Source organism: Streptomyces corallincola (assembly GCF_019104725.1).
Classification (GTDB): domain Bacteria; phylum Actinomycetota; class Actinomycetes; order Streptomycetales; family Streptomycetaceae; genus Streptomyces; species Streptomyces corallincola.
The window spans coordinates 1-57,156 of the sequence record NZ_JAHRXF010000040.1; the positions used below are offsets into that span (position 1 = coordinate 1).

52 protein-coding genes and 1 tRNA gene (1 of these 53 only partly in view) are annotated in these 57,156 nt (G+C 73.3%); 33 read left to right on the plus strand and 20 right to left on the minus strand.

All coding sequences use genetic code 11. The features are described 5' to 3' along the window. Positions 1-349: 349 nt before the first annotated feature. From KUM39_RS21745 to KUM39_RS21755, 3 genes are all read left to right on the plus strand, one after another. Complete coding sequence (locus KUM39_RS21745) at positions 350-1,357, plus strand: ABC transporter ATP-binding protein (RefSeq protein WP_217787467.1); 1,008 nt, start codon at positions 350-352, stop codon at positions 1,355-1,357. 157 nt (positions 1,358-1,514) lie between these two features. Then, on the plus strand, positions 1,515-2,336 hold the full coding sequence (locus tag KUM39_RS21750) for an ABC transporter permease (RefSeq protein ID WP_217787421.1): 822 nt from the start codon (positions 1,515-1,517) through the stop codon (positions 2,334-2,336). Positions 2,337-2,370: 34 nt separating this feature from the next. Further along, positions 2,371-3,003: an AAA family ATPase gene (locus tag KUM39_RS21755; RefSeq protein ID WP_217787422.1), complete on the plus strand. Its 633-nt coding sequence runs from the start codon at positions 2,371-2,373 to the stop codon at positions 3,001-3,003. A 91-nt stretch (positions 3,004-3,094) separates the two neighbouring features. Here the strand turns inward: KUM39_RS21755 and ybaK are convergent, their stop codons facing one another. The 4 genes from ybaK to KUM39_RS21775 all read right to left on the minus strand — a co-directional run bounded on the left by ybaK (position 3,095) and on the right by KUM39_RS21775 (position 7,262). After that, entirely contained in the window at positions 3,095-3,598 is a 504-nt protein-coding gene (ybaK, locus tag KUM39_RS21760) for a Cys-tRNA(Pro) deacylase (protein WP_217787423.1), read from the minus strand. Positions 3,599-3,604: 6 nt separating this feature from the next. Beyond that, complete coding sequence (locus tag KUM39_RS21765; RefSeq protein ID WP_217787424.1) at positions 3,605-4,345, minus strand: LON peptidase substrate-binding domain-containing protein; 741 nt, start codon at positions 4,343-4,345, stop codon at positions 3,605-3,607. 11 nt (positions 4,346-4,356) lie between these two features. After that, the gene (locus KUM39_RS21770) at positions 4,357-5,397 is read right to left on the minus strand and encodes a hypothetical protein (RefSeq protein WP_372455797.1); all 1,041 of its coding nucleotides are present in this window, start codon (positions 5,395-5,397) and stop codon (positions 4,357-4,359) included. A 287-nt stretch (positions 5,398-5,684) separates the two neighbouring features. Next, positions 5,685-7,262: an oxidoreductase gene (locus KUM39_RS21775; RefSeq protein ID WP_217787426.1), complete on the minus strand. Its 1,578-nt coding sequence runs from the start codon at positions 7,260-7,262 to the stop codon at positions 5,685-5,687. 326 nt (positions 7,263-7,588) lie between these two features. Between KUM39_RS21775 and hisD the strand changes: the two genes are divergently transcribed. From hisD to KUM39_RS21825, 10 genes are all read left to right on the plus strand, one after another. Continuing rightward, positions 7,589-8,914: a histidinol dehydrogenase gene (gene hisD / locus KUM39_RS21780; protein WP_217787427.1), complete on the plus strand. Its 1,326-nt coding sequence runs from the start codon at positions 7,589-7,591 to the stop codon at positions 8,912-8,914. Next, positions 8,911-10,098 (plus strand): histidinol-phosphate transaminase, encoded by a 1,188-nt coding sequence (locus tag KUM39_RS21785; RefSeq protein WP_308288199.1) that lies wholly within the window; start codon positions 8,911-8,913, stop codon positions 10,096-10,098. Before hisD ends, KUM39_RS21785 begins: the two co-directional genes overlap by 4 nt. Next, entirely contained in the window at positions 10,095-10,688 is a 594-nt protein-coding gene (hisB, locus tag KUM39_RS21790; protein WP_217787428.1) for an imidazoleglycerol-phosphate dehydratase HisB, read from the plus strand. The genes KUM39_RS21785 and hisB overlap by 4 nt, the downstream gene beginning before the upstream one ends. Before the next feature lie 2 nt (positions 10,689-10,690). After that, positions 10,691-10,855 (plus strand): CG2302 family histidine operon protein, encoded by a 165-nt coding sequence (locus KUM39_RS21795; protein ID WP_217787429.1) that lies wholly within the window; start codon positions 10,691-10,693, stop codon positions 10,853-10,855. Next, positions 10,852-11,490, plus strand: coding sequence for an imidazole glycerol phosphate synthase subunit HisH (hisH, locus tag KUM39_RS21800; protein ID WP_217787430.1), 639 nt, complete (start codon positions 10,852-10,854; stop codon positions 11,488-11,490). The genes KUM39_RS21795 and hisH overlap by 4 nt, the downstream gene beginning before the upstream one ends. Positions 11,491-11,493: 3 nt before the next feature. Beyond that, positions 11,494-12,219 carry a bifunctional 1-(5-phosphoribosyl)-5-((5-phosphoribosylamino)methylideneamino)imidazole-4-carboxamide isomerase/phosphoribosylanthranilate isomerase PriA gene (gene priA / locus KUM39_RS21805; protein ID WP_217787431.1) on the plus strand — a complete coding sequence of 242 codons (726 nt, stop codon included), beginning with the start codon at positions 11,494-11,496 and terminating at the stop codon, positions 12,217-12,219. Then, on the plus strand, positions 12,216-12,611 hold the full coding sequence (locus KUM39_RS21810) for a RidA family protein (protein ID WP_217787432.1): 396 nt from the start codon (positions 12,216-12,218) through the stop codon (positions 12,609-12,611). Before priA ends, KUM39_RS21810 begins: the two co-directional genes overlap by 4 nt. Continuing rightward, positions 12,608-13,363, plus strand: a complete 756-nt coding sequence (gene hisF / locus KUM39_RS21815) for an imidazole glycerol phosphate synthase subunit HisF (protein ID WP_217787433.1) — start codon at positions 12,608-12,610, stop codon at positions 13,361-13,363. The genes KUM39_RS21810 and hisF overlap by 4 nt, the downstream gene beginning before the upstream one ends. Before the next feature lie 85 nt (positions 13,364-13,448). Continuing rightward, entirely contained in the window at positions 13,449-14,051 is a 603-nt protein-coding gene (locus KUM39_RS21820; protein WP_217787434.1) for an ArsR/SmtB family transcription factor, read from the plus strand. A 71-nt stretch (positions 14,052-14,122) separates the two neighbouring features. After that, complete coding sequence (locus KUM39_RS21825; protein ID WP_217787469.1) at positions 14,123-15,355, plus strand: MFS transporter; 1,233 nt, start codon at positions 14,123-14,125, stop codon at positions 15,353-15,355. Between the two features lie 85 nt (positions 15,356-15,440). Here the strand turns inward: KUM39_RS21825 and KUM39_RS21830 are convergent, their stop codons facing one another. Both KUM39_RS21830 and KUM39_RS21835 read right to left on the minus strand, forming a co-directional pair. Then, positions 15,441-15,839 carry a VOC family protein gene (locus KUM39_RS21830; RefSeq protein WP_217787435.1) on the minus strand — a complete coding sequence of 133 codons (399 nt, stop codon included), beginning with the start codon at positions 15,837-15,839 and terminating at the stop codon, positions 15,441-15,443. 13 nt (positions 15,840-15,852) lie between these two features. Then, a complete protein-coding gene (locus KUM39_RS21835; protein WP_217787436.1) occupies positions 15,853-16,488 on the minus strand; it encodes a TIGR03085 family metal-binding protein in 636 nt (211 codons plus the stop codon). Between the two features lie 215 nt (positions 16,489-16,703). Between KUM39_RS21835 and hisI the strand changes: the two genes are divergently transcribed. The 11 genes from hisI to lgt all read left to right on the plus strand — a co-directional run bounded on the left by hisI (position 16,704) and on the right by lgt (position 26,020). Next, positions 16,704-17,096, plus strand: a complete 393-nt coding sequence (gene hisI / locus KUM39_RS21840; protein ID WP_217787437.1) for a phosphoribosyl-AMP cyclohydrolase — start codon at positions 16,704-16,706, stop codon at positions 17,094-17,096. 11 nt (positions 17,097-17,107) lie between these two features. Beyond that, entirely contained in the window at positions 17,108-18,631 is a 1,524-nt protein-coding gene (locus KUM39_RS21845; protein ID WP_217787438.1) for an anthranilate synthase component I, read from the plus strand. Next, positions 18,631-19,269 carry a TIGR02234 family membrane protein gene (locus tag KUM39_RS21850; protein WP_217787439.1) on the plus strand — a complete coding sequence of 213 codons (639 nt, stop codon included), beginning with the start codon at positions 18,631-18,633 and terminating at the stop codon, positions 19,267-19,269. The genes KUM39_RS21845 and KUM39_RS21850 overlap by 1 nt, the downstream gene beginning before the upstream one ends. A gap of 184 nt (positions 19,270-19,453) precedes the next feature. Then, the gene (locus KUM39_RS21855; RefSeq protein WP_217787440.1) at positions 19,454-19,711 is read left to right on the plus strand and encodes an HGxxPAAW family protein; all 258 of its coding nucleotides are present in this window, start codon (positions 19,454-19,456) and stop codon (positions 19,709-19,711) included. 186 nt (positions 19,712-19,897) lie between these two features. Beyond that, a complete protein-coding gene (locus KUM39_RS21860) occupies positions 19,898-20,413 on the plus strand; it encodes a DUF2752 domain-containing protein (RefSeq protein WP_217787441.1) in 516 nt (171 codons plus the stop codon). A 193-nt stretch (positions 20,414-20,606) separates the two neighbouring features. After that, a complete protein-coding gene (trpC, locus tag KUM39_RS21865) occupies positions 20,607-21,416 on the plus strand; it encodes an indole-3-glycerol phosphate synthase TrpC (protein ID WP_217787442.1) in 810 nt (269 codons plus the stop codon). A 23-nt stretch (positions 21,417-21,439) separates the two neighbouring features. Continuing rightward, positions 21,440-21,622: a tryptophan biosynthesis modulator TrpM gene (gene trpM, locus KUM39_RS21870; RefSeq protein ID WP_217787443.1), complete on the plus strand. Its 183-nt coding sequence runs from the start codon at positions 21,440-21,442 to the stop codon at positions 21,620-21,622. A 228-nt stretch (positions 21,623-21,850) separates the two neighbouring features. Then, positions 21,851-23,134 carry a tryptophan synthase subunit beta gene (gene trpB, locus KUM39_RS21875; RefSeq protein ID WP_217787444.1) on the plus strand — a complete coding sequence of 428 codons (1,284 nt, stop codon included), beginning with the start codon at positions 21,851-21,853 and terminating at the stop codon, positions 23,132-23,134. Beyond that, positions 23,131-23,949 carry a tryptophan synthase subunit alpha gene (gene trpA / locus KUM39_RS21880; protein ID WP_217787445.1) on the plus strand — a complete coding sequence of 273 codons (819 nt, stop codon included), beginning with the start codon at positions 23,131-23,133 and terminating at the stop codon, positions 23,947-23,949. Before trpB ends, trpA begins: the two co-directional genes overlap by 4 nt. A 118-nt stretch (positions 23,950-24,067) precedes the next feature. Then, a complete protein-coding gene (locus KUM39_RS21885) occupies positions 24,068-24,847 on the plus strand; it encodes a DsbA family protein (RefSeq protein ID WP_217787446.1) in 780 nt (259 codons plus the stop codon). 90 nt (positions 24,848-24,937) lie between these two features. Then, on the plus strand, positions 24,938-26,020 hold the full coding sequence (gene lgt / locus KUM39_RS21890) for a prolipoprotein diacylglyceryl transferase (RefSeq protein ID WP_217787447.1): 1,083 nt from the start codon (positions 24,938-24,940) through the stop codon (positions 26,018-26,020). A 114-nt stretch (positions 26,021-26,134) separates the two neighbouring features. Here lgt and KUM39_RS21895 read toward each other — a convergent pair whose 3' ends face one another. The 7 genes from KUM39_RS21895 to KUM39_RS21920 form a co-directional block, all read right to left on the minus strand. Beyond that, entirely contained in the window at positions 26,135-26,983 is an 849-nt protein-coding gene (locus KUM39_RS21895) for an HpcH/HpaI aldolase/citrate lyase family protein (protein WP_308288201.1), read from the minus strand. Then, a complete protein-coding gene (locus tag KUM39_RS21900; RefSeq protein WP_246620545.1) occupies positions 26,980-28,146 on the minus strand; it encodes a CaiB/BaiF CoA transferase family protein in 1,167 nt (388 codons plus the stop codon). The genes KUM39_RS21895 and KUM39_RS21900 overlap by 4 nt, the downstream gene beginning before the upstream one ends. A gap of 119 nt (positions 28,147-28,265) precedes the next feature. Further along, positions 28,266-28,400 carry a hypothetical protein gene (locus KUM39_RS28610; RefSeq protein WP_281425735.1) on the minus strand — a complete coding sequence of 45 codons (135 nt, stop codon included), beginning with the start codon at positions 28,398-28,400 and terminating at the stop codon, positions 28,266-28,268. After that, a complete protein-coding gene (locus KUM39_RS21905) occupies positions 28,397-29,773 on the minus strand; it encodes an ADP-ribosylglycohydrolase family protein (RefSeq protein WP_217787448.1) in 1,377 nt (458 codons plus the stop codon). The genes KUM39_RS28610 and KUM39_RS21905 overlap by 4 nt, the downstream gene beginning before the upstream one ends. Further along, on the minus strand, positions 29,761-30,981 hold the full coding sequence (locus KUM39_RS21910) for an ADP-ribosylglycohydrolase family protein (RefSeq protein WP_217787449.1): 1,221 nt from the start codon (positions 30,979-30,981) through the stop codon (positions 29,761-29,763). The genes KUM39_RS21905 and KUM39_RS21910 overlap by 13 nt, the downstream gene beginning before the upstream one ends. 7 nt (positions 30,982-30,988) lie before the next feature. Then, complete coding sequence (locus tag KUM39_RS21915) at positions 30,989-32,101, minus strand: ADP-ribosylglycohydrolase family protein (protein ID WP_217787450.1); 1,113 nt, start codon at positions 32,099-32,101, stop codon at positions 30,989-30,991. Further along, positions 32,098-33,255, minus strand: coding sequence for an ADP-ribosylglycohydrolase family protein (locus tag KUM39_RS21920; protein WP_217787451.1), 1,158 nt, complete (start codon positions 33,253-33,255; stop codon positions 32,098-32,100). The genes KUM39_RS21915 and KUM39_RS21920 overlap by 4 nt, the downstream gene beginning before the upstream one ends. 265 nt (positions 33,256-33,520) lie before the next feature. Between KUM39_RS21920 and KUM39_RS21925 the strand changes: the two genes are divergently transcribed. The 3 genes from KUM39_RS21925 (at position 33,521) to KUM39_RS21935 (ending at position 40,796) form a co-directional block, all read left to right on the plus strand. Then, a complete protein-coding gene (locus KUM39_RS21925) occupies positions 33,521-34,252 on the plus strand; it encodes a VIT1/CCC1 transporter family protein (RefSeq protein WP_217787452.1) in 732 nt (243 codons plus the stop codon). A gap of 489 nt (positions 34,253-34,741) precedes the next feature. After that, positions 34,742-39,340, plus strand: coding sequence for a glutamate synthase large subunit (gene gltB, locus KUM39_RS21930; protein WP_217787453.1), 4,599 nt, complete (start codon positions 34,742-34,744; stop codon positions 39,338-39,340). Then, positions 39,333-40,796 carry a glutamate synthase subunit beta gene (locus tag KUM39_RS21935; protein ID WP_217787454.1) on the plus strand — a complete coding sequence of 488 codons (1,464 nt, stop codon included), beginning with the start codon at positions 39,333-39,335 and terminating at the stop codon, positions 40,794-40,796. The genes gltB and KUM39_RS21935 overlap by 8 nt, the downstream gene beginning before the upstream one ends. Positions 40,797-41,039: 243 nt before the next feature. Here KUM39_RS21935 and KUM39_RS21940 read toward each other — a convergent pair whose 3' ends face one another. Further along, a complete protein-coding gene (locus KUM39_RS21940; protein ID WP_217787455.1) occupies positions 41,040-41,939 on the minus strand; it encodes a hypothetical protein in 900 nt (299 codons plus the stop codon). A gap of 156 nt (positions 41,940-42,095) precedes the next feature. Here KUM39_RS21940 and KUM39_RS21945 point away from each other — a divergent pair, with 156 nt between their 5' ends. The 4 genes from KUM39_RS21945 to KUM39_RS21960 all read left to right on the plus strand — a co-directional run bounded on the left by KUM39_RS21945 (position 42,096) and on the right by KUM39_RS21960 (position 48,249). Next, positions 42,096-42,506, plus strand: a complete 411-nt coding sequence (locus KUM39_RS21945) for a chorismate mutase (protein WP_217787456.1) — start codon at positions 42,096-42,098, stop codon at positions 42,504-42,506. Between the two features lie 67 nt (positions 42,507-42,573). Continuing rightward, positions 42,574-45,051: an aminopeptidase N gene (pepN, locus tag KUM39_RS21950; RefSeq protein WP_217787457.1), complete on the plus strand. Its 2,478-nt coding sequence runs from the start codon at positions 42,574-42,576 to the stop codon at positions 45,049-45,051. Between the two features lie 364 nt (positions 45,052-45,415). Then, entirely contained in the window at positions 45,416-46,783 is a 1,368-nt protein-coding gene (locus KUM39_RS21955) for a pyridoxal phosphate-dependent decarboxylase family protein (protein ID WP_217787458.1), read from the plus strand. Further along, entirely contained in the window at positions 46,780-48,249 is a 1,470-nt protein-coding gene (locus KUM39_RS21960; RefSeq protein ID WP_217787459.1) for a lysine N(6)-hydroxylase/L-ornithine N(5)-oxygenase family protein, read from the plus strand. The genes KUM39_RS21955 and KUM39_RS21960 overlap by 4 nt, the downstream gene beginning before the upstream one ends. 141 nt (positions 48,250-48,390) lie before the next feature. Here KUM39_RS21960 and KUM39_RS21965 read toward each other — a convergent pair whose 3' ends face one another. Continuing rightward, positions 48,391-50,214 (minus strand): bifunctional metallophosphatase/5'-nucleotidase, encoded by a 1,824-nt coding sequence (locus KUM39_RS21965; protein ID WP_217787460.1) that lies wholly within the window; start codon positions 50,212-50,214, stop codon positions 48,391-48,393. A 274-nt stretch (positions 50,215-50,488) separates the two neighbouring features. Between KUM39_RS21965 and pyk the strand changes: the two genes are divergently transcribed. Continuing rightward, a complete protein-coding gene (gene pyk, locus KUM39_RS21970) occupies positions 50,489-51,925 on the plus strand; it encodes a pyruvate kinase (RefSeq protein WP_217787461.1) in 1,437 nt (478 codons plus the stop codon). A 175-nt stretch (positions 51,926-52,100) separates the two neighbouring features. Here the strand turns inward: pyk and KUM39_RS21975 are convergent. Continuing rightward, a tRNA-Leu gene (locus KUM39_RS21975) sits at positions 52,101-52,183 on the minus strand. 103 nt (positions 52,184-52,286) lie between these two features. Between KUM39_RS21975 and KUM39_RS21980 the strand changes: the two genes are divergently transcribed. Further along, positions 52,287-52,940 (plus strand): ANTAR domain-containing response regulator, encoded by a 654-nt coding sequence (locus KUM39_RS21980; RefSeq protein WP_217787462.1) that lies wholly within the window; start codon positions 52,287-52,289, stop codon positions 52,938-52,940. Between the two features lie 152 nt (positions 52,941-53,092). Here the strand turns inward: KUM39_RS21980 and KUM39_RS21985 are convergent, their stop codons facing one another. The 4 genes in view from KUM39_RS21985 to KUM39_RS22000 are tightly spaced (at most 6 nt apart) and all read right to left on the minus strand, a layout consistent with a single transcriptional unit that may run on beyond the window. Then, complete coding sequence (locus KUM39_RS21985) at positions 53,093-53,809, minus strand: ABC transporter ATP-binding protein (RefSeq protein WP_217787463.1); 717 nt, start codon at positions 53,807-53,809, stop codon at positions 53,093-53,095. After that, positions 53,806-54,672 carry an ABC transporter ATP-binding protein gene (locus KUM39_RS28615; protein ID WP_217787464.1) on the minus strand — a complete coding sequence of 289 codons (867 nt, stop codon included), beginning with the start codon at positions 54,670-54,672 and terminating at the stop codon, positions 53,806-53,808. Before KUM39_RS28615 ends, KUM39_RS21985 begins: the two co-directional genes overlap by 4 nt. Positions 54,673-54,678: 6 nt before the next feature. Then, positions 54,679-56,478, minus strand: a complete 1,800-nt coding sequence (locus tag KUM39_RS21995) for a branched-chain amino acid ABC transporter permease (protein WP_217787465.1) — start codon at positions 56,476-56,478, stop codon at positions 54,679-54,681. Positions 56,479-56,480: 2 nt separating this feature from the next. Then, positions 56,481-57,156, minus strand: the 3' portion of a protein-coding gene (locus tag KUM39_RS22000; protein WP_217787466.1) for a branched-chain amino acid ABC transporter permease. The gene runs 254 nt beyond the window's last position; 676 of the gene's 930 nt are visible here — the last part of the coding sequence; the start codon falls outside the window, past its right edge; its stop codon occupies positions 56,481-56,483.

A 57,156-nucleotide genomic window follows, 5' to 3' on the forward strand; every position in this document is an offset into this window, starting at 1 on the left:
CGGTGCGGGCCGGGGGGGGGGGCGGGCGGCGGGCGGGGGCTGTTGCTTGGGGCGGGGCTCTCCGTGGGGTGGGGGAGCGGGGTGCGGCGGTGGGGGAAGGTCATCCGGGCCGAGGTCGGGGGCGGGCGGTGAGCGGGGAAGGGCGGCGCAGCGCCGCTCGGGCTCACTTGGCTCAGCTGGTCGAGATGTTCGGGGACGACGGGTGGCTGCGGGTTCGTACGGTGTCCGAGGGGGATGCGGCGGGGCCGGTCGGGGGCGTCGGCTCCCGTGAGGACCCCGAGCGGCGCTCCGGGGGAGGACCCAAAGGCGAGTAAAGGGGGTGGACCCCTTAGTCTCGTGCTTTGTGAGTATGCGCGCCGGAGGGCTCCTCAGGGACGACGAGGTCGTGCGTGTGCGTGGGCTCGGGAAGACGTATGCGGCGGTGCGGGGTCGGCGGGGAGCGCCCGGTGCGGACGCGGTACGGGCCACCGACGGGGTCGAGCTGGACGTGCGGCGCGGGGAGATCTTCGGGCTGCTCGGGCCCAACGGCGCCGGGAAGTCCACCCTCGTACGGCAGCTCACGGGGCTGCTGCGGCCGGACACCGGCAGTGTGGAGATCCTGGGCCACGACATCGTGCGGCACCCGGAGCGGGCCGCGCGGCTGCTGGCGTACCTCGGGCAGGAATCCTCCGCGCTGGACGAGCTGACCGTGTCGCTGGCCGCCGAGACCACCGGGCGGCTGCGCGGTCTGGACGTACGGCGGGCCCGCGCGGAGCGGGACGCCGTGCTGGACGAACTCGGGCTCACCCCGCTCGCCGGGCGTGCGCTGAAGAAGCTGTCCGGGGGACAGCGGCGGCTGGCGTGTCTCGCCGCCGCGCTGGTCGGTGAGCGTCCGCTGCTGGTGCTGGACGAGCCGACCACCGGGATGGACCCGGTCGCCCGGCGCGCGGTGTGGGCGGCCGTGGACCGGCGGCGCGCCGAGCGCGGGACCACGGTGCTGCTCGTCACCCACAACGTCATCGAGGCCGAGACCGTCCTCGACCGGGTCGCCGTCCTCGACCGGGGCCGGGTCATCGCCTGCGACACGCCCGCCGGACTCAAGGAACGGGTCTCCGGTGAGGTCCGGGTCGAGCTGGTGTGGCGCGAGCACGCCCCGCTGCACGTCCCCGAGGTCGCTGTCCTGCGTGAACGCGCCGTCGAGGCCGGGCGGCGGTGGACGCTGCGGCTCGCCCCCGAGGAGGCGCGGGCCGCCGTCGCCACCGTCACCGGCGGGGCCGCGTTCGCCGCGCTGGACGACTTCACCCTCGCCACGCCGAGCCTGGAGGACGTCTACCTCGCGCTCGGCGGTGCCGCCCGGCAGGGGCTGGTGAAGGCGTGAGCGGGGCGCGCTCGGGGCGCGTATCGTCCCTTGGACGTTCCGGAGTCCCCGGAGTCCCCGGAGTCCCCGGAGTCCCCGGAGTTCCGGTTCCGTCGTTCCGGGGAGTGCCCGTCGCCGGTGAGCCGTACGGGACGGTCGTGAGGAGGAGCAGCTCGACGTGAGTGTCGTACCCGCCGAGGTTCTGACCGGCAGTACGCGGACCGTGCCGGACGCGGTCCGGGGGGCGGCCGAGCTGGCACCGGCCGCGCGGCTGTGGCCGTCGCTGGCCGCCGTGTACCGCGCGCAGCTGTCCCGCGCCCGTGTCTCCCGCATCCCGCTGCTGTTCGTGGCGACCTTCCAGTCCGTCGGCATCGCCGTGATGATGCGCGGGGTCGTGGACAGCGGCAGCAAGGCGCAGTGCGTCGTCGCCGGATCGTCCGTGCTGGTCGTCGCCTACGTCGCGCTCAACCTGCTCTCCCAGTACTTCGGGCAGCTCCGGGCCAGCGGTGGGCTCGACCACTACGCCACCCTGCCGGTGCCGCCCGCCGCCGTGGTGCTCGGGGCCGCCGCCGCGTACGCCTCCTTCACCGTGCCGGGCACCCTCGTCACCGCCGTCTTCGGGTCGGTGCTGTTCGGGCTGCCGCTGACCAATCTCTGGGTGCTGCTGGCCGTCGTACCGCTGGCCGGGGCCGCGCTCGCCGGGGTCGGGGCCGCGTGCGGGCTGCTCGCGCCGCGTCCCGAGCTGGCCACGCTGCTCGGGCAGCTCGGGATGTCCGCCGCGCTGCTGCTGGGGGTGCTGCCGCCGGACCGGATGCCGGGGGTGATCCGGCTGGCCCGTGACCTGCTGCCCTCCACCTACGGCGTCGAGGCGTACGCCCGTACGTTCGCCGCCCATCCGGACTGGGCCGCCGTCCTCGGTGACCTCGGGGTGTGTGCCGGGGTCGGAGTGCTCTCGCTGGCCGTGGCGACCCGTGCGTACCGCCGGGCCGCCGTCCGGTGACGCGGCGCACGGACCGACCTGGCACGATGGCAGGGTGACCGCACCGCTGACTCCGCCGCCGCACGAGAACTCCACGCATCACGCCTGGCAGGCGCCGCCCGCCGGGGCGCCGGACGCGGGGGCGTACGGCGCGTACGACAAGGACGGCCCCGGAATGAGGACCGAGATCCGTGAGGCCGCTGTCGTCACGGTGGCCGTGACGGTGGCCGGGGTGCTGCTGGGGCTGCTGTGGTGGTGGCTCGCTCCGCACGTCCCGCTGGTGGGCGAGCTGTCGGAAGGGACCTGGGCGGTCTACCTCAAGGACAGCGAGGGCGAGCAGGCGGTCGGGGTGGACGGAACGTTCACGCTGCTCTCGCTCGGGTTCGGGGCGCTGAGCGCGGTGCTGGTCTTCCTCGCGCGGAAGGGGGGCGGGGTTCCGCTCGTCGTCGCGCTCGGGGTGGGGGGCGTGCTCGGGGCCGTACTGGCGTGGCGGCTCGGGGTGTGGCTCGGGCCCACCGGGGACGTCATCGCCCATGCCAAGGCCGTCGGCAGGGGGGTCACCTTCCCGGCGCCGCTGAAGCTGGGCGCCAAGGGGGCGTTGCTGGCGTGGCCCTTCGCCGCGCTGCTGGTCCATCTCGGGCTCACCGCGCTGTTCGGGACGCGCGATCCCGAGGAACTGGTCGGCTGACCGCGACTCCGGGGGCTCCCTCCCCCGGAACCCCGTTCCTCCACCCGCCCGCCCGCCGCGACCACGGGCGGGAACCGCGCCCGGTGGGGGCCTACGCCTTGCCCACGCCCGCCACCACCGCCCCCGTGAGCCCCGCCAACTCCCCCGGAGCCAGCTCCACCTCCAGACCCCGCCGCCCGGCGGAGACGCAGATGGTGGGGAACGCGAGGGCGGACTCGTCCAGCACCGTGCGCAGCCGCTTCCGCTGTCCCAGCGGCGAGATGCCGCCGAGGACGTAACCCGTGGTGCGTTCCGCCAGCGCCGGGTCGGCCATCGTGGCGCGTTTGCCGCCGACCGCCGCCGCGAGGGACTTGAGGTCGAGGGAGCCGGAGACGGGGACGACGGCGACGGTGAGAGTGCCGTCCACGTCGGCGACGAGGGTCTTGAAGACGCGGTCGGGGGAGACGCCCATCGCCTCGGCGGCCTCCTCGCCGTAGGAGGGGTGGGCGGGGTCGTGGTCGTAGGAGTGGACGGTGAAGTCCACGCCCGCGGCCGTCAGGGCGACCGTGGCGGGGGTGCCGCCGGACTGCTGCTGTTTCTTCGGCTTCTTCGGCATACGGCGTCAGTTCCGGCTGGTCGGGGTGCGGGTCAGCTCGAAGGCGGGGAGCGAGGGGAGGTTGCGGATGATGGCCGTCTCGGAGCGGAGGAGCCTCAGCTCGTCGCGGAGGCGGGACGCGGTGTCCGGGGCCTGGAGCAGGCGCTGCTTGGTCGGGGTGTCCAGCACCATCGCGGCGGCGACCAGGTACGACACCACCGAGGGGTCGTCGGGGAGTTCCGCCCCCGTGGACAGGGTGCGCTCGCGGGCGCCCGCCAGCCGCTTCTGGTACTGCTGGAACGCCCGCAGCACGCCCTCGGCCAGCGCGCCCGCCTCCTCGCCGGGGTCCTCCGGGAGTTCCTCCAGCTCGGCGGTGAGGAAGGGCCCCGAGGCGTCCACGGAGAGCAGCCTGACCCGTGTCGTACCCGTGGCCAGCACCTCGAACGTGCCGTCCTCGCGTTCACGGATCGTCGCCGCGTCCGCGACGCAGGCCACGCCGTGGAAGGACGCGGCGGGATCGGGGCCGAAGCCCGCCGCCGGGCCCGTGTCGGGGGCGGCCGTGGGGTCGGGCATGCCGGGCGCGCTCGGTGCCACCTCGTGGCCGTCGCGGATCGCCACGACGGCGAACCGGCGCGGTTCGTCCTCGGGGGTCTTCAGCAGGTCGCGCATCATGGCGCGATAACGCTCCTCGAAGATGTTCAGCGGCAGCACGAGGCCGGGGAACAGCGCCGAGTTCAGCGGGAAGAGGGGCAGGCGGACGGTGGTCACGGCGCCCCAGCCTAACGGTCTGCGGCGCCGACCCGGTCGCGGTGCCCGCTTCGCGGTCGCGGGGGCGTCGCGGTGAGGGCCGCGAGGGCCGCCGGGGAGGCCCCGGCGAGCAGCGCGTCGCGCACCCGCAGGAAGTGCCCGAGGGGATCGTCGGAGCAGCGGTCCCAGGGCGCGGAGGTGGCGTACGGGCCGATCAGGGCCAGCTGGTTCACCGCCTCCTCCCGGCGGCCCAGGCGGATCAGCAGGAACACCAGCGCGTTGCGGATCTCCGCCGGGCCCGCCGCCTCCGCCGGGACGAGCGCCGACAGCGCCAGCGCCCGGTCCGCCGCCAGATGCAGCCGGCCGGCGGGTACGTCGGGGCCGCAGCCGTCGGTGAGATAGCCGAGGGCGGCCCGCGCGGGCAGCGCCTGGACGAGGGAGTCGGGCGGGGCGTCCTGCGCGGCCCGGTCGGCGAAGTCGAAGCACTCGGCGTGCGAGCCGTGCCAGAGCGCGGCCAGATAGCGCAGCGCGGCCTCGTGGCAGCCGTAGTGGTGCGGGGCGCGGCGGACGGCCGCCTCCCACAGCTCCTCGAAGTACCGGTGCCCGGCGCGCGAGCCACGCGCGTGGTCCAGCGCGATCCGCCACGGCACCGGATCGAGGCCGTCGGCGCGGGCGGCGGCCGTGATCTGCGGGCTCACCTCGCGCAGCAGTTCGGCGCGGGCCGGGGAGGCCCAGGCGCGGTCCACCGCGAGCTGCGCCTCGACCACACGGGCGCCGGGACCGGCCGGTTCGGCGGCCCGCCACGCCTCGAACCACTCCGGGCGCGACCGGGCGAACGCCGCCAGCCGCCGTACGTACCGGTCGCGGTCGTCCCACGAGTCCGTCCGGCGGGTCGCCTCCAGCAGTGCCGCCGCCGGGCCGAACCCGCCGCCGCCCGCCGCGACCAGCGCGGGGGAGAGACGGTCGTCCGGCGCGTCGAGGACCGCCTCGAACCCGGCCGCGGGGTCGGCGGCGGGACGGGAGGCGGGGCGCGGAGCACGGGGGGCGCGGATGAACGCCGGCAGCAGAGCCATATCGCCGCCCATTGAAAGTCCGCAGGTCGCTCCCGCGCCAGAGGGCCTCACGAAGTTGTGGAAAGTTGTACGAACATCTTCCAAGGGCGGGTAAAGGATGAAGCGCGTGGGGGCGCGGGGTGCCGGAACGGTGAGGGTCGTCTCCGACGGCTTGCCGGGTCGCCCGCTGTGGCGCCGCTGCCCGGCCGCCCAGTGGGTCGCCTGCTCAGTTGTCCGCCCGTCCGGCTGTCGCGCCGCCGCCCGGTTGTCCCTGCCCGCTCACCCGTCCCTCCGGCCCCCCGTTCCCGCTACTCCCGCCGCAGCAGCCGCGTCGCCCCCGTCGCCACCGTCGTCGCCAGCGTCCACCCCAGTACGATCATCGCCGCCGCCAGCCACTGCCAGCCGCCCCGTAACTGCCACTGGCCGACCTGTCCGAGGTCCACGACCGGGAGGAGCAGGTCCAGGGTGAAGAGGGCCGGGTTCCAGGTGCCGTGGCGGTCGGGGCCGATCGGGGGGTGGTCGGCGTGGGTGAAGGCCAGGGTGCCCGCCGCCCAGAGGACCGCCATCCACACCGCGGCCCGGCCCGGCCGGTAGCCGTAGGCCACCGTCCAGTCCTGCACGTACCCCCACAGCTTCCCGGCCGGAGGCAGGGTCTCGCGGCGGCGGCGCTGCTTGGCGAGCAGTACCTCGCGGGCGTCCTCGTCCTCACCCGCGGTCCGCAGCACCGCCGCGAGGCGCTCGTACGGCTCCGGGTGGTACTCGGCGGTGGCCGCCGCGACCCAGTCCAGGCGCCGCACCAGCGGGAACGGGCCGCGCGGCACCAGACTGTCGTAGCCGAAGCCGCCCATCTGGAGCCGACCCGGGCCCGGCCAACTGCCCGCGCGGTCCACGAGGTTGGCGACCCGCCCACCGGAGAGCACCACCCGGCCCCGCTCCAGCCGCTCGCCCAGGAAACGGAGTTCGGGTGTCTGGATGCGGCGCAGGGACAGTTCCTGGTCGTCGGAGAGGTCGAAGCGGGCCCGATCCAGGTCCACCGAGTCCCCGAACCGCCCGTCGTCCAGGCGGACTCCGCCCACGCACTCGAAGCCCCGGATGCGGGTCCCGCGCGCCGGGGTCACCCCGGTCGGGGGTGCGCCGCCGACCCCGGCCGGGGTCAGGTACAGCGTGCGGTTGACGGTCAACTGTGGTGCGTTCAGGGCGAGTCGGCCGTACGGATTGACCAGGCGGGCCCCGCGCAGCGAGAGCGAGCCGCCCACCTGGGCGCCGCGCAGGCTGAGTTCGCCGTGCGACTCCAGCAACTCGGCCTGGAGGTCCTGCCCGACGGTCATCCCGTCCCCCGCGACCGAACGCCCGCTGCGGTCCCGGTGCGCCACCGCCTGGCTCAGCAGCAGATCGGTGCCTATGTGCGCGTCGGTCAGCCGGACCCCGGCGCGGAACCGGCAGCGCGGCAGATGTAGATCGCCCTCGGTGTGCACCCGTGCCGCCTCCAGCCGGGGTATCGAGCAGTCCACCAGGCGCAGGGTGCCGAACCGCGCCTCCGGCAGCAGCACCTGCTCGTCGAACCGGCAGCGGTCCAGCTCCACGTACGGCGCGACCGTGCCGCCCGCCAGGTCCATCCGGCCGGTGATCCGCACCCCGCTCAGCTTCAGCGCCGCGACCCGGCCCGCCAGAGCGGGCGGGCCGTCCAGCAGCAGCCAGCACACGATCCGCGCCCGGACGCTGCGCTCCTCGCCCCAGGGCTCACCCCCGTGCGGGTCGTCCGCCGCCGCGTCCCCGCTGCCGAGGTCGTACACGCTGCCGTTGCGGAACGCCTGCCACATGCCCGCCTCGGCCGCGCTCAGGTCGTCCGGCAGATCTCCGTCCCGGACACTGTCACCCTCGGTCACCACTTCGTCCTCCGTCCCCGTTCTTCCCCGTTCGGTCCCCGCTGCCGCGCCCGCTGTTCCGCCGGGCCCGCGCGCTCCCCGTTCGACCCGTGCTGAACTAGGCTTCTTCAGCGATACGGGCGCCCATCCGGCAGCGTGTGCGCCCCTGACGCCCGTCCTGCCGTTCATGCCCGGCAAGTGACGCTCCGTACACACAAGGTGAAGCGGATCTTCCGAGTTCCGGCCAGGTTGTGTACCACCCCTTGTCCCACGCGTTGACCCGCGTCCCGTATCAGACACTGATACGTGCGGACCGTCCGCGACGGCCGTCTGAGAGAATTGGAACCGTGATCTCCCGAATCGATCTGCGCGGCGACGCCCTCCCCGAAGGCCCCGCCCTGCGCGACCTGCTGCCCCGAGCCGACTTCGACGTCGCGGCCGCCCTGGAGAAGGTGCGCCCGATCTGTGAAGCCGTGCATCATCGGGGCGACGCGGCACTGATCGACTTCGCCGAGAGGTTCGACGGAGTACGGCTGGAAAACGTCCGTGTGCCCGCGCGGGCGCTCACCGAGGCGCTCGACGCGCTCGACCCCGCCGTGCGCGCCGCGCTGGAGGAGTCGATCCGCCGCGCCCGCCTGGTCCACCGCGCCCAGCGCCGCGCCGGTCACACCACACAGGTCGTCCCCGGCGGCACCGTCACCGAGAAGTGGGTGCCGGTCGAGCGGGTCGGGCTGTACGCACCGGGCGGCCGGTCGGTCTACCCGTCCTCCGTGATCATGAACGTGGTCCCGGCGCAGGAGGCCGGGGTCGCCTCGATCGCGCTCGCCTCGCCCCCGCAGGCCGACTTCGGTGGCCTGCCGCACCCGACGATCCTCGCCGCCTGCGCCCTGCTGGGCGTGGACGAGGTGTACGCCGCCGGTGGCGCCACCGCCGTGGCGATGTTCGCCTACGGCACCGAGTCCTGCCCCCCGGCCAACATGGTCACCGGCCCCGGCAACATCTGGGTCGCCGCCGCCAAGCGGTACTTCACCGGGCGGATCGGCATCGACACCGAGGCCGGTCCCACCGAGATCGCCATCCTCGCCGACGACACCGCCGACCCGGCGCACGTCGCCGCCGACCTGATCAGCCAGGCCGAGCACGACCCGCTCGCCGCCGCCGTCCTGGTCACCGACTCCGTGGACCTCGCGGACGCCGTCGAGAAGGAACTCGCGCCCCAGGTCGCCGCCACCAAGCACATCGAGGACCGCGTCCGGCCCGCCCTCGCCGGACGCCAGTCCGCGATCGTCCTGGTGGACGGCGTCGAGGAGGGCCTGCGGGTGGTGGACGCCTACGGCGCCGAACACCTGGAGATCCAGACCGAGCGGGCCGCCGAGATCGCGGACCGGGTGAAGAACGCGGGCGCCGTCTTCGTCGGCCCCTGGGCGCCCGTCTCGCTCGGCGACTACGCGGCCGGTTCCAACCACGTACTGCCCACCGGCGGCTGCGCCTGCCACTCCTCGGGCCTGTCGGTGCAGTCCTTCCTGCGCGGCATCCACATCGTGGACTACGACCGCGACGCGCTGGCCGGGGTGGCGCACCACGTGGTCACGCTTGCGGAGGCGGAGGACCTGCCCGCGCACGGCGCGGCGGTCAGGGCGAGGTTCGGCTGGAAGGTACCCGAGAGCAAGTGAGCGGCGACACCCCCGAGTCCACGACCGGCACCCCGGACCTTCCCGAGGCGTCCGGCCCGGCACGTGCCAAGGACACCCCTGCCGTCCGGGACACCCTCCCCGTCCGCGCCGAGCTGCGCGGCAAGTCCCCGTACGGCGCGCCCCAGTTGGACGTGCCGGTCCGGCTGAACACCAACGAGAACCCCTACCCGCTGCCCGAGGCGCTGGTCGAGCGGATCGCGGAGCGCGTCCGGGAGGCCGCGCGCGGCCTCAACCGCTACCCCGACCGGGACGCCGTCGCCCTCCGCACCGAGCTGGCGAAGTACCTCACCCGCACCGGCGGCCACCCGGTCGCGCCGGAGAACGTCTGGGCGGCCAACGGCTCCAACGAGGTCATCCAGCAGCTCCTCCAGACCTTCGGCGGCCCCGGCCGCAGCGCCATCGGCTTCGAGCCGTCGTACTCCATGCACGCGCTCATCGCGCGCGGCACCGGCACGGACTGGATCTCCGGGCCGCGCGAGCCGGACTTCACCATCGACCTCGCCGCCGCCCGGCGCGCCATCGCCGAGCACCGGCCCGACGTCGTCTTCCTCACCACCCCCAACAACCCCACCGGCAACGCCCTCCCCGCGAGCACCGTCCGCGCGCTGTACGACGCGGCGCAGGCGGCGAAGCCGTCGATGGTCGTCCTGGACGAGGCGTACGTCGAGTTCAGCCACGGCGACTCCCTGCTGCCGCTGCTCGACGGCCGCCCCCATCTGGTGGTCTCCCGGACCATGTCCAAGGCGTTCGGCGCCGCCGGGCTCCGCCTCGGCTACCTCGCCGCGCACCCCGCCGTGGTGGACGCCGTACAGCTCGTACGACTGCCGTACCACCTGTCCGCCGTCACCCAGGCGACCGCGCTGGCCGCCCTGGAGCACACCGGCACCCTGCTCGGCTACGTCGAGCAGCTCAAGGCCGAACGCGACCGGCTGGTCGCGGAACTGCGCGCCACCGGGTACGAGGTCACCGCCTCCGACGCGAACTTCGTGCAGTTCGGGCGCTTCGAGGACGCCCACGACGCCTGGCGCCGCATCCTGGACCGGGGCGTCCTGGTCCGCGACAACGGCGTACCGGGGTGGCTCAGGGTCACCGCCGGGACCCCCGAAGAGAACGACGCGTTCCTCGACGCGGTCCGTGAAGTGAAGAAGGAGCTGTCAGCATGAGCCGCGCAGGGCGCGTGGAGCGCACCACCAAGGAGACCTCGGTCCTCGTCGAGATCGACCTCGACGGCACCGGCCGCACCGACATCGCCACCGGCGTCGGGTTCTACGACCACATGCTCGACCAGCTCGGCCGCCACGGTCTGTTCGACCTGACCGTCAAGACCGACGGCGACCTGCACATCGACACCCACCACACCATCGAGGACACCGCCCTCGCGCTCGGCGCCGCCTTCAAGCAGGCGCTCGGCGACAAGGTGGGCATCTACCGGTTCGGCAACTGCACCGTCCCGCTGGACGAGTCCCTCGCCCAGGTCACCGTGGACCTCTCCGGCCGCCCCTACCTGGTGCACACCGAGCCGGAGAACATGGCGCCGATGATCGGCGAGTACGACACCACGATGACCCGGCACATCCTGGAGTCCTTCGTCGCCCAGGCACAGATCGCGCTGCACGTCCACGTGCCGTACGGGCGCAACGCCCACCACATCGTGGAATGCCAGTTCAAGGCGCTCGCCCGCGCGCTGCGCTACGCCTCCGAGCGCGATCCGCGCGCGGCCGGCATCCTCCCCTCGACGAAGGGCGCGCTGTAAGCATGACCGGTCTCTCGACCCTTTTGATCGTCGTCGGCCTCTTCCTGGTCGGCGGCATCGTCTCCTTCGTGAAGCAGAAGATGCCGGCCAGCCTGATCGTGCTGCTCTCCCTCGGGGCGGGGCTGTGCCTGGTGGCCGGTGTGATGCGGCTGCAGGTGTGGAATTGACCGCCAGGAAGGTCGTCGTCCTCGACTACGGCTTCGGGAACGTCCGCTCCGCCGAGCGCGCCCTCGCGCGGGTGGGCGCGGACGTGGAGATCACGTCCGACTTCGACCGCGCGATGAACGCCGACGGGCTGCTGGTGCCGGGTGTCGGCGCGTTCGCCGCCTGCATGGACGGGCTGCGCGCGGCGCGCGGTGACTGGGTGATCGACCGCAGGCTGTCCGGCGGACGTCCGGTGATGGGCATCTGCGTCGGTATGCAGGTCCTGTTCAGCCGGGGCATCGAGCACGGGGTGGAGGCCGAGGGCCTGGACGAGTGGCCCGGCACCGTCGGCCCGCTGCGCGCCGAGGTGGTGCCGCACATGGGCTGGAACACCGTGGAGGCTCCGGCGGACTCGGAGCTGTTCGCCGGGCTCGACGCCGACGCCCGGTACTACTTCGTGCACTCCTACGCCGTCCACGACTGGACGCTGGAGACGCACAACCCCGTGATGCGGGCGCCGCGGGTCACCTGGTCCACGCACGGCGAGCGGTTCGTGGCCGCCGTGGAGAACGGCGCGCTGTGGGCCACCCAGTTCCACCCCGAGAAGTCCGGCGACGCCGGAGCCCAGCTGCTCACCAACTGGATCGGAACCCTGTAGACCATGTCGAAGCTCGAACTCCTCCCCGCCGTCGATGTCCGGGACGGCCAGGCCGTCCGCCTCGTGCACGGCGAGTCCGGGACCGAGACGTCCTACGGCTCCCCGCTGGAGGCCGCCCTCGCCTGGCAGCGCGCCGGTGCCGAGTGGCTGCACCTGGTCGATCTGGACGCCGCGTTCGGCACCGGGGACAACCGTGAGCTGATCGCGCGGGTCGCCGGGGCGATGGACATCAAGGTCGAGCTGTCCGGCGGCATCCGGGACGATGCCACCCTCGCCGCCGCCCTCGCCACCGGCTGCACCCGCGTCAACCTCGGCACGGCCGCGCTGGAGTCCCCGGAGTGGGTCGCGCGGGTGGTGGCCGAGCACGGCGACAGGATCGCCGTCGGGCTGGACGTGCGCGGCACCACGCTGCGCGGGCGCGGCTGGACACGGGACGGCGGAGACCTCTACGAGACGCTGGAGCGGCTGAACAAGGAGGGCTGCGCGCGGTACGTCGTCACCGACATCGCCAAGGACGGCACCCTCCAGGGCCCCAACCTGGAGCTGCTGCGCACGGTCTGCGCGGCGACCGACCGGCCTGTGGTGGCCTCCGGCGGTGTCTCCTCGCTGGACGACCTGCGCGCCGTCGCGGAACTGGTCCCGCTGGGTGTCGAGGGCTCGATCGTGGGCAAGGCCCTCTATGCGAAGGCATTCACCCTTGAAGAGGCTCTGGAGGCGGTGTCCCGGTGACCGAACTGCGACGAGTGACGTCCGGCGCGCCCTGGGAGGAGCGGTTCGGCTACTCCCGCGCGGTCGAGCTGCCCAACGGTCTGGTGCTGGTCTCCGGCACCACGTCCGTCTCGGACGGCGCGATCGTCGCGGGCGGCCCCTACGAGCAGACGGTCAACGCCTTCAAGGTGGCGCTGTCCGCCCTGGAGGAACTGGGACTCGCGCTGGACGATGTGGTCCGCACCCGTATGTACCTCACCCATGCGCGGGACGTGGAGGATGTGGGCCGGGCACACAAGGATCTCTTCGACACGATCCGTCCCGCCTCCTCGCTGATCATCGTCTCCGGGTTCGTGGACCCGAGCCTGGTCGTCGAGGTCGAGGTGGAGGCGTACCGGAGGTCGTCCGCATGACACTCGCGGTACGGGTCATCCCCTGCCTGGACGTGGACGCCGGGCGGGTCGTCAAGGGCGTCAACTTCCAGAACCTGCGCGACGCGGGCGACCCCGTCGAGATGGCCAAGGTGTACGACGCGGAGGGCGCCGACGAGCTGACCTTCCTGGACATCACCGCCTCCTCCGGCGACCGGGAGACCACCTACGACGTGGTGCGGCGCACCGCCGAACAGGTCTTCATCCCGCTCACCGTGGGCGGCGGCGTCCGCACCGCCGAGGACGTGGACAGGCTGCTGCGGGCGGGCGCCGACAAGGTGGGCGTCAACACCGCCGCCATCGCCCGCCCCGACCTCGTCCGCGAGATCGCGGAACGCTTCGGCCGCCAGGTGCTGGTCCTCTCCGTGGACGCCCGGCGCACCCCGTCCGGCTCCTTCGAGGTCACCACGCACGGCGGACGCCGGGGCACCGGCATCGACGCCGTCGAGTGGGCCCACCGCGCCGCCGAACTGGGCGCCGGTGAGATCCTGCTCAACTCGATGGACGCCGACGGCACCAAGGACGGCTACGACCTGGAGATGATCTCCGCCGTCCGCAAGCACGTCTCCGTCCCCGTCATCGCCTCCGGCGGTGCCGGCACTCCCGCCCACTTCCCCCCGGCCGTCGCCGCCGGCGCCGACGCCGTCCTCGCCGCCTCCGTCTTCCACTTCGGCGACCTCCGCATCACCGACGTGAAGAACACCCTCCGGGAGGCGGGGCATCCGGTGCGGTGAACGCACCATGCCGGAAAGGCAGTTGGGAAAGGAAAGTTGCGCAAGGAATCTTGTGCAACTTTCCTTTCCTTTCTAGCGTGGACGCATGACCGACGAGAAGGACCGCCGGATCACCGACGTCCGCACCCTCAAGGCCCTCGCCCACCCCCTGCGGGCCGACCTGTACCGGCTGCTGCACGTCGAGCGGACGGCAACCGCCTCCCAGCTCGCCGACCACGTGGACGAAGCCGTCTCCCTGGTCAGCTACCACCTGCGCAAACTCGCCGAGCACGGGCTGATCACGGAGGCCGAGCCGCAGACCGGGGACGGGCGGGAGCGCTGGTGGCGGACCGCTTCGGAGGGCCTGCACATCCACGACTCCGACTTCAGGGGTGACCCCACCGGGGCCGCCGCCCACCTCGCCGCGAGCCGCCTGTTCCACGACCAGCGCGCCGACCGCTACCGGCGCTTCCTCGACGAACGCCCCGCATGGGGTCCCGAGTGGACCGCCGCGGCCGGCGACACCGAGTCCTGGATACGGCTCACCTCCGACGAACTCCGCGCGCTCCAGCGGGACATGGAGACTCTGATCCGGTCGTACGCCGAACGGGGCCGCGCCGCCGAGGCCGCGGACGACTCCGCCGGGCGGGAGCACGTCGCCGTGTTCACCTACAGCTTTCCCTTCCGGGTCGGCGAGGGGTCCGCGTGACCGCCCCGACGGACAGCCGGGACAGCGGAGGCGGCCAGAACGGTCAGAACAGCCGGGACGGCCGGGTCGCTCTGCTCGACGCCGCACCCGAACGCCCCGCCCACCGGGACCCGAACGTCCTGCGCTGGCTCGGTGCCTACACCTCGTCCGTACTCGGTGACAACGTCTACTACATCGCCCTGTCCTGGGCCGCCGTACGGGCCGGGACGCCCGCCCAGGCCGGAATCGTCATGACCGTCGGCGCGCTGCCCCGCGCGGTGCTGATGCTGGGCGGGGGAGTGGTCGCGGACCGCTTGGGGCCGCGCCGGGTCGTCATCGGCAGCGACGCCGTGCGCTGCGCTGTCGTGCTCGCCGTCGCCGCGGTGCTGTTCCTGACCGGCCCCCGGCTGTGGACGCTCGCGCTGCTCGCCCTGGTCTTCGGCACCGTGGACGCGGTGTTCCTGCCCGCTGTGGGGGCGCTCCCGGCCCGGATCACCGGCCGGACCCAGCTCGGCCGGGTGCACGGGATGCGCGGGGTGGCCAACCGCTGCGCCGGTGTGGTCGGCGCACCGCTCGGCGGCTTCGCCGTGGCGGCCGGTGGTGCCTCCGCCGCGTTCACCGTCGCCGGGCTGCTCATCGCCGTGTCCGCCCCCCTGCTCGTCTCACTTCGGATGCGCGCGCTGTCCGGCGAGGACACCGCCGCCGAGAGGGCTGCCACGCCCTGGCAGGACCTGCGCGCCGGGCTGCGGCACATCCGGCGGCACCGGGTGCTGGGCCCGCTGATGCTCGCCGTCGCACTCGGCGACCTGGGCTTCGTCGGCCCGCTCAACGTCGGCCTCGCCCTGCTCGCCGACCGGCGGGGCTGGGGCGCCGAGGGCATGGGCTGGGTCCTCGCCGGGTTCGGCGCCGGAGCCGGGCTCGCCTCGCTGCTGCTCGCCGTACGGGGACGGGTGCCGCGCGCCGGACTGGTGACCGGTGCCACGGTCATCGGCGGATCGGTCGCCATCGCCGCACTGGCGCTCGTACCCGGTCTCGCCGCGGCCGTCGCGGTGGCCTTGGCCGTCGGGCTGCTCGCCGGACTCAGCGGCGCCCTCTGCGGGGCGCTCCTTCAGACCCAGACCGCCCCCGCCTATCTGGGACGGGTCACCGCCGTCTCCAGTCTCGTCAGCCTCGGACTCGCGCCGCTGAGCATGCCGTTCACGGCGGGCGCCGCCGACGCCTGGGGTCTCGGGCCGGTCTTCGCCGTCAGTGCCGCTGTCTGCGCCCTCGGCGGGGTGGTGGTTCTGGTGGCGCCGGGGCTGCGCCGGGCCGAACTGCCCGGCTGAGCACGGCACGTCGAATGCTACGAGCCGTGCGGGCCCCGGTGGTCCGAACGGCCGGGCGGGCCGGGAAGGGCACCGGCGCGCCCGGTCACCGCTTCGGCTGGATCAGCTGGATCAGGTTGCCCACCGTGTCGTCCAGGACGGCGGCGAGGACGGGGCCCTGGGGCTGGGGTGGGTGGGTGAAGTGGACGCCGAGGGTGGTGAGGCGGGTGTGTTCGGCGTGCAGGTCGTCCACGGAGAAGACGATGCAGGGGAGACCGGCGTCGTAGAGGGAGGTGCGGTAGGGCTCGGCGATGGGGCCGTCGCCGGGTTCCAGGAGGAGCTGGAGATCCGCCTGGGCGCCCTCGGGGGCGCCGACCGTGACGAACGGGTGGGGGCCGCCCACGTCCATCCGGACCCTGGTCTCGAACCCCAGGACTTCGGTGTAGAAGGTGTGGGCGCGCTCTATGTCGTCCACGAACACACTGGTCATCGCCACCTTGATCATCGCGGCCCCGCGCTCAGAAGCCGAGCTTCTTGGTGTCGCGCAGGGAGGTGATCGCGGGCTCGTCGCCGTCCACGTCCACCGTGGCCGCGTCCTGTCGGCCGAAGGCGAACATCAGCAGCTCCGAGGGCTCACCGGTCACCGTCACCACCGGCGCGCCCTTGTGCGCGACCACCGTCTGCCCGTCCGGGCGGCGCAGCACCAGCCCCGTCGGTACGCCCCGGCCCAGCAGCCGGGCCGAACGCTCCAGGCGGGACCACAGGGCCTCCTGGAACACCGGGTCCAGCTCACGCCGTGTCCAGTCCGGCTGGGCCCGGCGCACGTCCTCGGCGTGGACGTAGAACTCCACGGTGTTCGCGGCCTCGTCCACCTGCTTGAGCTGGAAGGGTGAGAAGCGGGGCGGGCCGGTCCTGATCAGCTGGAGCAGCTCGGTGTACGGCTTGTCGGCGTACTCCGCCGTCACGCGTTCCAGACGCGCGGCGAGCGGCTTGATCATGGCGCCCCCGGCGGCGTCCGGGCGGCGTTCGCGGACCACCACGTGCGCCGCGAGATCGCGGGTGTTCCACCCCGCGCAGAGGGTCGGGGCCTCGGGGCCCGCGGTCTCCAGGAGGTCGGCGAGCAGGAGCCGTTCACGCTGGGCGAAGGTTGACATACCGCCAGCCTAGGGCCTGACCCCCGGCCCCGGCCCGCCGTGTGCCGCCGCCGTGCCGCTCGTGTGCCCGTGTGCCCGCTGCCCGTGTGCCCGCACGCCGCCGTGCCCGTACGCCCGTGATCCCCTGGGCCGGTGTGCCCGTCCGGTCCGATTGTCGGGTCCGGCCTGTGGACAACGTGCCGACGCCGTCGCCGGTGCGCGGCACAATGGCTCCCATGACCAGCACGCCCCCGCCCAGCAGCCTCGATCCCGGGATCGCCGCCCGCCTCAAGCGCGGTGCCGACGGCCTCGTACCCGCCGTCGCCCAGCAGTACGACACCGGTGAGGTGCTGATGCTGGGCTGGATGGACGACGAGGCGCTGCACCGCACCCTCACCACCGGACGCTGCACCTACTGGTCGCGCAGCCGCCGGGAGTACTGGGTGAAGGGCGACACCTCCGGCCACGTCCAGCACGTGAAGTCCGTCGCGCTGGACTGCGACGGCGACACCGTGCTGGTCCGGGTGGACCAGACCGGCGCCGCCTGCCACACCGGGGACCGCACCTGTTTCGACGCCGACGTGCTGCTGACGGACGCCGGTTCCGGCGCCCCGGCCGCGGATCAGTAGGGTCGGCCGACATGGACCTCGACACCTTCCGCAAGCTCGCCGCCGACCGGCGCGTCGTCCCGGTCACGCGCAAGCTCCTCGCCGACGGGGACACCCCGGTCGCGCTCTACCGCAAGCTCGCCGCCGAGCGCACCGGCACCTTCCTGCTGGAGTCCGCCGAGAACGGCCGCTCCTGGTCCCGCTACTCCTTCGTGGGCGTCCGCTCGGCCGCCACCCTCACCGCCCGCGACGGAGAGGCCCACTGGCTCGGCACCCCGCCGGTCGGTGTCCCCGTGGACGGCGACCCGCTCGCCGCGCTGCGCGCCACCCTCCAGACCCTGCACACCCCGCACGCCGAGGACCTGCCCCCCTTCACCGGCGGCATGGTCGGCTACCTCGGCTACGACATCGTGCGCCGCCTGGAGAAGATCGGCCCCGGCGAACGCGACGACCTGAAGCTGCCCGAGCTGACCATGCTGCTCACCAGCGACCTCGCCGTCATGGACCACTGGGAGGGCTCGGTCCTGCTGATCGCCAACGCGATCAACCACAACGACCTCGACACCGGCATGGACGAGGCGTACGCCGACGCGATCGCCCGGCTCGACGCGATGGAGGCCGACCTCTCCCGCCCCGTCGCCCAGCCCCCGGCCGTCCTCCCGCCCTCCGAACTGCCCGCGTACACCGCGCTGTGGGGCGGCCCCGACTTCAAGGCGGCCGTCGAGGACGTCAAGGAACGCATCCGGGCCGGAGAGGCGTTCCAGGTGGTGCCCTCGCAGCGGTTCGAGACCCCGTGCACCGCGAGCGCCCTCGACGTCTACCGGGTGCTGCGCACCACCAACCCCTCGCCGTACATGTACCTCTTCCGGTTCGACGGCTTCGACGTGGTCGGTTCCTCGCCCGAGGCGCTGGTGAAGGTCGAGGAGGGCCGCGCGATGGTCCACCCCATCGCCGGGACCCGGCACCGGGGCGCCACCCCGCGCGAGGACCAGGCGCTCGCCGAGGAACTCCTCGCCGACCCCAAGGAACGCGCCGAGCACCTGATGCTCGTCGATCTGGGGCGCAACGACCTCGGCCGGGTCTGCGAGCCGGGCTCGGTGGAGGTCGTGGACTTCATGTCCGTCGAGCGGTACTCCCACGTGATGCACATCGTCTCCACCGTCACCGGCACCGTCGCGCCCGGCCGTACCGCCTTCGACGTGCTCACCGCCTGCTTCCCGGCGGGCACCCTGTCCGGCGCGCCCAAGCCCCGCGCGATGCGGATCATCGACGAACTGGAGCCGTCCCGGCGCGGCCTGTACGGCGGCTGCGTCGGCTATCTCGACTTCGCCGGGGACTCCGACACCGCCATCGCCATCCGCACCGCGCTGCTCCGCGACGGCACCGCGTACGTGCAGGCCGGGGCCGGGATCGTCGCCGACTCCGACCCGGACGCCGAGGACCAGGAGTGCCGCAACAAGGCGGCGGCGGTGCTGCGCGCCGTGCACACCGCCAACCGCCTCACGACCGCCGGTACGGAACCCCGCGTGACGGACCCGGCGGGGTCGGGGCGATAGTGGAGTACGTGACTGCCGTACCTCACCCCCGTTCCGAAGCCGTTCCCGTCCGGTCCGGCCGCCGGAGTCTCGCGCTCGCGCTGCTCGGCGGCGCGCTCGGCGCGGCCGTGACCCTGCTCGCCACCCGGCAGCGCTGGTCCGCGGGCACCGCGTCGGTGGCCGGTGGCAGCTTCCCGCTGACCGCGCGGGGCAGCGACGTCACCGGCGTCCCGGCGGCGCTGGCCGTCGTGGGCCTCGCCGCGCTGGTCGCGGTGTTCGCCGTCCGCCGCGTCGGCCGCTTCGCGGTCGCCGCCCTGCTCGCGCTCTCCGGCGCGGGCATCGTCGCTGCCGCGCTCGGCGGGGCGCGGGACGGCTCCGCGCTGGACGAGAAGGCCGCGCAGGCCACCGGCGACACCTCGGCCGCCGTCGCCGCCCTCACCCACACCGGCTGGCCGTACGTCGCCGCCGCGGGCGGCCTCCTCATCCTGCTCGCCGGACTCCTCGCCCTGCGCTACGGCCCCCGCTGGCCCGCCATGTCCGGCCGCTACGAGCGCGACGGCACCCCCCGCCCGCGCCGCACGGCCCGCCCGGTGGACCCGGAGCGCCCCGAGGAGATCTGGAAGGCCCTGGACCGGGGCGAGGACCCCACCGGCGCCTGACCCGCCCGGACCCCGCCCCGATGTGGTGAACCAGACGCGACCCCCTCGTCCGGTGCCGGTGGGCGTACGGGACAATGGGGGACGAGCGTCCGGTTCGGACGGCGACCGGGCCCGGCGGCGTACGAGCCGTACGACCCGTGCCAGGACACGTACACAACGACGTACAAGCAACGAGGAGCAAGTCATGGCGGGCAGCAGCCACGGTCACACCCCGGCCGCCTGGACCGGCGTCACCATCGCCTTCATCGGTTTCTGCATCGCGGGCGCCTTCATGGTGATGGCCGAACCCATCGGCTTCTGGGCGGGCATGGTCGTCGTGGTCCTCGGCGGTGTGGTCGGCATGATCATGCGCGCGATGGGTCTCGGCATGCCGAAGACGGCGCACGCCGTGCCGCAGCCGGTCCCGGTCGCCCAGCGCGAGCCGGTGCCCGCCGAGGGCTGATCCCTCCCGGCACCCCCACGGGCGGCCCACTCCCCGGAGGGAGCAGGGCCGCTTCTGTGTGTGCGGGGGCCGCGCGGGCGCTCGGCCCCTGGGCCCCCAGCCCGGCCCCTGTGCGCCACACCCCGGCCCGCATGCGCCCACCCCTATGTGTCCCCGGCAGCGCGCCGCGCGGGTGGGGCGGGCAGAATGCCTGGCGTGAACGCCGACAGCGGCCCGCCCGCGCCCAGCAGCCACCCGGCCCCCGGTGCCGGTGCCTTCGACCCGGCCCACGGTGGTTTCCACCCGGCGCCGGTGCGGGCGCCGGGCGGACTGTGGAGCCGCCTCGCCGTCCCGGCCGGGCTGCTGGCCGCCGTCGCGGGGGCCTTCGCGTACGTCGGCGCCGTGGACCCCGGACAGCCCGGCCACTACCCGGTCTGCCCGCTGTACCGGTTCACCGGGCTGTACTGCCCCGGCTGCGGCGGCCTGCGCAGCGCCCACGCGTTCATCCACGGCGACTTCCTCGCCGCCCTGCGGGACAACGCCGCCGGGGTCGTCGCCTACCTGGCCTTCGCCGTGCTGTGGACCGTATGGATGGTCCGGGCGGCGCGCGGACTGCCGTTCCGGCTGGTGCTCGGACCCCGGCAGATGTACGTGCTCGGCGGGCTGCTGCTGGTCTTCACGGTCGTACGGAACCTGCCGGACGGAGGCTGGCTGCACCCCTGACCGCGCCCCGACCGTGTCCGGACCGTGCCGGGAGCACGCCCCGGCCGTGCGTGCTTTGTCCAGGTTGTGGGACCGGCGCCCGGCGGATGCGGAGCCGGGCGGCGGCTGCGGATACCATCGCAGTGACCAAGGGTTTTCGAAGCGCGCGTTTTCGGGGCCCTAAGGAACGACCGCCCGGAAGGGGGCCGCTCGCGTGAGTGTGCTCGACGAGATCATCGACGGAGTCCGTGCCGACCTCGCGGAGCGGCAGGCACGCGTCAGCCTCGACGAGCTGAAGGAGCGCGCCGCCAAGGCCCCCGCCGCCAAGGACGGGGTCGCCGCCCTCAAGGGCGACGGCGTCAAGGTGATCTGCGAGGTCAAGCGCTCCAGCCCGTCCAAGGGCGCGCTGGCCGCGATCGCGGACCCGGCCGGACTCGCCGCCGACTACGAGGCGGGCGGCGCCGCCGTCATCTCCGTCCTCACCGAGCAGCGCCGCTTCGGCGGCTCGCTGGCCGACCTGGAGGCCGTCCGCGCCCGGGTGGACATCCCGGTGCTGCGCAAGGACTTCATCGTCACGTCGTACCAGCTGTGGGAGGCCCGCGCGTACGGCGCCGACCTCGCGCTGCTGATCGTCGCCGCGCTGGAGCAGCCCGCGCTGGAGTCGCTGATCGAGCGGGCCGTGTCCATCGGGCTGACCCCGCTGGTCGAGGTGCACGACGAGGACGAGGTCGAGCGCGCGGTGGACGCGGGCGCCCGCGTCATCGGCGTCAACGCGCGCAACCTGAAGACGCTGGAGGTGGACCGGGGCACCTTCGAACGGGTCGCCCCCGAGATCCCCGACGACCTGGTCAAGATCGCGGAGTCCGGCGTACGCGGCCCGCACGACCTGATCGCCTACGCCAACGCCGGTGCAGACGCCGTCCTGGTGGGCGAGTCCCTCGTCACCGGCCGCGACCCGAAGGCCGCCGTCTCCGATCTGGTCGCCGCCGGGGAGCACCCCGCGCTGCGCCACGGCCGGGGCTGACCGCCCGCCGGAAGCCGACCGCCATGACCCTCTCGACGACAGTGGACCGGTACGCCCGCCTCGCGCGCGGCTGCCGCCCCCGAGGCTGCCGCGCCCCGGCCCGCCGCATCCACGGCCGCCGCGTCCGCTACGTCATCGGCGACGAACCCGGCCAGGTGAACGGCATGCGATGGCACCGCCCCGAACAGGGGCGCACCAAGCTCTGACATCGAGTGCCGGACCCGCGCGGCACCGCTCCGCCCACCGGGATCTCCCCCGGGGGCGCGGCGAACCGCGCGACCGGCGCCGGCGAACCCGCGCGGGAGACTCCGCCGTCCCCGGTTCCCCCAAGGGGGCCGCGGACGACCGGCCGCGTCCGGCCCGCACCCGATGACCAACAGAGCCTCCCGCCCCCACGGCACCCTGAACCCACCCAGACCCCGTGAGGTACCCGCATGCCCAGCGATTTCTTCATCCCCGACCCGGCGGGCCAAGTCCCCACCCCCCAGGGCTACTTCGGCGCGTTCGGCGGCAAGTTCATCCCGGAGGCCCTGGTCGCCGCCGTGGACGAGGTCGCCGTCGAGTACGACAAGGCCAAGCACGACCCGGAGTTCGCCCGAGAGCTGGAAGACCTCCTGGTCAACTACACCGGCCGCCCCAGCTCCCTCACCGAGGTCCCCCGCTTCGCGGAACACGCCGGAGGCGCCCGCGTCTTCCTCAAGCGCGAGGACCTGAACCACACCGGTTCGCACAAGATCAACAACGTACTGGGCCAGGCGCTGCTGACCAGGCGCATGGGCAAGACCCGCGTCATCGCGGAGACCGGCGCCGGACAGCACGGCGTCGCCACCGCCACCGCGTGCGCCCTGTTCGGCCTGGACTGCACGATCTACATGGGCGAGATCGACACCGAGCGCCAGGCGCTCAACGTGGCCCGGATGCGGATGCTCGGCGCCGAGGTCGTCGCCGTGAAGTCCGGCAGCCGCACCCTGAAGGACGCCATCAACGAGGCGTTCCGCGACTGGGTCGCCAACGTGGACCGTACGCACTACCTGTTCGGCACGGTCGCGGGTCCGCACCCGTTCCCGGCGATGGTCCGCGACTTCCACCGGGTGATCGGCGTCGAGGCCCGCCGCCAGATCCTGGAGCGCGCCGGACGGCTGCCGGACGCGGCCGTGGCCTGCGTGGGCGGCGGTTCCAACGCCATCGGCCTGTTCCACGCGTTCATCCCCGACGACGGTGTCCGCCTGATCGGCTGCGAGCCCGCCGGGCACGGTGTGCACACCGGCGAGCACGCGGCCACCCTGACGGCGGGCGAGCCCGGCATCCTGCACGGCTCGCGGTCGTACGTCCTCCAGGACGACGAGGGCCAGATCACCGAGCCGTACTCCATCTCGGCGGGCCTGGACTACCCGGGCGTCGGCCCCGAGCACGCGTATCTGCGCGACAGCGGGCGCGGCGAGTACCGGGCCGTCACCGACGACCAGGCGATGCGGGCGCTGCGCCTGCTGTCCCGCACCGAGGGCATCATCCCGGCCATCGAGAGCGCGCACGCGCTGGCCGGGGCGCTGGAGGTCGGCCGGGAACTCGGCCCGGACGGGCTGATCGTCGTCAACCTCTCCGGGCGCGGCGACAAGGACATGGACACCGCCGCCCGCTACTTCGGCCTGTACGACACCGACGCCGAGGTGGCCGCCGACGAGACCGACACCGCCGAGATCGAGGAGGACGCCAAGTGAGCGGCAACATCCAGCTTCTGTCCGACACCCTCGCCGCCGCGAAGGCCGAGGGCCGGTCCGCGCTGATCGCCTACCTCCCGGCGGGCTTCCCCACCGTGGACGGCGGCATCGACGCCGTGAAGGCCGTCTTCGACGGCGGCGCCGACGTGGTCGAGGTCGGGCTGCCGCACAGCGACCCGGTCCTCGACGGCCCGGTCATCCAGACCGCCGACGACATCGCGCTGCGCGGCGGCGTCCGTATCGCCGACGTGATGCGCACGGTCCGCGAGGGCCACGCGGCGACCGGCAAGCCGGTGCTCGTCATGACGTACTGGAACCCGATCGACCGGTACGGCGTCGAGCGGTTCACCGCCGAGCTGGCCGAGGCGGGCGGCGCGGGCTGCATCCTGCCCGACCTGCCCGTGCAGGAGTCCGGGCTGTGGCGCGAGCACGCCGAGAAGCACGGCCTGGCCACCGTGTTCGTCGTCGCGCCCAGCAGCCGGGACGCCCGGCTCGCGGAGATCACGGCCGCGGGCAGCGGCTTCGTCTACGCGGCCTCCCTGATGGGTGTCACCGGCACCCGCGCGTCCGTCGGCGCGCAGGCGAAGGAACTCGTGGGGCGCACCCGGAACACCGGCACCCCGCTGCCGGTCTGTGTCGGCCTCGGCGTGTCCGACGCGACGCAGGCCGCCGAGGTGGCCGGATTCGCGGACGGCGTGATCGTCGGCTCGGCGTTCGTCAAGCGGATGCTGGACGCGCCCGACCACGCCACCGGCCTGGCGGCGGTCCGGGAACTGGCCGGGGAACTGGCCCGGGGGGTCCGCGCCCGCACCTGACGGCCGGGGCCCGTTAGGCGACTCCCGCCCGCCCGGCGGCGCGGCGGGCCCGCTCACTCGAACGGGTGGATATCGGACCGGGGAGGCGCACTGCGCCTCCCCGGTTCGTTCTGGGGGTGTGAGCGAGAAGAACCGTGACGGAAAGCGCACCGCACGAGAGCGTATGGCGGTCGAGCGCGAGAAGCAGAAGTCCGCGGACAAGCGGCGCAGGACGCTGGTCGTCGGCGGGAGCGTCGTCTGCGTCCTCGGTCTCGCGGCGGTGATCGGCGTGGTCGCCGCCAACGCCGGAAAGGACAAGGGGACGAGCAGCAAGGCCGGTCCGGTCGTGGCACCCTCCGGCGCCCAGGGCAAGGACGCCCTGGCCATCCCCGTCGGCAAGGACGGCGCGAAGGCCACGCTCACCGTCTGGGAGGACTTCCGCTGCCCGGCCTGCAAGGGCTTCGAGCAGCAGTACCGCCCGACGCTGCACAAACTGGAGGACGCGGGCAAGCTCCGCGTCGAGTACCACCTCGTCCGGCTCATCGACGGCAACCTCGGCGGCACCGGCTCGCTGCGCGCCGCCAACGCCGCCGCCTGCGCCCAGGACGCGGGGAAGTTCCGCGACTACCACGACACGCTGTACGAGAACCAGCCCGAGGAGACCGACGACGCCTACGCGGACAACGCCCGGCTGATCCAGCTCGCCGGGAAGGTGCCCGGCCTGGACACCCCGAAGTTCCGCGCGTGCGTCAACGACGGCACCCACGACAGCTGGGTGAACAAGTCGCAGCAGGCCTTCGCCGGGAGCGGGTTCACCGGCACGCCCTCGGTGATCTTCAACGGCAAGAACATCTACCAGGACCAGACGCTGACCCCGCAGAAGCTGAAGCAGATGGTCGAGCAGGCCGACCAGGGGTAAGAGGGCAAGGAATCCTCGCCGTCCCGTTACGTACCCGTTGCCGGGCCGCCCGTCGTCCGGGCGGCCCGGCACGGTAGCGTCGGACCTGCCATGGAACTTGCCTACATTCCCAGCCCGTCGCGCGGGGTCATCCACCTCGGCCCCATTCCGCTGCGCGGTTACGCGTTCTGCATCATCATCGGCGTCTTCATCGCCGTCTGGCTCGGCAACAAGCGCTGGATCGCGCGGGGCGGCCGCTCCGGCACCGTCGCCGACATCGCGGTCTGGGCCGTACCGTTCGGCCTGGTCGGCGGTCGGCTGTACCACGTGATCACGGACTACGAGCTGTACTTCACGCCGGGCCGCGACTGGGTGGACGCCTTCAAGGTGTGGCAGGGCGGCCTCGGCATCTGGGGCGCCGTCGCGCTCGGTGCCGTCGGCGCCTGGATCGGCGCCCGCCGCCGGGGCGTCCCGCTGCCCGCCTACGCGGACGCCATCGCCCCCGGCATCGCGCTCGCCCAGGCGGCCGGTCGCTGGGGCAACTGGTTCAACCAGGAGCTGTACGGCCGCGAGACGCACCTCCCGTGGGCGCTGCACATCACCTCCTCCGAGGGCGGCCGGGTCCCCGGCTACTACCACCCGACGTTCCTCTACGAGTCGCTGTGGTGCATCGGGGTGGCCTTCCTGGTGATGTGGGCCGACCGCCGCTTCACCCTGGGCCACGGCCGTGCCTTCGCGCTCTACGTCGCGTCGTACTGCGTGGGCCGGGGCTGGATCGAGTACATGCGGGTGGACGACGCCCACCACATCCTGGGCCTGCGCCTCAACGACTGGACCGCGCTGATCGTCTTCCTGCTCGCGGTGTTCTTCTTCGTGCTCTCCGCGAAGAAGCGGCCCGGCCGTGAGGCCGTGGTCGAGCCGGGTGCGGCGGAGGAGCGGGCGGCGGCGGAGGCGCCCGGCACGCCGGACGGGTCCCCGGCGGACACGGCGGACACGGCGGGCGCGGCGGACAAGGCCGGTGCGGCGGGCGACGAGCCCCAGGCCGGGACCGAGGCCGGGAAGCCGGATGCGGCGGACGGCGGGACGAAGCCGGACCCGGCCGCTGCGGCGGCCCAGCCCCCCAAGAGCACCGACAGCACCACCCCCGACCCCTCCGTGCAGAACGGCGCCGGATCGGCCGGCAAGAGCGGCTGACCCGTCACTCCACGGCACATCGCCCACGGCACGCAGCACCCGCCGTACGGCACGAAGGGCGCCCGGATCCGATCCGGGCGCCCTTCGCCGTGTCCGCCCCGCGCCCCGCCCGGTTCAGGGCCGGTGCGCGGCCGACAGGGTCCTGCGGGCCGCCGCCACCACGGCCGCGTCGATGAACCGGCCGTCCGGCAGCGCCTGCGCGCCCTCGGTGAGCGCCGCCGCCTTCACCACCGTCTCCGCCTCCTCGATCTCCGCCGGGGTCGGCAGATACGCCCGCTCGATCACCGGAAGCTGCCGGGGATGGATCGCGGCCCGCCCCAGGAAGCCCAGCGCGCGGCCCCGGGCGCACGACGCGGCGAGCCCGTCCAGGTCGCGGATGTCGGGATGCACCGACTGCGGCGGCGGGGCCAGCCCGGCGGCGCGGGCGGCGACCACCAGCCGGGAGCGCGGCCAGTCCAGACCGGCGTCGTCCCGGACTCCGAGGTCGGCCCGCAGGTCCGCCTCGCCCAGCGAGACACCGCGCAGCGCGGGGTGGGCGGTGGCGATGCGGTAGGCGTGCTCGACGCCGAGCGCGGACTCGATCAGCGCCCACAGCGGCAGCGACTCCCCGGCCGCCCCGGCGGCCCGCGTCACCTGCTCCGGGACGCTCACCTTCGGCAGCCGCAGCCCCGACAGCCCCGGCAGCCCGGCCAGCGCGGCGAGATCGGCGGCGGCCCAGCCGGTGTCCAGCGCGTTGACCCGGACGTGCACGGTGACCGGCTGCGGGTCCGCGAGGCGCTCCACCGTGGCCGCACGGGCGTACTCCTTGCGGTCCGGGGCGACCGCGTCCTCCAGATCGACCACCACCACGTCGGCTCCGGCCGCGAGCGCCCCGGTCACCACCTGCGGGCGGTCACCGGGCACATAGAGCCAGGTCAGCGGGGTGCTCCTCGGATGGGGCGGGGGCAGCGGGGTGCCGGTCACGCGGCGCCCTCCTCGCGCAGGGCGCGCAGCTCGTCCGGGGTCAGGCCCAGCTCGGTCAGCACCGCCTCGGTGTCCGCGCCGTGCCGCCGACCGGTCCAGCGGATCGCGCCGGGGGTGGCGGAGAGCCGGAACAGCACGTTCTGCATGCGGAGCGGGCCCAGTTCCGGGTCGGAGACGGTGGTGACCGTGTCCAGCGCCTGGTACTGCGGGTCGGCCAGCACGTCCCGTACGTCCTGGACCGGGGCGACGGCGGCCTCCGCCTTCTCGAAGGCGGTCAGCACCTCCGCGCGGTCGCGCTCCGCGATCCACGAGCCGACGGCCGCGTCCAGCACGTCGGCGTGGGCCGCGCGGTCGGCGCCGGTGGCGAACCAGGGCTCCTCGATCAGCTCCGGGCGGCCCACCAGCCGCATCACCCGTTCCGCCACCGACTGGGCCGAGGTGGAGACCGCGACCCAGTGGCCGTCGGCGGTGCGGTACGTGTTGCGGGGCGCGTTGTTGGCCGAGCGGTTGCCGGTGCGCTCCTGGACGTGGTGCAGCTGGTCGTACCAGGTGGCGTGCGGGCCGAGCACCGCGAGCATCGGCTCGATGATGGCCATGTCCACGACCTGCCCGGCACCGGTGCGGTCGCGGGCGGCCAGCGCGGTCAGCACGGCGTACGCGGTGGCCAGACCGGTGATGGAGTCGGCGAGACCGAACGGGGGGAGCGTGGGCGGGGACTCCGGCTCGCCGGTGAGGGCGGCGAAGCCGCTCATCGCCTCGGCCAGCGTGCCGAAGCCGGGCCGGTGCGCGTACGGGCCGTGCTGCCCGAAGGCGGTGACCCGCGCGAGCACCAGCCGGGGGTTGACGGCGGACAGCTCGGCCCAGCCCAGGCCCCACTTCTCCAGCGTGCCGGGCCGGAAGTTCTCCACCACCACGTCGGCCGTCGCGGCGAGCCGCAGCAGCGCCGCCCGGCCGCCCGGCTTGGACAGGTCCAGGGTGACGGCCCGCTTGTTGCGGCCGAGCACCTTCCACCACAGCCCGACCCCGTGCTTGGCCGGGCCGTGCCCGCGCGACGGGTCGGGCCGCAGCGGGTGCTCCACCTTGATCACGTCGGCACCGAAGTCCCCGAGCAGGGTGGCCGCCATCGGCCCGGCGAACAGGGTCGCCAGGTCCAGCACGCGCAGCCCGTCGAGCGAGCCGAACCCCGCCGGGGCCCCGCCCGCGCCGTCCGTGCCGACCGCGCCGTCCGCACCGGTCGTGCCGTCGGTCCCGGCCGTGTCGCCGCCGGTCGCCGCGGGGGCGCTCACGCGGTGCACCGGGCCTGGATACCGGCGCGGAACGGCATCGCCGCAGCGACCGTCCCGCCGCGCCGCGGTGCCTTCCGGACGTACGCGACGGGGTCCGTGCTGGTGCTGCCGAGGACGGCGAGGTGGGTCATGGGCGGGTCGCCTCCAGGTGCGTGAGGTGGGCGAGGGCGTCGAAGCCGGTGCCGTCGAAGTCGGCGACCGTGGTGGTGAGCCGGTTCTTCAGCGGGGCCCGCAGATGGTCGGGCAGCGCCTCGGGGTCGCCCGCGAGCAGTCCGGCGACGCTTCCGGCGGTGGCCCCGGCCGAGTCGGTGTCGAAGCCGCCCGCCACGGCCCGGCCGACGGAACCGGTGAAGTCGCCGTCCGCGTGGGTCAGGGCGGCGGCGATCAGCGCGGTGTTGGGAATGGCGTGCACCCAGTGGTGGCCGGGCCCGTACACGGCGTGCAGTTCGTCCACGACGGTGTCGAAGTCGGCGTGCGCACCGGCCAGCCGGACGGCGTGATCGACGGCGAGGCCCAGCCGGGAGCGGGGCGGGACGACCGCGCGGCCGGTGCGCAGACAGGCGTGCACGTCCCGTTCGCCACCGGCCGCCGCCGCGAGCACGGCGGCGGTGAACATGGCCGCGTAGACGCCGTTCGCGGTGTGCGTGAGCACCGCGTCCCGGTGGGCCTGCGCGGCGGCCGCGGCCGGGTCGCCGGGGTGGGTCCAGCCGTGCACGTCGGCCCGGATCAGGGCGCCGATCCACTCGCGGAACGGGTTGCGGTGCCGGGCGGTGTGCGGGGGCTCCACCCCGGAGAGCAGGTTGCGCAGGGCGACGCGCTCGGCGGTGAAGGCGCGGCCGGGGGAGAGTTCGTCCAGCCAGAGCCGGGCGACGTCGAGGGTGCTGAACTCGTGGCCGTGGCGCCGGAGCAGCAGCAGGTTCAGCAGGGGGTAGTCGAGGTCGTCGTCGTGGGGCATGCCGTCGATGTTCTCGGCGAGCGAGGTCCCGGCCGAGCGGCGGTTCCAGGGGTACCGGGCGAGGAGCCCGGCGGGGACACCGCGCGCGGTGAAGTAGGCGGTGGGCGGCCAGTTGCCGGTGGCGCGGGCCAGGGAGCGGACGCCGTCCAGCGGGAGTTTCTCGACCGGTTTGCCGAGCAGGCAGCCGATGGCGCGGCCCAGCCAGGCGGCCTCCAGGGCGCGGACGGCGTCGTCGGCGGGGAGGGGCGACGCCGGGGCGGGCGGGCGGGGCCAGTCGGGGCAGCGGGCGCGGATCGCGCCGAGGTCGGTGGGTTCCTCGTCGGCCAGCACGCTGGGCAGGTCGGCCAGTTCGTCGAGCAGGTCCTCGGCCAGCAGCCGCAGATAGCGCGAGGCGCGTTCGGGGGAGGCACCGGCGCGCGGGGGCGCGTCCAGGCCCCCGGCCGCGCGCCAGCGCGCCTCGATACGGGACGGTTCGCGCCCGTCGAGCCGGGCCTGCCGGATCTCGTGCCCGACGAGGTCCTCGGGCTGCACCCAGGTCAGCCGCAGCACGGCACGCCTCCCGTGGCGGCGGGGGCGGTGGCGTCCGCGCGCGGGTCCAGGCGGGCGAAGGCGTCCTCGTGGGTACGGCGGCGGGCGGTGTCCCGCGCGAACACCTCCCGCGCGACGGCGGCGAGTGTACGGGCCGGTGCCTCCAGGTCCAGGCGGCTGGCCTCCGCCACGGCCGTCGTCCACTCCTCGGGCGGCGGGGAGCCGAGGGCGCCCGCGAGCGCTCCGGCCATCGTGGCGATGGAGTCGCAGTCGCGGCCGTAGTTGACCGAGCCGAGCACCGCCTGCCGGTAGTCGCCGCCCGCGACCAGCAACATGCCGAGCGCCACGGGGAGTTCCTCGATGGAGTGCAGCCGCGAGGGGCGCCGGGCACCGAGCGAGGGCGCCCGGTAGTCGGGGCCGACCGTGTCGTACGGCGCGACCGCCTCCCGCAGCGGGACCAGCGCCGACTCCACGTCGTCGTACCGTACGGCCGTCTCGCAGACCCGCTCCACGGCCGTGCGGGTGCCGTCCTTGGCGAGGGCCAGACAGGCGGCGACCACGGACTCCGGGGTGGCGCCGGGGGTGGCGGCGGCGGCCACGGCGGCGGCGAAGACCCCGGCGGCCTCGCGGCCGTACGACGACTGGTGCGCGCCGGAGACGTCCAGGGCCTCGGCGTACGCGCCCGCCGGGTTGCCCGCGTTGACCAGGCCGACCGGAGCCATGTACATCGCGGCGCCGCAGTTCACGATGTTGCCGCTGCCCGCCTCCCTCGGGTCCACGTGGCCGTACGCCAGGCGGGCCACCAGCCACTTCTCGGCGAGGAAGATCCGCTGGAGCGGCAGCGCCTCCGCCTCCAGCTCGGGAATCCAGCGCGGCTCGGTCATCAGGTCGGGCACGAGGTGGTCCGCCACGGCGTACGCGTCCAGGTGGTCGCGGACCCGGGCGTAGACGCGGACCAGGGCGTGGGTCATCAGGGTGTCGTCGGTGACGTGTCCGTCACCCTTGTGGTACGGCGCGATCGGGCGGGCGGTGCGCCAGTCGTCGCCGTGCCAGGGGCCGACGATGCCGTGCACCCGGCCGCCGTGGCGTGCGGCGATCTGCTCGGGGGACCAGCCCTCGACCGGGCCGCCGAGGGCGTCTCCGACGGCGGCACCGGCCAGGGCGGCGGCGAAGCGGGCGTCGAGACCCGGCTCAGGGGAGGCCCAGCCGCGTGTTGTTTCGGGCGTCATGTCCGGATCATCCTCCAGTGCGGGGCGGTCGGGCGGCTTCCAGCAGTGCGGCGAGTTCGACCAGATCGGTGCCGGTCAGGCGGGGGAGCGCGCAGCCCGGCAGCACCCGGCAGGCGTCCCGCCACGGCCCGGGTACGGCGTCGGCGCCGCCGAGGGCGCCGGTCAGCGCGCCGGTGAGCGCGGGTGCGGAGTCCGCGATCCGGGACAGGCACACGGCCGCCGGGACCGCCTCCGCGATCCGGCCGCGTGCGGCGGTGGCCAGGGCGAGGGCCACGGGTACCGTCTCGGCGGCGGCCACGCCGTAGCTGTAGACGTGGTCCACGATGCCGTGCTCCAGCGCGGGGACCAGGGCGAACGCCGACTCCGCCGACTCCGCGAGGGCCAGCGCGTGGCGGGTGTTGCGGCCGATCTCGGTGTGCGCCGGGAGTTCCGCGAGGGCCGCCGTGACGCAGGTGTCCGTCTCCATCCCGGCCAGGGCGAGGCTGAGTGCCGCCGCCATCGCGCGGGCACCGAGGACGCCGTCGCCGTCCTGGGTGTAGCGGGCGTCGAACTCCGCGAGTCCGGCGGCCTGTTCGGGGTCGCCGGGGTGGGCCGCCGCGAGGACGCAGGCGCGGACGCAGGCGGCGTCGTCGAAGTGGTGCGGGTTGTCGTGGCCGGTGGCGGGCGGGCGCAGTCCCGCGGCGAGGTTGCCGAGGCCGCTGCGGACCGAGATCCGGGCGCGCAGCGGCAGTACGGCGGACTCGATCTCCGGGGCGCGGGCCGCGGCGGCGGCGATCTCGGCGGCGAGGGTGGTCCACGTCAGGTCGATGGCCGCGCGCAGGCGGCGGTCGTGATTCTCGCCCGCGAAGGGGGTCCCGGCCAGCAGGACGGCCTCCGCGGTGAACGCCGCCCACTCCGCGTCGTCGGAGGGGCCCAGGCGGAGCGGTGCGGGGCACTGGTTCAGGGCCACCGGCACGGGGAGTGTCGTCGTCGCGTTCTCCTCCGCGAAGGTGTCCAGCTCCCTGGTGAGTCGCCGTGTCCAGTCCGGCAGCCTGGCCGCGCGGTGCCGGGCGGCGGGCCACCCCGCGGCGTCCCCGGCCGCCAGCCCCAGCAGCATCCCCTCGGTCCTGCGCCGCCTCATCGCGTCCGCTCGCCGTCCGGCCGCACGGCCCCTGCCCACCCGTTGTCCGGCACCGTCGGCCGGACGGTCCGCGCCGCCCCTGCCTGAGCGGCGCCTTCCTCGCACTCCCCGCCCGGAGCTGTCGGCCGGGCGCCCCGCCCCACCAGCAGATCCGCCACCTCGACCACATGCCGCCCCCCGACGCACCGCAGGCAGCTCCCCCGGGCCGGGCCGATGGCCGCGCCCCACTCCGCCGGGATCGCGCCGACACCCCCGGTGGCCCCCGCCAGCGCTCCCGCCACCGCCGCCGTCGTGTCCGCGTCGCGCCCCATGTTGACCGCCGTGAGGACGGCCGGGCGGAACTCCCCGTCGGCTGAGGCGTAGGCGGCGAAGGCGAGGGCGACGGCTTCGGGGGCGAGGTCGGTCCAGGGGTAGCCGGGGACGACGACGGTGGAGCGGATGGCGCGTTCGCCGAGGTGGGCGACGGCGACGGCACGGCGCAGGGAACGGGCGGTCCAGGAGTCCTCGGGGATCACGGAGAGGGCGGCGGCGACGACCGCGCCGGGGGAGGCGCCCGCCATCGCCGCCGCGACGCCCGCCGCGACCGCCCGGCCGCCGTGGATGCCCTCGCCCTCGTGGCTGACCGAGCCGTCGATCTCCGCCAGCCGCGCCGCCTCGGCGGGGCGGCCCGCCGCGAAGATCCCGAAGGGTGCCGCGCGCATCGCCAGCCCGTCGCTCCAGGCGTGCCGGTGCTGGGCGGAGACGGGGGCGGCGAGACCCCGCCGCAGGTTCTCCAGGGTGCCGCGCTCGCTGAACCCGGCACCCCGGAAGCGGCCCTCGCCCCGGCCCGCGATGTGCTCCTGCCAGGCTTCTCCGACCAGCGCCGGGGTGAGGTCCGCGCCGTGCCGGGCGAGCAGCAGCCCGGAGAAGATCGCGTACTCGGTGTCGTCGGTGCCGCACGGCCGCTCGCTGACGTACCCAGTGATCCGGCCCCAGCGGGCGCGGATCTCGGAGGGCCGGAGATTCTCGGCGGGGGCGCCCAGCGCGTCCCCGACGGCGAGCCCGAGCAGCGCGCCGCGCGCCCGTTCGCGCGGACCCGGGCCGGACACCGCGCCGGGTTCGGCCCTGCCCTCGGGGTGGACATGGGCCGTCGGGACGGGGGCGGGCGGTGCCATGAGCGGCCTCCTTCGCGGGGACGGCACGGGATGTCGCTGCGCATTCCTCCCCCCTGGCGGGCGCCCACGTTGCCTGGCGGGCCCCTCTGTCACTCATCCGGCATCCGAGCCCGTACTCCTCACATCTGAGCACGGAGGGTGATAGCCGCAGGTAAGCCCAGCCTTTCCTTGCTGGCGGCGGGGGAATGAGCGGCGTACATTCGGGGTTGTAAAAAAGTAGAACGAATCCAAACTTAGCTTTGGCTTAGCTTGCTGGGAGACTGCCGTGGCCATCATCGAGACCGAGGCGACACTGCACGAGGCGCACCGGGACAACCACACCCACCGGGACGTCAACGGCGGCTGGCTGCGCCCCGCCGTGTTCGGCGCGATGGACGGCCTGGTCTCCAACCTCGCCCTGATGACCGGTGTCGCGGGCGGTTCCGTGGGCCACCAGACGATCGTCATCACCGGTCTCGCGGGGCTCGCCGCCGGTGCCTTCTCGATGGCGGCGGGGGAGTACACCTCGGTCGCCTCGCAGCGTGAACTCGTCGAGGCCGAACTCGCCGTGGAGCGGCGCGAGCTGCGCAAGCACCCGCTGGACGAGGAGCGCGAGCTGGCCGAGCTGTACGCGGCGCGCGGGGTCGAGCCGGAGCTGGCCCGCGAGGTCGCCCGGCAGCTCTCCCGCGACCCCGAGCAGGCGCTGGAGATACACGCGCGCGAGGAACTGGGCATCGACCCCGGCGACCTGCCGTCCCCGCTGGTCGCGGCCGTCTCGTCGTTCGCCTCGTTCGCGCTGGGCGCGCTGCTGCCCCTGCTGCCGTTCCTGCTCGGCGCCACCGCTCTGTGGCCCGCCCTGCTGCTGGCGCTCGCCGGACTCTTCGGCTGCGGCGCGGTCGTCGCCCGCGTCACCGCGCGGAGCTGGTGGTACAGCGGCCTGCGCCAGCTCGCGCTGGGCGGTGCGGCGGCCGGTGTGACCTATGCCCTGGGCACCCTGTTCGGTACGGTCGTACGATGACCGTCGCGCCCTCTCCCGCCGTCGTGCGGTGAGCCGCGCCGACGGCTGTTACTCGTGGGTTTCGAATATGTGACCACGGGGCATGAGCCGTAGACACCGCGGGCAACGACGCCCCCGGCACCCCTGCGCGGGGCGGGCGACGAAGCCCCTCCCGCCCCCGGTTCCAGGACATGGACCCGACCGGTCCCCGCCTCCCGCGAGCCATCCGTAGTCCCCTGTGGTCCCCGTACCCCCGCCGTCCGCGCACGGTCCCCGCCGCCACCCGCGGCCCCCCGCCGCGACCCGTTGTGTCCGCATGCTGGAACGCGGAATCCACTTCCCGAGAACCGCCCCATCATGTAACCTGCACGAAATTTTGCACTCCAGGTGCGTCCGCGCACCGCTCGCAGAGGGCCAACGTCGTCCCTCGGCACCCGCTCCTCCCGAGCCGGGACCGAAAATCGGCCTGGTGGGGGGACCTCCAGCCAGATGACGACGACGGGAGAGCCGATGCGTACGACGCGCCAGCCGTCCCAGCACTCCACGAACGGCCAGAACTGGTCGTACATGGATGCTCGCCCTGCCGCGCAGGGTATGTACGACCCCCGCAACGAGCACGACGCCTGTGGCGTCGGCTTCGTGGCCACCCTCACCGGCGAGGCGAGCCACGCGCTGGTCGAGCAGGCGCTGACCGTTCTGCGCAACCTCGAACACCGCGGCGCCACCGGTTCCGAGCCCGACTCCGGCGACGGCGCCGGACTGCTCTCCCAGGTGCCCGACGCCTTCTTCCGCGACGTGGCCGGATTCGACCTTCCCGAGGCGGGCCGGTACGCGGTGGGCATCGCCTTCCTGCCGGAGGACGCCACCGACGACGCCGTCTCACGCATCGAGACGATCGCGGCCGACGAGGGCCTGACCGTCCTCGGCTGGCGCGAGGTGCCCGTCGCCCCCGAACTGCTCGGCGCGACCGCCCGCTCCACGATGCCCGCCTTCCGGCAGATCTTCGTCGCCGACGGCGACCTGGAGGGCATCGACCTCGACCGCCGCGCCTTCGTGCTGCGCAAGCGCGCCGAGCGCGAGGCCGGGGTGTACTTCCCCTCGCTGTCCGCGCGGACCATCGTCTACAAGGGCATGCTGACCACCGGCCAGCTCGAACCCTTCTTCCCGGACCTGTCCGACCGCCGCTTCGCCTCCGCGATCGCGCTCGTGCACTCCCGGTTCTCCACGAACACCTTCCCGTCCTGGCCGCTCGCCCACCCGTACCGGTTCGTCGCGCACAACGGCGAGATCAACACCGTGCAGGGCAACCGCAACTGGATGCGCGCCCGCGAGTCCCAGCTCGCCTCCGACCTGCTGGGCACCGCGCCGGACGCCGTCACCCGCACCTTCCCGGTCTGCACCCCCGGCGCCTCCGACTCCGCCTCCTTCGACGAGGTCCTGGAGCTGCTGCACCTCGGCGGGCGCTCGCTGCCGCACGCGGTGCTGATGATGATCCCGGAGGCGTGGGAGAACCACGACTCGATGGACCCCGCCCGCCGCGCGTTCTACCAGTACCACTCCACGATGATGGAGCCCTGGGACGGCCCGGCCTGCGTCACCTTCACCGACGGCGTCCAGGTCGGCGCCGTACTCGACCGCAACGGCCTGCGCCCCGGCCGCTACTGGGTCACCGACGAGGGCCTGGTCGTCCTCGGCTCCGAGGTCGGCGTCCTCGACATCGACCCCGCCCGCGTCGTCCGCAAGGGCCGCCTCCAGCCCGGCCGGATGTTCCTGGTGGACACCGCCGAGCACCGCATCATCGAGGACGACGAGGTCAAGGCGTCCCTCGCCGCCGGGCAGCCGTACGCCGAGTGGCTGGAGGCAGGTGAGATCGAGCTGGAGGACCTGCCCGAGCGCGAGCACATCGTGCACACCCACGCCTCGGTCACCCGCCGCCAGCAGACCTTCGGCTACACCGAGGAGGAGCTCCGCGTCCTGCTCGCGCCGATGGCCAAGACCGCCGGTGAGCCGATCGGCTCGATGGGCACCGACTCGCCCATCGCCGCGCTCTCCTCCCGCCCGCGCCTGCTGTTCGACTACTTCACCCAGCTGTTCGCGCAGGTCACCAACCCGCCGCTGGACGCCATCCGCGAGGAGCTCGTCACCTCCCTGCGCAGCGCGCTCGGCCCGCAGGGCAACCTGCTCGACCCGACCGCCGCGTCCTGCCGTTCCGTCGTGCTGCCCTTCCCGGTCATCGACAACGACGAGCTGGCCAAGCTCATCCACATCAACGCCGACGGCGACATGCCCGGCTTCAAGGCCGCGACCCTCTCCGGGCTCTACCGGGTCTCCGGCGGCGGCGACTCCCTCGCCGCCCGCATCGAGGAGATCTGCGCCGAGGCCGACGCCGCCATCGACAACGGCGCCCGGCTGATCGTCCTCTCCGACCGGCACTCCGACGCCGAGCACGCCCCGATCCCCTCGCTGCTGCTCACCGCCGCCGTGCACCACCACCTCATCCGCACCAAGCAGCGCACCCACGTGGGCCTGCTGGTCGAGGCGGGCGACGTCCGCGAGGTCCACCACGTCGCGCTGCTCATCGGCTACGGCGCCGCCGCCGTCAACCCCTACCTGGCGATGGAGTCCGTCGAGGACCTGCTGCGCGCCGGTACGTTCCTCAGCGGCCTGGAGCCCGAGCAGGCCATCCGCAACCTCATCCACGCCCTCGGCAAGGGCGTCCTGAAGGTGATGTCCAAGATGGGCATCTCCACCGTCGCCTCCTACCGCGGCGCCCAGGTCTTCGAGGCCGTCGGCCTGGACGACCGGTTCGTCGAGGAGTACTTCAACGGCACCACCACCAAGATCGGCGGCGTCGGCATCGACGTCGTCGCCAAGGAGGTCGCCGCCCGGCACGCCAAGGCGTACCCCGCCTCCGGCATCGCCCCCGCGCACCGCGCGCTGGACATCGGCGGCGAGTACCAGTGGCGCCGCGAGGGCGAGCCGCACCTGTTCGACCCCGAGACCGTTTTCCGCCTCCAGCACTCCGCGCGCTCCGGCCGCTACGACATCTTCAAGAAGTACACCGACCGGGTGAACGAGCAGTCCGAGCGCCTGATGACGCTGCGCGGCCTGTTCGGGTTCACCTCCGACCGCGCCCCGATCCCGGTGGACGAGGTCGAGCCGGTCTCCGAGATCGTCAAGCGGTTCTCCACCGGCGCCATGTCGTACGGCTCCATCTCCCAGGAGGCGCACGAGACGCTGGCCGTCGCCATGAACCAGCTCGGCGGCAAGTCCAACACCGGCGAGGGCGGCGAGGACCCCGAGCGGCTCTACGACCCCGCCCGCCGCTCCGCGATCAAGCAGGTGGCGTCCGGCCGCTTCGGTGTCACCAGCGAGTACCTGGTCAACGCCGACGACATCCAGATCAAGATGGCCCAGGGCGCCAAGCCCGGCGAGGGCGGCCAGCTGCCCGGCCACAAGGTGTACCCGTGGGTGGCGAAGACCCGGCACTCCACGCCCGGCGTCGGCCTGATCTCCCCGCCCCCGCACCACGACATCTACTCCATCGAGGACCTCGCCCAGCTCATCCACGACCTGAAGAACGCCAACCCCTCGGCCCGCATCCACGTGAAGCTGGTCTCCGAGGTCGGCGTCGGCACGGTCGCGGCGGGTGTCTCCAAGGCACACGCGGACGTGGTGCTGATCTCCGGCCACGACGGCGGCACCGGAGCCTCCCCGCTGACCTCGCTCAAGCACGCGGGCGGTCCCTGGGAGCTGGGACTCGCCGAGACCCAGCAGACCCTGCTGCTCAACGGGCTGCGCGACCGGATCGTCGTCCAGACCGACGGCCAGCTCAAGACCGGCCGGGACGTCGTCGTCGCCGCGCTGCTCGGCGCCGAGGAGTTCGGCTTCGCCACCGCGCCGCTCGTCGTCTCCGGCTGCGTCATGATGCGCGTCTGCCACCTGGACACCTGCCCCGTCGGCATCGCCACCCAGAACCCGGTGCTGCGCGAGCGGTACGCGGGCAAGGCCGAGCACATCGTGAACTTCTTCCGGTTCATCGCCGAGGAGGTCCGCGAAATCCTCGCCGAACTCGGCTTCCGCACCATCGAGGAGGCCGTCGGCCACGCCGAGGTGCTCGACGTGGCCCGCGCCGTCACCCACTGGAAGGCCCAGGGCCTCAACCTGGAGCCGCTGTTCCACGTGCCCGACCTGCCCGGAGGCGCCGTACGCCACCAGCAGGTCCCGCAGGACCACGGCCTGGAGAAGGCGCTCGACAACGAGCTGATCAGGCTGGCCGCCGACGCGCTCGCCGCCTCCGACTCCACCGAGGCCCAGCCGGTCCGCGCCCAGGTCGCCATCCGCAACATCAACCGCACCGTCGGCACCATGCTCGGCCACGAGGTGACCCGGAGGTTCGGCGGCGCCGGACTGCCCGACGACACCATCGACATCACCTTCACCGGCTCCGCGGGCCAGTCCTTCGGCGCGTTCCTGCCGCGCGGGGTCACCCTCCGCCTGGAGGGCGACGCCAACGACTACGTCGGCAAGGGCCTGTCCGGCGGCCGGATCGTGGTCCGCCCCGACCGCGCCGCCGACCACCTCGCGGAGTACTCGACCATCGCGGGCAACACCATCGGCTACGGCGCCACCGGCGGCGAGCTGTTCCTGCGCGGCCGGACCGGCGAGCGGTTCTGCGTGCGCAACTCCGGCGCCACCGTCGTCTCCGAGGGCGTCGGCGACCACGGCTGCGAGTACATGACCGGCGGCCACGCCGTCGTCCTGGGCCCGACCGGCCGCAACTTCGCGGCCGGGATGTCCGGCGGCATCGCCTACGTCGTCGATCTCGACCGGGACCACGTCAACGCGGGCAACCTCGGCGCCGTGGGGGAACCGGACGACACCGACCGGCAGTGGCTGCACGACGTGGTGCGGCGGCACGCCGAGGAGACCGGGTCCACCGTCGCCGCCAAGCTGCTCGCGGACTGGGACACCGCCGTGACCCGCTTCAGCAAGATCATCCCCAGCACCTACCAGGCAGTGCTCGCCGCCAAGGACGCCGCCGAGCGAGCCGGTCTCCCCGAGACCGAGATCACCGAGAAGATGATGGAGGCGGCGATCAATGGCTGACCCCAAGGGTTTCCTCAACCACGGCCGCGAGGTCGCGCGCAGCCGCCCGGTCGCCGAGCGGGTCGGGGACTTCCAGGAGGTCTACGTCCCCGGCTCCCTGCTCCCCATCATTGGCAAGCAGGCCGGTCGCTGCATGGACTGCGGCATCCCGTTCTGCCACAACGGCTGTCCGCTCGGGAACCTCATCCCCGAGTGGAACGACTACGCCTACCGAGGCGACTGGGCCGCCGCCTCCGAGCGGCTGCACGCCACCAACAACTTCCCCGAGTTCACCGGGCGGCTGTGCCCCGCGCCCTGCGAGTCGGCGTGCGTGCTCGGCATCAACCAGGCGCCGGTCACCATCAAGAACGTCGAGGTCTCCATCATCGACAAGGCGTGGGAGGACGGGGACGTCGCCCCGCAGGCCCCCGAGCGGCTGTCCGGCAAGACGGTCGCCGTGATCGGCTCCGGCCCCTCCGGCCTGGCCGCCGCCCAGCAGCTCACCCGCGCCGGGCACACCGTCGCCGTCTACGAGCGCGCCGACCGCGTCGGCGGACTGCTCCGCTACGGCATCCCCGAGTTCAAGATGGAGAAGCGGCACATCAACCGGCGCATCGAGCAGATGCGCGCCGAGGGCACCCGCTTCCGCACCGGTGTCGAGGTCGGCCGGGACATCACCGCGGGCGACCTGAAGAAGCGGTACGACGCGGTGGTCCTCGCCGTGGGCGCCACCACCGCCCGCGACCTGCCGGTGCCGGGCCGCGAGCTGAACGGCATCCACCAGGCGATGGAGTACCTCCCGCTCTCCAACAAGGTGCAGGAGGGCGACTTCGTCAGCCCGCCCATCACCGCCGAGGGCAAGCACGTCGTCGTCATCGGCGGCGGCGACACCGGCGCCGACTGCGTGGGCACCGCGCACCGGCAGGGCGCGGCCTCGGTCACCCAGCTGGAGATCATGCCCCGCCCCAACGACGAGCGGCACCCGGTGGACCAGCCCTGGCCCACCTTCCCCCTGCTCTACAAGGTGACCTCCGCGCACGAGGAGGGCGGCGAGCGGGTCTACTCCGTCTCCACCACCCACTTCGAGGGCGACGAGGACGGCAACGTGCAGTGGCTGCACCTCACCGAAGTCGCCTTCGTGGACGGCAAGTTGACCCAGAAGGAGGGCAGCGGGCGGCGCATACCCGCCCAGCTCGTCACCCTGGCGATGGGCTTCACCGGCACCGACCGGGAGAACGGCCTGGTGGAGCAGTTCGGCCTGGACCTGGACGAGCGGGGTAACATCGCCCGCGACGCCGAGTTCCGGACCAGTGTGCCGGGCGTGTACGTCGCCGGTGACGCCGGTCGCGGCCAGTCCCTCATCGTGTGGGCGATCGCGGAGGGCCGCTCGGCGGCCAAGGGCGTCGATCGCTTCCTCACCGGTGCCAGCGACCTGCCGGCACCGATCCGTCCGACGGACCGCTCCCTGGCGGTCTGACCCGGACGGCACCAGAAACGTCCCGTACAACGGCGTACGGGTGGGCCGCCCGAGAGGTCCTCGACCCCTCGGAACCCAGCTGACGGCGTCTGCCCCTCACGTCCCCGACCGGACCGAGGGCAGGCGCCGCCGCGCGTTTCGGAGGGGGTGCGTCCCGGACCTCGCTCGTGTGCCGGGCCTCCATGTGCCCCGCACACATATGTCCCGCGTGTCGCATGTGCCGTGCCGCCGTGCGCCGTCCCACTACGTCTCGCACTCCAGCACGGTCCCGCACAGCCCGCAGCGTGCCCGGAGTCGGCCGCGGGACGGGACTCCGATGCGCTGTCCGCAGAGGGGGCAGGGGAAGGCGACCCGGAGTTCTCCGCCGTCCGCGCTCCGGGTGAACTCGTAGGGGGAGTCCGGGCGGGCCGGGTGCGGGTGGCCGTTGGCGGCGAGGCGGCGGTCCAGGGCGTAGCGGCGGCGGGCGGTCCAGCCCGCGTCGGCCAGCGGGGCCCGGCGGGCGTCGCGCCCGGCCCGCTCCCGGCCGCGCAGATACGCCGGGTAGCCCTGCGCGCTGCTGAACCAGACCGACGGGTCCTCCCCGAACAGCGCGGCCCGCCGGGCGAGGACGTACCCGAACTCCTCCGGGGTGAGATAGCCCAGCTTCTGCGAGGTCAGCCGGTCCTCACGGTAGGCGTCCAGCAGCAGCCAGCCCGCGCCGAGATACGTGGTCACCGTGTCGGTGAGGATCTCGTTCTCCGCCGTGGTGGGGAACGCGAGGCCCAGACGGTGCAGATAGACATGGGCGACCTCGTGGGCGAGGGCCGCGCCGATGTCCGCGCGATGGGTGCGGAAGCGGTCGTTCAGCTCCACGAAGAACTCCGGGCCCGCCGTCAGCTCCACCTCCGCCGCGTGCGTCATGTCCCGGAACGCCACCACCAGCCGGGCGTCCGGCAGCCGGAAGTGCGCGACCAGCGCGCGGGCCACCCGCTGCGCCCCCAGATGCAGGTCCTCGCCGTCCGTGAACGCCACGTCCGCCGGGGCCACACTCGTGGCGAAGCTCCGCACCCCGTCGTACGACAGGCGCCGGTACAGCGCGGTGACGGCCGCCCGTACCGTCTCCAGATGCGGGAAACCGTGCTCGACCGGCCCACCGTCCGCCACACCCGCCCCCTCCCACGCCGTCGCCCGGAAAGTCCCCTCCACTGTAGGGGCGCCGGGGGGTGCGCTGCCGTGGACATGTGCGGGGACACCATGTGCGCCGCCCACATACCGAGCACCCGCCGACCCCGCCCCGGACAGGCCCTAGGGTGAAGCCCCATGACCACCAGCGACACCGGAAACCCCGAGGCGGACCCCGAGGTCCGGCGGGAACTGACGCGGCTGCGCGCCAGCATCGACAACATCGACGCGGCCGTCGTCCACATGCTCGCCGAACGCTTCAAGGCCACCCAGCAGGTCGGCCGCCTCAAGGCCCGCCACCAGCTGCCGCCCGCCGACCCGGCCCGCGAGGCCCGGCAGATCGCCCGGCTGCGCGGCCTCGCCGAGGACGCCCGCCTCGACCCGGCCTTCGCGGAGAAGTTCCTGAACTTCATCATCGCGGAGGTCATCCGGCACCACGAGTCCATCGCGGAGGACACGGCGGAGGCGGGCGCGGGAGAGGCGGTCGCGGGAGAGGCGGGCGCGGAAGCGGGCCCGCAGACCGTCACCGGCGCGGGGGACCGCCGCTGAACCGGACATAAGGCCTGTACCGGCCCGGCGCTGTGCGGCGCCGGGCCGATCAGGCAGCATGGCAGCCATGTCCGTCATCACGCGCGACGAAGCGCAGCTCCGAGCACAGTTCCTCGACGTCCACCGGTACGCGATCGACCTCGACCTCACCACGGGCGACGAGACCTTCGCGTCCCGCACCGTGATCGGGTTCACCGCGCGGTCCGCCGGGGACACCTTCGTGGAACTGAAGCCCGCCGAACTGCGTTCCGTCACCCTCGACGGACAGCCCCTGGACCCCGCCGCCCTCCACGACGGCCGGCTCCCGCTGACCGGTCTGGCCGCCGGTGAGCACGAGCTGCGCATCGACGCCGTGATGCGCTACTCCCGCACCGGCGAGGGCATGCACCGCTTCACCGACCCCACCGACGGCGAGACCTACGTCTACACCCAGCTCTTCCTGGACGACGTGCAGCGCGTGTTCGCCGCCTTCGACCAGCCCGACCTGAAGGCCGTCTTCGAGGTGACGGTGACCGCGCCGGAGGGCTGGAGCGTCCTCGCCAACGGTGTCACCGAGCACCTCGGGGACGGCCGCTGGCGGGCCGCCGCGACCCCGCTGATCTCCACCTACCTCGTCGCCGTGGCCGCCGGACCCTGGCACTCCGTGCGCACCGAGCACCGCGGCCTCCCCTTCGGCCTGCACTGCCGCCGCTCCCTCGCGCCGTACCTCGACACCGACGTGGACGAGATCCTCGACATCACCCGCGCCTGCTTCGACCGCTACCACGAGAAGTTCACGGAGCCGTACCCCTTCGACTCCTACGACCAGGCGTTCGTCCCCGAGTTCAACGCGGGCGCGATGGAGAACCCCGGACTGGTCACCTTCCGCGACGAGTTCGTCTACCGCTCCGCCGTCACCGACACCGAGCGGCAGTCCCGCGCGATGGTCATCGCGCACGAGATGGCCCACATGTGGTTCGGGGACCTCGTCACCCTCAGGTGGTGGGACGACATCTGGCTGAACGAGTCCTTCGCGGAGTACATGGGCTACCAGACCACCCTGGAGGCCACCCGCTTCACCCAGCCCTGGGTCGAGTTCGGCGTGACCCGCAAGGCGTGGGGCTACGACGCCGACCAGCGCCCCTCCACCCACCCCGTCGCCCCCGAGGCCGTGGACGACACCGCCGCAGCCCTGCTGAACTTCGACGGCATCTCCTACGCCAAGGGCGCCTCCGCACTGCGCCAACTCGTCGCCTGGCTGGGCGAGAAGGACTTCCTCGCGGGCATCAACATCCACTTCGAACGGCACCGGTTCGGCAACGCCACCCTCGCCGACTTCATCGACTCCCTCGCCGCCGCCACCGAACGCGACGTGCACGCCTGGGCCGACGCCTGGCTGCGCACCACCGGCGTGGACAAGCTCACCCCCGTCCTGGAGAACACCGCCGGGACCTGCGCGCTCACCGTGACGCACGACGGCAGCCGCCCGCACCTCGTCACCGCCGGGCTCTACGACCGCGACCTCACCGACGACGGCGGACTGATCCTGCGCGAACGCCTCGCCCTGGACGTCCCGCAGCGCGAACCGCTCCCGCTGGGCAAGCGGCCCGCGCTGCTCCTCCTCAACGACGGCGACCTCACCTACGCCAAGGTCCGCTTCGACCCCGAGTCCTTCGAGGCGCTCCGCACCGGGCTCGCCGGACTGCCCGACCCGCTGACCCGCGCGGTGGTCTGGAACGCGCTGCGCGACGCGGTCCGCGACGGCGAACTCCCGCCGCTCACCTACCTGGAGACCGCCCGCGCCCACCTCCCCAAGGAGACCGATCTCGCCCTCGTCCAGGGCGTCCTCGCCTTCGCCTCCGCCCACGTGGCCGACCGCTACCTGGCACCCGAGGACCGCCCGGCCGCGCTCTCCCTCCTCTCCTCCCTCTGCCGCGACCTGCTCCGCCGCACCGAGGACGGCGACAACCCCGGCCTCCGGCTCGTCGCCGTACGCCACTTCATCGACGTCGCCGCCCACCCCGACACCATCGCCGCCTGGCTCGCCGACGGTACGGTGCCCGGCGGACCCGAGATCGACCCCGAGCTGCGCTGGCGCGTCCTCGGCCGACTCGCCGTACTCGGCGCCACCGACGAGGCCGCCATCGCCGCCGAGCTGGAGCGCGACCCGTCGGCCACCGGTGAGGAGGGCGCCGCGCTGTGCCGGGCCGCCCTTCCCGACCCCGCCGCCAAACAGGCCGCCTGGGAGCGGATGTTCCACTCCGACACCCTCTCCAACTACCTCTTCACCGCCACCGCCCGCGGCTTCTGGCAGCCCGAACAGGCCGACCTCCTCGCCGACTTCGTCCCCCTCTACTTCAAGGACGCCGTCCCCCTGGCAGCCCGCCGGGGTCCCGCCATCGCCAGCGCCGTCGGCCGCTGGGCCTTCCCCCACCACGCGGTGACCCGGGAAACCCTGACCCTGGGCGAAACCTGCCTCCACGACGCGGAACCGGTGATCTCCCTGCGCCGCCGCCTGGTGGACGAACTCGACGACCTGGCACGCGCATTGCGCGCCCGCGGCTAGGGGGCAGCCGCCTCCCAGGGGCGCGAGCAACCACGGCGGACGTGCAAGCGAGAGACGGCCGTGTCTTGAGGGGCGCGGGGAACTGCGCGAGCAGCCACGGTGGAGGTGCACGCGAGAGACGGCCGTGTCTTGAGGGGCGCGGGGAACTGCGCGAGCAGCCACGGTGGAGGTGCACGCGAGAGACGGCCGTGTCTTGAGGGGCGCGGGGAACTGCGCGCCCAGCGGCAGCGGACCCGCACAGGACACGGCCGAGGCCAGCGCCGCGTACCCCCTTTCGGGTTGGTTAGGGAGACTTGGGGGACACGCCGGAGGCGACCCGCACAGACTGACAGGCGACCAGTGAAGGACCGCCGTCAGGAGCCGCATGCCCACGCCGCCACCCCTCGCCTCGGGCCCCGGGGGCACCGCGGCACTGCGGCCCCTCCTCGACACCGTGCTGGAAGCCCTCGTACAGGGCGCGAAGGAACGAGGCGGCCCCCTGCCGACAGGCGGGCCACGAGCGGTGGCCGCGGGGATGGCCGCCGCCCTGCGGGACCCCCTGCCCGAGCAGGGCGACCCCGACGCCCTCCGCACCCTCGTCCAGGCCGTCGCGGCGGGCGCGGCGGACCCGGCGGACCCCCTGTGCGCGGCGCACCTGCACTGCCCGCCGCTGGCGCTCGCGGCGGCGGCCGACCTCGCCGCGAGCGTGCTGAACCCCTCGATGGACTCCTGGGACCAGGCCCCGGCCGCCTCGGAGTTGGAAGCGGCCGTCACCCGCGCCCTCGCGGGAGCCGTCGGCCTCGCGGACGCGCTCGTCACCACCGGCGGCACGGAGTCCAACCAACTCGCCCTCCTCCTGGCCCGCGAGACGACCGGCGCCCCCGGCGCGCTCCGCCTCCTGCACGGCGCCAACGCCCACCACTCCCTGCCCCGCGCGGCCTGGCTGCTCGGCCTGCCGGACCCCGTCGTCGTACCCGCCCCCGGCGGCACCCTTGACCCGGTCGCGCTGGAGACCGCGCTGGCCACGCTGCCCGGCCCGCTGCTGGTCGCGGCCACCGCGGGCACCACCGACGCCGGACTGATCGACCCGCTCCCCGAGATCGCCCGGCTCTGCGCGGCGCACGGCGCGCGGCTGCACATCGACGCGGCGTACGGCGGCGGACTGGCGTTCAGCGACCGCCACCGGCATCTGCTCGACGGACTCGACGCGGCCCACACCGTCACCCTCGACCTGCACAAACTCGGCTGGCAACCGGCCGCCGCCGGACTCCTCGCGGTCAGGGACCCCGCCGACCTCGCCGCCCTGCACCAGCGCGCCGACTACCTCAACGCCGACGACGACACCGAGGCGGGTCTGCCCGACCTGCTCGGCCGCTCCCCGCGCACCACCCGCCGCCCGGACATCCTGAAGACCGCCGTCACCCTGCGCACCCTCGGCCGGAGCGGACTCGGCGCCCTGGTGGACCAAGTCTGCGCGCACGCAAAGGACTTCGCCCGCCTCGTGGACGCGCACCCCGGCTTCGAGCTGTACGACACCCCCGTCATCAGCACCGTCCTGTTCCGCCCCGCGGGCGCGGCCGACACCACCGTCGCGGAGACCCGCCGGACCCTGCTGCACACCGGCCGCGCCGTCCTGGGCCGGGCCCGCGCCGACGGCCGCCTCTGGTTCAAGGCCACCTTCCTCAACCCCCGCACCCGGCCGGACGACCTCGCCCGGCTGCTCGCCCTCGCAGAAGGAACGACCCCCGCATGAACAACCCCCCGCGCCAGGAACCCGAGCCCGGTCCGGACCGGCTGCCGGAACCCGGTCCCCGCCAGGACCCCGACGCCCCCCGCGACCTCGTCGGCATCGGCATCGGCCCCTGCAACCTCTCGCTCGCGGCCCTCGCCCACCCCCTCGACGGACTCGACGCGGTCTTCTACGAGCAGCGCCCCTCCTTCGACTGGCACCCCGGTCTCCTCATCGACGGAGCCACCCTCCAAGTCCCCTTCCTGGCCGACCTGGTGACCCTCATCGACCCCACCAGCCACTGGAGTTTCCTCAACTACCTCCGCACCCGCGAACGCCTCTTCCCCTTCTACTTCTCCGAGCACTTCCACATCCAGCGCGCCGAGTACGACGCCTACTGCCGCTGGGTCTCCCGCGGCCTGCCCGCGCTGCGCTACCGCCATCAGGTGGACGCCGTCCGCTGGAACCCCGAACGCGCCCTGTTCGAGATCGACTTCACCCAGCTCGACGCGCACGGCGAGGCCGAGGCGCTCGGCCGGACCCACGCCCGCAACGTCGTCCTCGGCATCGGCACCGCCCCGCACGTCCCCGACCCGCTGCGCCCGCTGGCCGACGACCCCCGCGTGCCCGTCGTGCACGCCGCCGACTACCTCGACCACCGGGCCGCCCTGCTCGCCGCCGAGCACATCACGGTGGTCGGCTCCGGCCAGTCCGGCGCCGAGATCTTCCTCGACCTGCTCCGCCACCGCCCGGCGGGCCGCGAGAAACTGCACTGGATCGGCCGGACGCAGGCGTTCGCGCCGATGGAGTACTCGAAGCTCGGCCTGGAGCACTTCACCCCCGACTACACCCGCTACTTCCACGCCCTGGCCGAACCGGTCCGGGACCAACTGGTCTCCGCGCAGTGGCAGTTGCACAAGGGGATCGACGCCGCCACCCTCGCCGCCATCCACGGGGAGCTGTACCGGCGCAGCATGGACGGCGGCTGGCCCGACGCCGTCCTCACCCCCGGTGTCCGGGTCCGCACCGCCGGGCGGCTCGCCACCACCAAGGTCGAACTCCACCTGGAGCACCTCCAGCAGGGCACCCGCTCCCGCCTCACCACCGGCGCCGTCGTGCTCGCCACCGGCTACCGCGAACGTCCGCTCGGGCGGCTGCTCGCCGGACTCGACCCGTACATGCGCCGGGACAACCGCGAACGCCCGCGCGTGGACGAGGAGTTCCGGCTGGTGCTGGACCCCTCGGTGACCGGCTCGGTGTTCGTGCAGAACGCGGAGCAGCACACCCACGGCGTCGGCGCGCCCGACCTCGGCCTCACCGCCTGGCGCGGCGCGTCCATCCTCAACTCCGTCACCGGCGCCGAACCGTATCCGCTGCCCGCCCGCACCGCGTTCACCACCTTCGGGCTGGGCGAACAGCGCCACCGCGTCCCGCACGCCCGGCAGGCCAGACAACTCGTCCCGCTGATCCCGCTCACCGAGGGCCGCTGAGCGGCGCCCCGCACTCCCCATTTTTTCTCCGGCCGCCCACGACCGCGCCGACGGGCGGCACGTGAACGACACCGGTACGAGGGCGACGGCCGCCGCCGTGGACGTGGCCCTCTTCGCCAAGAGGGCCACGCCCGAGGGGAGTCAGAACACCGGCGTGCCGTCGCGGGTCAGCTTCCAGTCCACCGAGGCGAAGTCCTTCGGGTCCAGCACCCCCTTCGCCGTCACCCACTCCGCGATCCGGGTGCGGATCTCGGTGGACTCCGACCACAGTTCCTGCGCCGCCGCCACGTGCGGGAACGCGCCGCCGCCGTTGGCGCGGTAGTTGTTCACCGCGAACACGAACCGGGCCGCGTCGTCCAGCGGGGCGCCGCCGTGGGACAGGTTCCTGACCCGCGACCCGGCGGGCTGCGCGATGTCGATGTCGTACGTCAGGCCGGACACGTAGTCGTAGTTGTAGTCCGGACGGCCGCCCGCGTTCGTCAGCTTCTCCACGTCCACGGGCGCCCCGGCGGCGGTCTGGTTGTAGTACCCGGCCGAGTATTCGAGGTACGCGCGCACCTGGGCGCCCGTCATCACCTTGGCGACCAGCGTGTTGTCGTAGACGTACAGCCCGGACAGGTCCCGGATCGTCACGTCGCCCGCCGGGATCTGCGAGGTGCGGGAGAACGGCGACGCCTGCGCGAGCACCGGCAGTTCCGCGTACGCGGTGCCCGCCAGCGCCGCCTTCACCACGTCCTCCTGGACCTTGGTGATCAGGTCGATGATCGGGGCGTCCTTGTAGCGCGCCTCGACCGTGGTCAGGGTCGCGGTCGCGGTGCCCACCACCTGGTTGACGTACGCGACGACCTTGGCGTGCTCCCGCTTCAGCAGCGAGGTGATGCGGGGATCGTCCGCCACCGACGCCGAGTTCCGCAGCGAGGCCGCGACCGACTCCACGCACCAGCGGCCCCGGCGCAGCACCAGCTCCACGTCGAACACGCTGAGCCGCTCCGCGAAGCACAGCGGCTCCGACAGCACGACCGTGCGGCCGGTCTTCTCGTTGACGACCTTCAGCTCCGGGATCTCCTGGTGCGCGTGCCCGACCAGGATCGCGTCGATGCCCGGCACCTGCCGCGCCACGTTCGCCGCCGCGTCCTCGACGTAGGGGAGCTGGTCACCGTACGAGGAGTTGCCGGAGGTGCCCGAGTGCGCGGAGACGATCACCACGTCCGCGCCCATCGAGCGCAGCTTCGGCACCCACTTCGCGGCCTGCTCCTCCAGACCGGGGAAGGCCAGCCTGCCCTGCACGTACGCCTTGTCCCAGATGGCGATGCCGGGGTTGGTCAGCCCGAGCACGGCCACCTTGACGGGCGGGGCGCCGTGCACCCGGAACGTCTTCATGACGTACGCGGGGAAGGCGGGCTTGAGGGTCTTGGCGTCCACGGCGTTGGCGCCGAGCAGCGGGAAGCCGAGCTGCTGCTCGAAGCGGCGCAGGGTCTCGATGCCGTAGTTGAACTCGTGGTTGCCGAGCGCGGCGGCGTCGTACCCGATCGCGTTCATGGCCTTCGCCATCGGGTGCACCGGGCCGCCCTTGGCGGTGATCGGGTCCACCTTGGCGTAGTAGTACGTCAGCGGGGTGCCCTGGATGGTGTCGCCCGCGTCGATCAGCATCGTGTTGTGGCGGCCCCGCTCCGTGCGGATCTGCTCGACCAGCGTGGAGATCCGGGCCAGGCCCTGCGCGTTGCCGCCCGCGTCGGAGTAGTCGGCGTTCTTGAAGTAGTCCCAGTTGAAGACGTGACCGTGCAGGTCGGTGGTGCCCAGGACGGTGAGGGAGTACCGCTTCTCGCGCGGGCCGTGGCCGCCGTGGCCGTGCCCGCCGTGCGCGACGGCGGCCTGTGCCGAGGGAGCCGCCACCGCGCCGGCCACGGCCGCGCCCGCCCCGGTCGCGGCGGTCTTCTTCAGGAACTTCCGGCGGTTCAAGGGCATCTCTGCAACTCCTCGGAGAACGGTCAACGACGCGCGTAGATTCTGACGTGTCCACAACGTCCGGCAACAGGTCCGGGAGGTTGCGATCCGGTGACCGCGCGAAGGCGCCGTCCGCGTGCCGGAGCGGCCGGTGCGGTCACCCGAGCGGCCCGATTCGCTCAAAGGAGCGGGTCTTCGCACACTTCAACACTTGTCAACGGCCGGTCACGCAAAGGTCGTTGAGAGGTCATGTGCCCCTGAGTCCCTACCCGCTGGTAAGGCATACGCTCGAACCATGCGCCGAGCGAAGATCGTCTGCACCCTGGGCCCCGCCACCGACTCGTACGACCGGATCAAGGCACTGGTCGAGGCCGGAATGGACGTGGCCCGCCTCAACCTCAGCCACGGCAGCCGGGCCGAGCACGAGCAGCGGTTCCGGCGGGTCCGCGAGGCAGCCGACGAGGCCGGGCGCAGCGTCGGCATCCTCGCCGACCTTCAAGGACCGAAGATCCGGTTGGGCCGTTTCGCCGAGGGGCCCGTACTCCTCGAACGCGGCGACACGTTCACCATCACCGTCGAGGACGGCGTCGAGGGCGACCGGAACACCTGCGGCACCACCTACGCCGGTCTCGCCGCCGACGTGGCACCCGGCGAACGGGTCCTGGTGGACGACGGCAGGGTGTGCCTGGAGGTCACCGCCGTGGACGGGCCCCGGGTGCGCACCCGGGTGATCGAGGGCGGCGTGATCTCCGACCACAAGGGCCTCAACCTCCCCGGCGTCGCGGTGTCCGTGCCCGCGCTCTCCGAGAAGGACGAGGAGGACCTGCGCTGGGCGCTGCGCACCGGCTGCGACATCGTCGCCCTCTCCTTCGTCCGTACCGGCGCGGACGCCAAGGACGTGCACCGGATCATGGACGAGGAGGGGCACCGGGTCCCGGTCATCGCCAAGGTCGAGAAGCCGCAGGCGGTCGAGCACATCGAGGACATCGTCGCCGCCTTCGACGGGATCATGGTGGCGCGCGGCGACCTCGGCGTGGAGATGCCGCTGGAGCGGGTGCCGATCGTGCAGAAGCGGGCGATCAAGCTGGCCCGGCGCAACGCCAAGCCCGTCATCGTCGCCACCCAGATGCTCGACTCGATGATCGACAACGCCCGCCCCACCCGCGCCGAGGCGTCCGACGTGGCCAACGCCGTCATCGACGGCACCGACGCGGTGATGCTCTCCGGCGAGACCAGCGTGGGCCGCCACCCCGTCGAGACCGTCCGTACGATGGCGAAGATCGTCGAGGCCGCCGAGGAGACCGTCCTCGCGGACGGGCTGCGCCCGCTGAGTGAGCGGACCAAGCCTCGTACCCAGGGCGGTGCCGTCGCCCGTGCCGCCGCCGAGCTGGGCGACTTCCTCGGCGCCCGCTTCCTGGTCGCCTTCACCCAGTCGGGCGACACCGCCCGGCGGCTCTCCCGCTACCGCTCGCCCATCCCGTTGCTGGCCTTCACCCCCGACCCGGCCACCCGCGCCCAGCTCAGCCTGACCTGGGGCGTGGAGACCTTCCTCGGCCCGCGGGTGGAGTCCACGGACGCGATGATCGACCAGGTGGACGAGCTGCTGCTGCGGCACGCCCGCTGCGCGCGCGGCGAGGTCGCGGTGATCACGGCGGGCTCCCCGCCCGGCGTCGCGGGGTCCACGAACATGGTCCGGGTGCATCACATCGGTGAGGACGACAGCCCGCGCTGAGGGCGTGCGCGAGGGCGGCCGGGCGCGAAGGCGGGCGTACGCGAGGGCGGCCTTACGCGAAGGTGGCCGGGAACGCGTGAGGCGGGGCACCACTCAGGGGTGGTGCCCCGCCTCACGGGGTGTTCGTACCGGTGCGCGCGGTGCCTGTTCGGGTGCTCCGCGGTGCTCGCATCGGTGCCGGGTGCGGGACTCGAACCCGCAAGCCCTTTCGGGCAGATGTGTTTGAGACATCCGTGTATGCCATTCCACCAACCCGGCCGGACCGGCTGCTCGGAAGCATACCGGGTCACCATGCCGGGCCGCCGCTAGGTAGGCTGCTTCACGTAGCAGTACCTGTTCCGGCCCGCACCAAGGAGCCCCCGTGACCACCGAGTCGCCCCAGCCCGAAGACGCGCCCGACGACAACAAGTCGCACGTGCCTCCGCTGACGACCCGGGTCGTCATCGCCGAGGACGAGGCCCTGATCCGGCTCGACCTCAAGGAGATGCTGGAGGAGGAGGGCTACACCGTCGTCGGTGAGGCTGGGGACGGGGAGCAGGCCGTGGAACTGGCCCGCGAGCACCGCCCCGATCTGGTCATCCTCGATGTGAAGATGCCCAAGCTGGACGGCATCTCGGCCGCCGAGAAGATCGCCGCCGAGTCCATCGCCCCGGTCCTCATGCTCACCGCCTTCTCCCAGCGCGACCTGGTCGAGCGGGCCCGCGACGCGGGCGCGATGGCGTATCTGGTGAAGCCGTTCAGCAAGAGCGACGTCGTCCCGGCCATCGAGATGGCCGTCTCGCGCTTCACCGAGCTGAAGCAGCTGGAGAACGAGGTCGCCGACCTCACCCTGCGCCTGGAGACCCGCAAGCTGGTGGACCGCGCCAAGTCCATCCTCCAGACCGAGTACGGCCTGACCGAACCGGCCGCGTTCCGCTGGATTCAGAAGACCTCGATGGACCGCCGCCTGTCCATGCAGCAGGTCGCGGAGGCGGTCATCGCGGACAGCGACGAGAAGAAGTCGAAGAAGGGCTGAGCCGCCGCCCCCGGGCGGACACCCGTCGGCAGGCGTGCCGCAGCAGTCCCACCCCGGCAGGCGTGCGTCCGCAGGCGCACTCCGGCAGGCGTACGAAGAGGCCCGCGCTCCCTGTGCTGGGGGGCGCGGGCCTCTCCGTGTCCGGGGCGTTCTCAGTCCTCGCCGAGATACGCCTTGCGCACCGACTCGTCGTGCAGCAGGTCCCGCCCGCTGCCCGACAGCACGATGGAACCCGTCTCCATCACATGTCCCCGGTCGGCCAGCGACAGCGCGGCCTGCGCGTTCTGCTCGACCAGCAGGATCGTCGTCCCCTGCGCCTTCAGCTCCACGATGGTCGCCATGATCTTCTGCATCATGATCGGCGACAGCCCCATCGACGGCTCGTCCAGCATCAGCAGCTTCGGCTGCGACATCAGCGCCCTGCCCATCGCCAGCATCTGCTGCTCCCCCCCGGACAGAGTGCCCGCCGCCTGCTTACGGCGCTCACCGAGGATGGGGAAGAGGTCGTAGGCGCGCTGGATGTCGCGTTCGATGCCCGCCTTGTCCTTCCGCAGGAACGCCCCGAGCTGGAGGTTCTCCGTGATCGTCAGGCGCGGGAAGATGTGCCGCCCCTCGGGGGAGTGGGCGAGCCCGAGAGAGACGATCTTGTGGGCGGGGACGCTGCCGAGCGGGCGGCCGTCGAACACGACCTTCCCCGACGACGGCTTCAGCAGCCCCGAGAGCGTACGCAGCGTGGTCGTCTTGCCCGCGCCGTTGGTGCCGATCAGGGTGACGACCTGCCCGGCCTCGACGCTGAACGAGATGCCCTTGACGGCCTCGATCTTGCCGTAGGCGACCCTGAGGTCCTCGACCTCCAGCAGTGCGGTCACTGGGCCTCTCCCTTGGTACCGGCGCTCTCCGCGCCTCCGCTCCCGGCGGCGGCCTCGGCCGCCGCCACCTCTGCGGCCTCCGCCTCACCGGGGTCGCCCTCGAAGGGCTCGCCCAGATAGGCGGCGACGACACGCTCGTCGGCCTGGACGACCTCGGAGGTGCCCTCGACCAGCTTCTCGCCCTGCACGAGCACGGCGACCCGGTCGCAGAGGTTGAAGATGAAGCGCATGTCGTGCTCGATGACGAGCACGGCGACGCCCTTGTCCCGGATGGAGAAGACGAGTTCCTCCGTGGCCCGCGTCTCCTGCGGGTTCATACCGGCCGTCGGCTCGTCCAGCAGCAACAGGCCGGGCTCGCTGGCCAGCGCGCGGGCGATCTCCAGCTTCCGCTGCTCGCCGTAGGGGAGGTTGCGTGCCAGGTGCTCCCGCTTCCCGGCGAGGCCGACGAACTCCAGCAGCTCCATCGCCTTCGCCTCGGACTCCGCCTCCGCCTTCTTGAAGCCGGGCCCCCGCAGCAGCGCGGACCACAGGCCCTCCTTCGTGCGGGTGTGCCGGCCGACGAGGACGTTCTCCAGGACGGTCATGTTGGCGAACAGCCGGATGTTCTGGAACGTACGGGCGATGCCCGCCTGGGTCACCAGATGCGGCTTGGGCGGCAGCACCTTGCCCCGGAAGGAGACCGTGCCCTCGGTGGGTACGTACAGCCCGGTGAGGCAGTTGAAGAAGGTGGTCTTCCCGGCACCGTTCGGGCCGATCAGCCCGACGATCTCGCCGCTGTTGACCGTGATGTCCACCGACCGGACGGCGGTGAGGCCGCCGAACCGCATGGTGACGTCACGGGCTTCGAGTACAGGTGTCGTCATCGTTCCTCACGCCCCAGCCCTGGTCGCGGCCGGTTCGTCGGTCAGCGTCTTCTGCGCCGGTACGTCCAGCTGGTCGGTCTCGTGGAACTCCAGCTTGCGCCGCCGGTCGGCGATGATGCCCTCCGGGCGGAACCGCATCAGCAGGACCAGCGCGATGCCGAAGGCCAGCAGCTCGTAGTTCTGCAGGAACTGGAGCTTCTCCGGGACCAGATAGAGGATGCTGGCGCCGAGCAGCGGGCCGCTGACGGTGCCCATGCCGCCGAGGACGACCGCGGCCAGCAGGAACGCCGAGTTGGGCGGGGCCGCGCCCGCGAACTGGTACGGCTGCGGGTTGACGCTGTAGTTGACGTGCGCCATCACCGCACCGGCCAGGCCCGCGAGGGAAGCGCCGAGCGCGAACGCGATCAGCTTGACCCGGAAGCCGTTGATGCCCATCGCGGTGGCGGCGGTCTCGTCCTCCCGGATCGCGATCCAGGAGCGGCCGATCCGGGAGTCGGCGGCGCGGGTGTACACCAGGACCACGATCGCGGTGACGATCAGCATCAGGAACATGTAGTTGGCGAACCGGCCGAGGGTGAACCCGGCGATCTGGTGCGGCTCGCCCAGGTTGAACCCGAAGATGTTCAGGTCCGGGATCTGGGTGATGCCGTTGGGGCCGCGGGTGATGTTCGGGCCGGAGTCGCCGTCGAGGCTGTTGACGGCGATCCGGAAGATCTCACCGAAACCGAGGGTGACGATCGCCAGGTAGTCGCCGCGCAGCCGCAGCGTCGGGGCACCGATCAGCACACCGAAGGCCAGCGAGGCCGCCATGCCGGTGAGCGCGGCGGCCCAGAACGGGAACTGCGCGCCGGAGATCGGGGAGTACTCCGACCCGGACACCAGTGCCGCCGCGTAGGCGCCGACACCGAGGAAGGCGACGTAGCCGAGGTCGAGCAGGCCGGTGAGGCCGACGACGATGTTCAGGCCGAGGGCGACGGTGGCGAAGATCAGGATGTTCACGCCGACGTTGGCGTTGTGGTCGTCGCTCTGGGTGAACGGGAAGACCGCGGCGGCGGCGAAGGCCAGCGTCGCGGCGAAGCCGCGGTGACGGGCGGAGATCCGCGCGTACCGGTCCAGCAGACCGGCGTGCACCAGCGCCCAGGCGGCGAAGCCGACGGCGATCGCGTAGCCGATGAACGTCTCGCTGTCGTCGTTGTCGATGCCGATGCCGTAGGTGAAGACCACCAGGCCGAGCGCGGTGCCGACGGTGATGGCGAGCCGGTCGGCCACCGCCCCGGACGGCGCGGCGGGCCGGGCGGCCGGCTTGGCGAGCCGCAGGAAGCGCAGCGCGCGGCCCAGCGCGGCGGTCCCCCGGAGCGCGGGTTCGGCGGGCCGCCGGTCCAGCGGCAGGGCGAGCGCGCCGACCGCGAGGAGCAGCGCGCCGACGGCGGCGACGAAGCCGCCGGGGTCCACGTTGACCAGCCCGCCGAGGTCCACGGCGATGGCGATGACGGTGAACCAGACGACGACGAACGTGCCGAGCGCGAACAGCGCGGCGGTGTTGTCGCTGCCGCTGGGGTTGATCCGGGCCAGGCCGCGCACGCCGTACCCGGCGAGGAGGAAGACCAGCGCGACGGCGGCGACGACCAGGGTGATCACCTGGAGGCCCGCCGGGTAGCCGTAGACGGTCAGGTCGCCGGGGAAGTCCGACGTCCACGTCCAGGACATGAAGGCGGAGGCGATGGTGACCACGGCGCCCGCGGCGGCCAGCGGACGCGCGAGCGGTGCGGGCAGCGGGAGGACGGGGCTCTTCTCGGTGTTGGTCATGGTCAGGCCCTGTCCGCGACGCGTTCGCCCAGCAGACCCTGTGGTCGGAAGAGCAGCACCAGAATGAGGAGCACGAACGCCCACACGGGCGCCCAGCTGCCGCCGCCGAGCTGCTGCATGCCGGGGATGTCGGAGATGTAGGCGGTGGCCATCGCCTCCGCGATCCCGAGGACCAGACCGCCGAGCATCGCGCCGTAGATGTTGCCGATGCCGCCGAGGACAGCCGCGGTGAACGCCTTCAGACCGGCGAGGAAGCCCATGTCGTAGGCGACCGAGCCGTACTTGAGGCCGTACGACAGACCGGCGACCGCCGCGAAGAAGCCGCCGATGGCGAACGCGACCACGATGATGCGGTTGGTGTCGATGCCCATCAGCTGGGCGGTGTCCGGGTCCTGCGCGGTGGCCTGCATGGCGCGGCCGGTGCGGGAGAAGCGGACGAAGAACCCGAGGACCGCCATGCACAGCGGGGCGGCGAGGATCAGGAACACGTCGCCGCTCTGCACGGTGACCGAGCCGAGGTGCAGCGGCCCGAACGGCAGTTGCGGGAAGACGCGCGAGGTCTTCGCGTCCGGGTACCAGTTGAAGACGGCCTCCTTGATGGCGAGGGAGAGGCCGATGGCGGTGATCAGGGGCGCGAGGCGTGGCGCCCCGCGCAGCGGACGGTACGCGAAGCGCTCG

Excerpts from the sequence above, each read along its gene's own strand:
- KUM39_RS21960 (WP_217787459.1), top strand. The coding sequence starts at position 46,780 with ATGAACAACCCCCCGCGCCAGGAACCCGAGCCCGGTCCGGACCGGCTG.
- KUM39_RS21745 (WP_217787467.1), top strand. The coding sequence starts at position 350 with ATGCGCGCCGGAGGGCTCCTCAGGGACGACGAGGTCGTGCGTGTGCGT.
- gltB (WP_217787453.1), top strand. The coding sequence starts at position 34,742 with ATGCGTACGACGCGCCAGCCGTCCCAGCACTCCACGAACGGCCAGAAC.
- KUM39_RS21835 (WP_217787436.1), bottom strand. The coding sequence starts at position 16,488 with ATGTCAACCTTCGCCCAGCGTGAACGGCTCCTGCTCGCCGACCTCCTG.
- priA (WP_217787431.1), top strand. The coding sequence starts at position 11,494 with ATGTCGAAGCTCGAACTCCTCCCCGCCGTCGATGTCCGGGACGGCCAG.
- KUM39_RS21935 (WP_217787454.1), top strand. The coding sequence starts at position 39,333 with ATGGCTGACCCCAAGGGTTTCCTCAACCACGGCCGCGAGGTCGCGCGC.
- KUM39_RS21855 (WP_217787440.1), top strand. The coding sequence starts at position 19,454 with ATGGCGGGCAGCAGCCACGGTCACACCCCGGCCGCCTGGACCGGCGTC.
- KUM39_RS21945 (WP_217787456.1), top strand. The coding sequence starts at position 42,096 with ATGACCACCAGCGACACCGGAAACCCCGAGGCGGACCCCGAGGTCCGG.
- KUM39_RS21955 (WP_217787458.1), top strand. The coding sequence starts at position 45,416 with ATGCCCACGCCGCCACCCCTCGCCTCGGGCCCCGGGGGCACCGCGGCA.
- pyk (WP_217787461.1), top strand. The coding sequence starts at position 50,489 with ATGCGCCGAGCGAAGATCGTCTGCACCCTGGGCCCCGCCACCGACTCG.
- pepN (WP_217787457.1), top strand. The coding sequence starts at position 42,574 with ATGTCCGTCATCACGCGCGACGAAGCGCAGCTCCGAGCACAGTTCCTC.
- trpB (WP_217787444.1), top strand. The coding sequence starts at position 21,851 with ATGCCCAGCGATTTCTTCATCCCCGACCCGGCGGGCCAAGTCCCCACC.
- KUM39_RS21845 (WP_217787438.1), top strand. The coding sequence starts at position 17,108 with ATGGACCTCGACACCTTCCGCAAGCTCGCCGCCGACCGGCGCGTCGTC.
- hisB (WP_217787428.1), top strand. The coding sequence starts at position 10,095 with ATGAGCCGCGCAGGGCGCGTGGAGCGCACCACCAAGGAGACCTCGGTC.
- KUM39_RS21860 (WP_217787441.1), top strand. The coding sequence starts at position 19,898 with ATGCCTGGCGTGAACGCCGACAGCGGCCCGCCCGCGCCCAGCAGCCAC.
- KUM39_RS21920 (WP_217787451.1), bottom strand. The coding sequence starts at position 33,255 with ATGGCACCGCCCGCCCCCGTCCCGACGGCCCATGTCCACCCCGAGGGC.
- KUM39_RS21910 (WP_217787449.1), bottom strand. The coding sequence starts at position 30,981 with ATGACGCCCGAAACAACACGCGGCTGGGCCTCCCCTGAGCCGGGTCTC.
- KUM39_RS28615 (WP_217787464.1), bottom strand. The coding sequence starts at position 54,672 with ATGACGACACCTGTACTCGAAGCCCGTGACGTCACCATGCGGTTCGGC.
- KUM39_RS21995 (WP_217787465.1), bottom strand. The coding sequence starts at position 56,478 with ATGACCAACACCGAGAAGAGCCCCGTCCTCCCGCTGCCCGCACCGCTC.
- lgt (WP_217787447.1), top strand. The coding sequence starts at position 24,938 with ATGGAACTTGCCTACATTCCCAGCCCGTCGCGCGGGGTCATCCACCTC.
- KUM39_RS21795 (WP_217787429.1), top strand. The coding sequence starts at position 10,691 with ATGACCGGTCTCTCGACCCTTTTGATCGTCGTCGGCCTCTTCCTGGTC.
- KUM39_RS28610 (WP_281425735.1), bottom strand. The coding sequence starts at position 28,400 with ATGACCCACCTCGCCGTCCTCGGCAGCACCAGCACGGACCCCGTCGCG.
- trpM (WP_217787443.1), top strand. The coding sequence starts at position 21,440 with ATGACCCTCTCGACGACAGTGGACCGGTACGCCCGCCTCGCGCGCGGC.
- KUM39_RS21830 (WP_217787435.1), bottom strand. The coding sequence starts at position 15,839 with ATGATCAAGGTGGCGATGACCAGTGTGTTCGTGGACGACATAGAGCGC.
- KUM39_RS21820 (WP_217787434.1), top strand. The coding sequence starts at position 13,449 with ATGACCGACGAGAAGGACCGCCGGATCACCGACGTCCGCACCCTCAAG.
- KUM39_RS21915 (WP_217787450.1), bottom strand. The coding sequence starts at position 32,101 with ATGAGGCGGCGCAGGACCGAGGGGATGCTGCTGGGGCTGGCGGCCGGG.
- KUM39_RS21770 (WP_372455797.1), bottom strand. The coding sequence starts at position 5,397 with ATGGCTCTGCTGCCGGCGTTCATCCGCGCCCCCCGTGCTCCGCGCCCC.
- hisF (WP_217787433.1), top strand. The coding sequence starts at position 12,608 with ATGACACTCGCGGTACGGGTCATCCCCTGCCTGGACGTGGACGCCGGG.
- KUM39_RS21965 (WP_217787460.1), bottom strand. The coding sequence starts at position 50,214 with ATGCCCTTGAACCGCCGGAAGTTCCTGAAGAAGACCGCCGCGACCGGG.
- ybaK (WP_217787423.1), bottom strand. The coding sequence starts at position 3,598 with ATGCCGAAGAAGCCGAAGAAACAGCAGCAGTCCGGCGGCACCCCCGCC.
- hisI (WP_217787437.1), top strand. The coding sequence starts at position 16,704 with ATGACCAGCACGCCCCCGCCCAGCAGCCTCGATCCCGGGATCGCCGCC.